We start from the raw sequence: 57,671 nt of genomic DNA on the forward strand, positions 1-57,671 counted from the left end.
GGCTCGCGCAGATGGCGGCCGAGGGCACGTCGTTCGTCACGTCCTGCAACGTCGGCCTCGACATCTCCGCGGACGAGCTGCGTTCCTCCCACGACGCGGTGGTCCTCGCCGGCGGATCGACGGTCGGCCGGGACCTGCCCGTTCCCGGCCGCCAGCTGGGTGGCGTCCAGCTGGCGATGGAGTTCCTGGTGCCCGCGAACCGGGTCGCGCAGGGGGACCTGCCCGAGTCGCCCATCTCCGCCAAGGGCAAGAACGTGGTCATCATCGGCGGCGGTGACACGGGCGCGGACTGCCTGGGCACCTCCCACCGCCAGGGCGCGCTCTCCGTGCACCAGCTCGAGATCATGCCCCGGCCGCCGGAGCTGCGGGCCCCGGCCAACCCGTGGCCGTCGTACCCGATCATCTACCGGGTCTCCAGCGCGCACGAGGAGGGCGGCGAGCGGGTCTTCGCCGTCTCCACCGAGCGCTTCCTCGGTGACGAGGACGGCAACGTGCGGGCGCTGCGCATGCACGAGGTGCGCCTCGTCGGCGGGAAGTTCGAGAAGGTCGAGGGTACCGACACCGAGCTGCCCTGCCAGCTGGTGCTGCTCGCCATGGGGTTCACCGGTCCGGAACGGTCCGGCCTGCTGACCGATCTCGGGGTGGAGCTGGACGCGCGCGGCAACGTGGCGCGCGACGCCGGGTGGGCCTCCTCGGTCCCCGGCGTGTTCGTCGCCGGGGACATGGGACGCGGGCAGTCGCTGATCGTCTGGGCGATCGCCGAGGGACGTGCCGCGGCCGCCGCCACTGACCGCTGGCTGATGGGCAGGACGGACCTGCCCGAGCCCATCACGCCGACGCGTCGCTGACCGGGAGCCGGCCAGCCCCGGCGTGCAGCCAGCCCCGGCGTGCGGCCGGAACATCGGAGCACTTTTCGGCCGAAGATTCATGTGATCTGCCTTGCTCCATGCCGGATCCGCGGCGATTGACCGGACTCGCCGACCCGCCTGGTGACCTGCGGCGGTACCGTTCAGTGCCATGAGGCTCGTGCTGCTCGGTCCACCTGGCTCCGGCAAGGGAACCCAGGGCGCTCGCATCAGCGCCCGGCACGGCATCCCCTCGATCTCGACCGGCCGGCTGTTCGACCGGCAGATTGCCGCGGGTACGCCGCTGGGCCGTCGCGCGGAGCGCTACGTCCGCGCGGGCGAGCTGGTCCCCGACGAGATCGTGCTCGACATCGTCGCCGACCGGCTCGAGAGCGGCGTCGACTGTGCGGTGGGGTTCCTGTTCGACGGGTTCCCCCGGACCTACCCCCAGGCCGAGGCGTTGGACCGGATGCTCGTGGCGACCCGCGGCCCGCTCGACGCGGTCGTCGACCTCGACGTCGACGTCGACGAGGTGCTCGACCGCATCCGGCGCCGGTCCCGCACCGAGGACCGGGTTGACGACGCGGAGGACACCGCCCGTCGCCGGTTGAAGGTCTTCGAGCAGGAGACCGCACCACTGCGCCGCTACTACCAGCGGGGTGGCCTACTGCGCACGGTGGACGGTTCCGGCAGCCCGGACGAGGTTGCGGCCCGCATCGAGGAGATGCTGGCGGACGTCGCCCATCCGGGTCTGCGGGCCCATCCGGGTCTGCCTGTCTGTCGGTAGGCCATGGGTCGCCGAGGAGGGGAGCGGGGGCGCCTCGCGCACGTCGCCCTCGTCGCCCTCGTCGTGCTCTGCTGGCTGCCGCTGGTCGTCGTCATCACCGCGTGGCGGACCGTGCTGAACCCGGCCTTCTATTCGCAGTCGCTGAACCGGGCCGACGCCTTCGACCGCGTCTACACCCAGGTACTGCCCGATCCCGCGGTCGACACGTTGCTGGCCGGCCTCCCGATCGACAGCTCCCTCGTCACCGCGAACCTGCGCACGGTGCTGCCCCCGTCGACGATCCAGGCGATGACCGACGAGCAGATCAACCGGATCGTCGCCTACCTGCGGGCCGACACGGACGACGTCGAACTCGCCGTCGATCTCCGGCCGATCTTCGACAACATCTCGGGCCTGGCCAACCGGTACGTCGCCGGTGAACTGGGCGCCGGCACCAGCTACCAGGTCACCACCGTGCAGGAGTTCACCCACGGTGTCGTCACCGCGCTCGACGACATCGCCGCCGGGCGCCCGCCGAAGTCCCTGCCCACGATCGAGCTCTCCCCGCAGGACACCGACCGCGTCCTGCCCGTGGTGCTGGACCGGGTGGACGCCGACACCCGGGCGCGCATCGAGGCTCCGCTGCGCGCCCTGCTGAGGTCGGGCAACATCGCCGGAGCGCTGGCGCTGGTCGGTCCGGAGGTCTTCCGGGGCGACGAGACGGCCATCGGCCGGCTCCAGGTGTATCTCCACGGATCCACCCTCGATCTCGGGGTCCGTCTGTCGGATCTGCGTGACCGGCCGATGATCGTCGCGATCGACCGGCTGCACGACGTCGCCGCGACCCTGGTGTGGGTCTCCCTCCTGCTCGCCCTGATCATGACGGCGGCCATGGTCAGCATCGTCGTGCTGGCCGGGCGGCGGGGGGTGTCCCGGGTCCGGGCCGCGACCGGTGCGGTGGTCCTCGCCGGCGTTGGTGCGGGGCTGCTCGGCGTCGTCCTGCGCATCGCGCTGCCGAATCCGCTGACCTCGCTGGACAGGTCGTCGTCGCCCCTGCCGCCGGGAGCCGGCGCAGTGCTGGTCGACTTCTCCTCGCGCGCCTACGGCACGCTCGAGAGCGACTTCCTGCGGATCGTGGCCTGGACGCTGGTGGCCGGCCTGGTCGGCTACGGATTGTCGCGGCTCGTCGCGGTGTCCGCCCGGTGGAACCGGACCGGCCGGCGGCGCCGGGTCGCCACGGCGTTCGCCCTCGCGGCGCCCCTGATGATCATCGTGACCTGGACGGCCTTCCCGGGCGCCGCCGCCGAGGCCCGCAAGCTCTGCAACAGCCAGCAGGCGCTGTGCGACCGGCGCTATGACCAGGTGAGCTACCTGGCCACCCACAACGCGATGGCCACCAGCGAGGACCGGTTTCTCGGGCCTGCCCAGGACCCGGCGATCACGCACCAGCTCGACCTGGGGGTGCGCGCCCTGCTGCTCGACGTGCACCACTGGACATCGCCGACCCAGGTCGACGCCTATCTGCAGACCCTGCCGCCCGCGACCCGCGACGCGCTCGCCCCGCTGACGCGAGGCGCCCGGTCGGAACGCCCCGGCACCTGGCTGTGCCATGACCTGTGCCAGCTCGGCTCCCTCGACTTCGTGGCGGAGCTGACTCGGGTCCGGGACTGGATGAACCGTAATCCCACCGAGGTCGTGACGCTGATCATCCAGGATAATGAGGTGCCGGCGAGCGAGATCGCCGGCGGCGTGGCGGCCGCGGGCCTCGCGGGGATGGTGACGACGCCGCCGGAGGATCCGCATGGCCGATGGCCGACCCTGCGCGAGATGGTCGCCTCGGGCCGACGCCTGGTGGTCTTCACCGAGCGGCAGGACCTGCCGGGCACGTTCCTGCGCAGCTTCTACCGGTATGCCGAGGACACTCCGTTCGATGCGAAGAAACCCGAGGATCTGCGAACCTGCGCCCGCAACCGGGGCGTGGACGGTGCCTCGCTGCTCCTGATGAACCACTGGCTCACCGCCGCCGCGCCCAGCCGCCGTGCCGCCCTCGGCGCGAACGCCGCCGAGACCGTGTTTACCCGGGCACAGCGTTGTCGCCAGGAGCGCGGGCGGATCCCGACGTTCGTCGCGGTCGACTTCGCCACGATCGGTGACGCGCAGGCGGCGGTGGACCGGCTCAACCGCGTTCGCGGCGGTGCCGGTTCCTGACCCTCGGCCAGCCGGTGGGAGCATGTCCGGGCGGTCATGCGTTGACCTGCGAGGAACCATCTAGTGATACGTCACCGTGCGAGGGAGCCCAGGTGCCGATCTGGAACCAGCTGCGTCAGTCCGCCCAGACGATGCAGGGCCAGCTGAACGCCAAGAAAAACGACCTGAAGAGCGGTGCCTTCCGCGATGCCAGCATGGCGATGTGCGCATTGGTCGCCGCGGCGGACGGGACCATCGACCCGGCCGAGCGGCAGCGGGTCGCCGCACTGATCATCTCCAACGACGTGCTCAACAACTTTCCCGCGGATGATCTCCAGCGTCGCTTCAACGACTATGTCGGCAAGCTGCAGGCCGATTTCGAGTTCGGCAAGGTCTCCATCCTCCAGGAGATCGGGAAGACGAAGAAGAAGCCGGCGGAGGCCAGGGCGGTCATCCAGATCGGGATCGTCATCGGCGGGGCCGATGGCAACTTCGACAAGACGGAGCAGGCCGTCGTGCGGGAGGCGTGCTTCGCGGTCGGCATCAACCCGGAGGAGTTCGACCTCTGAGCCGGACCGGCCGCACTGCGCCGAACCCGTCACCCCGTCACCCCGTCACCCTTCCTTCCATCGGCATAGAGGACACGTGGGACCAGCCGATGCCCTGCTCGCGGGCGGGGCGGGTCTGCTCGCGGGCGCGGTGAACACGATCGCGGGCGGCGGGACCCTGATCGCCTTCCCGGCGCTGCTCGCCACCGGTCTGCCGGCGCTGACCGCCAACATCACCTCATCGGTGGGGCTGGTCACCGGGTACGCCGGTGGGGCGCTGGGCTACCGCCGCGAGCTTGCCGGGCAGGCCGTCCGGCTGCGTGCCCTGGGACCGCCGGCTCTGCTCGGCGGTCTGGCCGGCGCCGTTGTGCTGCTGGCCACGCCCTCCGACAGCTTCCGGGCGCTGGTTCCGTACCTGGTGCTGGTCTCCTGTCTGCTTCTGGCGGCTCAGTCCCGGCTCGCGGCCGTGGTGGCACGCCGGAGAGCCAGCACGGCGGCGGGTGGCGGGCCGCCGGAGTCGGCGCCATCCGGGCCATCCGGTTCGCCCGCGGCCGCATTGCTGTCGCCCGCCTCCGGTTCGCTCGCCTCCGACCGGGTGACCTGGCCGACTCGGCTCGGGATCTTCGTCGCGGGAGCCTACGGATCGTATTTCGGCGCGGGGCTCGGGGTGCTGCTCCTTGGGGTGCTGGGCATTCTGCTCACCGACGACCTGCAGCGCACCAACGCGCTGAAGACGCTGCTCGCGTTCGGGGCCAACGCGGTGGGAGTGGCGGTCTTCCTGGTCACCGCGAAGGCCTCGTGGGGGTTCGCCGGCATCCTCGTGGTCGCATCCCTGCTCGGTGGGACGATCGGTGCCCGGGTGGCCCGCCGGCTACGACCGAACGTTCTACGTGGCGTGGTCATCACGCTCGGTGCGACCGTGGCGATCGCGTTGCTGATCCGTGGCTGACCAGCCGGCCGTCCGTCGAACCGGCCGTCCGTGGACTATCTTACGTTATCGGACGGTGCACGCCGTCGTTATCGTACATTCGCGCAAGCAACTCGGCCAGGTAGCGGCTACGCTTCCGAAGCCAGCTTGAGGAAATGGTTCCGGTGACAGCCGGCTGGGTTACCGCTGGGCCCTACGTTCGTCGTCCTCCTGTGAGGAGTTATCCACAGGTGGCCTGTGGCGCTGGATTACCGGGGCTACCTGATGGATTCTCGGTCCATGACGTTTTCCGCTTCGGCCTCGTCCCCGCCGACCCGTCCCGTGCGCTATCCCGGTTTCGACCCCGCGGTCCGCATCGCCGGTCGCCAGGGGGGTGCGATCACCTACCGGCAGGCGATGGCCGCTGGGTTGACCCGCGGCCAGCTGCGCCAGCTCGTCCACTCTGGCCAGTGGAGCCATCCGGTGCGCGGTGTCTTCGTCGTACCTCTCGGCCCGACGGAGCTCCCCGGCTCCGTCAACGACGTCCCGCGGCCGGGGGACCGGCGGCGCGCCGAGCATTCTGAAATCCGGGAGAAGGAATCCGCCGGACTTGTCCGTAACGACGTCGCGCGCCGACGAAGAAAGCGCCATGGTGCCATCACCGCGGGCCCCGGACACGCGGCGTCGGTCGTCGGCGGTGAAAATACAACGCCGATTCTCCCGGTCTTCTTCTCGCCATTTTCTGCACGGGTAAGGGCCGCGCTCATCGGGCGTCCCCGAGCCGTCGTCTGCGGGATCACCGCCGCCCGGCTCCACGGTTTTCCGCTCGAGGTTCCGGAAAGCTCCGCCGAACCCGTGCACCTTCTTCTTCCGGCTCGGCAGACCCGGGCCCAGCCGCGCGGGATCCGGCTGCACTTCAGCGATCTCGACGTCGACCAGCGCGTCGAGTTGGGTGGGATCCCACTCACCTCGCCGGAGCGGACGCTGGCGGATCTCGTGCTGGCCGCCCAGTCGCGTGAGGTGGCGGTCGCCCACCTGGACGCAGCCCTGCACCGCGGCCTGGTGCCGAGCCTGGCGGGGGCACGGGCGGCCGCCGAGGGGCGGCGCGGTTTCCGGCAGACGACCGACTGGTGGTCGCTGGCCGACGGCCGGGCCGAGACCCCCCTGGAGACCCGGCTGCGGCTGCTGCTGGCCGACAACGGGCTCGCGCCCGTGGAATTGCAGTGGCCGGTCATGGACGGGACCGGTCAGATCATCACCCGGCTGGATCTCGCCTGGCCGGCGCAGCGACTCGACGTGGAGGCGGACACCTTCTCGGCCACCAGCCCGCCGGCGATGATCTACCAGGACCGTCATCGCGGCAACATCCTCGCCGCGTTGCGCTGGACGGTGCTGCGCTTCAGCGTGGCCGACGTGACCTGGCATCCGGAGCGGGTCGTCTCGGCGGTGACCCGGGTCCTGGCGGCGCGGGCGGCCGAGCGGGCCGAGGCGTCCAGAGCGGTCGCTGAGGCGTCCGCCGCCGGCACAGCCGCGGTGGCTGAGCGGCTGTGGGCATCGTGAGCAGGGACACGATCCGGCGAAACGCGCGCAAGGCGTTGTGACGGGAAGTACATTCCAGGCCGCCTGGGTCCCCCGGGCCTACGATCCGGAACATGAGCGTTCCATCGGCCGGGTTGTCGCTGGCCGCAGACTTTCCGGAGGCGACGCGCGCCGATTGGCAGACGCTCGTCCTGCAGGTGCTGCGCAAGTCCGGCGTGGCGACCGAGGCGACTACTCCCGGCGAGGTCGAGGAGCTGTTGGCCACGCGGACCTACGACGGTCTGCGGATCCGTCCGCTCTACACCGCCGAGAACACCCCCGCCGGCGGGGTGGGCCTGCCGGGGTTCGCCCCGTTCGTGCGGGGTGGGCGGGCGCAGGGCGCGGGCACCGGCGGGTGGGATGTCCGCGCGCTGCATGACAACCCCGATGCCACGCTCGCCGCCGAAGCGGTCCTCGCCGATCTGGAGAACGGCGCCACCTCGCTCTGGCTGCGGCTGGGGCCCGCCGGTCTGCCGATCGGCGGGCTCGGCGCGGTGCTGCGCGAGGTCTACCTCGACCTCGCGCCGATCGTGCTGGACGCGGGGGAGCTCACCGCCGCGGCCGCCGAGGAGTTCTTCGGCCTCGTCGCCGCCCGCGGCCTGCCCGGTTCGCAGCTCACGGGCAGCCTCGGCGCCGACCCGATCGGTCTGGCCGCGCGGACCGGCCTGCCGGCCGGCGGCCCGGTGGGCCTCGCCGAGGCGGTGTCGCTCGCCGGCCGGTGCGTGCGGGAGTTCCCCGGGATCCGCGCCCTCGTCGTCGACGCCCAGCCGTACCACCGCGCGGGTGGCAGTGACGCCGAGGAGCTTGGGGCGTCACTGGCCACCGGCGTCACCTACCTGCGGGAGCTCACCGAGGCCGGCCTGAGCCTTGCCGAGGCGCTCGCCCAGATCGAGTTTCGCTACGCGGTCACCGCCGATCAGTTCTCCTCGATCGCGAAGCTGCGGGCCGCCCGCCGGATGTGGTCACGGGTCGCCGAGATGTGCGGCGCTGAGCCGGCCGACCGGGCCCAGCGTCAGCACGCGGTCACCTCGGCGGCGATGATGACCCGCCGGGATCCCTGGGTGAACATGCTGCGCACGACGCTGGCCTGCTTCGGCGCCGGTGTCGGCGGCGCCGACGCGGTCACTGTCCTGCCGTTCGACACGCGCCTCGGCCGGTCCGACGACTTCTCCCGCCGGATCGCCCGCAACACCCAGGCCCTCCTGCAGGAGGAGTCGAGCCTGATCCGGGTGACCGACCCGGCCGGTGGCTCCTGGTACGTCGAGTCGCTCACCGCCGGGCTCGCCGAGGCGGCCTGGGCCTGGTTCACCGAGATCGAGCGGGCCGGCGGGATCGTCGCCGGCCTGCGGTCCGGGCTCGTCGCCGAGCGGATCGCGGCCACCTGGGCGACGCGCTCCGACGCGATCGCCCACCGGCGGGACCCGATCACCGGGGTGAGCGAGTTCCCGAACCTGGGCGAGAAGCTCCCCGAGCGGCCCGCCGTGCCCGCCGCGAGCCCCGTGCCCGCCGCGAGCCCCGTGCCCGCCGCGAGCCCCGTGCCCGCCGCGAGCCCCGCCGGCGCCGGCGGGGAGGCCGCCACGGCGGTGGGCGCCGGGCTGCCGGAGGTCACCTACGACCTCACCTTCGAGGAGCTGCGCGCCCGTTCCGACGCGCACTTGGCGGCGACGGGCGGCCGGCCTGTGGTCTTCCTGGCCACCCTGGGCAGCGCGGCGGCCTCGACCGCGCGCGCCACCTTCGCCGCCAACCTGTTCCAGGCGGGCGGGTTCGAGACTCCGACGTCCGGCCCGGGCACGGACCCGGCGTCGATCGCGGCGGCGTTCAGCGCCTCCGGGGCCACCGTGGCCTGTCTGTGCTCGGCCGACAAGGTATACGCCGAGCACGCCGGGCCGGTCGCCGAGGCGCTGCGGGCCGCCGGGGCGAGCCGGGTGTGGCTCGCGGGCCAGGCCGGTGCGCGCGCGCGGACCGACGCCGCCGCGGGCATCGGCGGGTACGTGTTCACTGGATGCGACGCCGTCGCCGTGCTGCGGGCGGCGCTCGCCGAGGTTGGGGTGGCCTGATGTCCACGGACAGCTCGCAACGTGCCACGATGATCCCGGACTTCTCCGCGGTGGAGCTGGGCACCACGCCGGCCGGGGCGGACACGGCGGAGGGTGAGTGGCGGGCCGCCCTGGAGGCGGCGACCGGCAAGGACGCCGACGCGCTGACCTGGGATACCCCCGAGGGCATCGCGGTGAAGCCGCTCTACACCGCCGCCGACACCGCGGGCCTGGACTTCCTGGGCACCTACCCGGGGATCGCGCCCTTCCTGCGCGGCCCATACCCGGCGATGTACGTCACCCAGCCGTGGACCATCCGCCAGTACGCCGGGTTCTCCACCGCCGCCGCGTCGAACGCCTTCTACCGGCGCAACCTCGCCGCCGGGCAGAAGGGCCTGTCGGTCGCCTTCGACCTGCCGACCCACCGCGGCTACGACAGCGACCACCCACGGGTCACCGGCGACGTCGGCATGGCCGGCGTCGCCATCGACTCCATCCTCGACATGCGCCAGCTGTTCGACGGTATCCCGCTGGACAAGATGAGCGTGTCGATGACCATGAACGGCGCCGTGCTGCCGGTGCTGGCGCTCTACATCGTCGCGGCCGAGGAGCAGGGGGTGGCCCCGGGGCAGCTCGCCGGGACCATCCAGAACGACATCCTCAAGGAGTTCATGGTCCGCAACNCCTACATCTNCCCGCCGCAGCCGTCGATGCAGATCATCTCGGACATCTTCTCCTTCACCTCGCGGCGGATGCCGCGGTTCAACTCGATCTCGATCTCCGGCTACCACATGCAGGAGGCCGGGGCGACGGCCGATCTGGAGCTCGCCTACACCCTGGCCGACGGGGTCGAGTACATCCGGGCAGGGCTGGGCGCGGGGCTGGACATCGATGCGTTCGCACCAAGGCTGTCGTTCTTCTGGGCGATCGGCATGAACTTCTTCATGGAGGTCGCCAAGCTGCGCGCGGCCCGGCTGCTGTGGTCGCGGCTGGTCAACCAGTTCACCCCGAAGAGCGCCAAGTCGCTGTCGCTGCGGACCCACTCGCAGACCTCGGGTTGGTCGCTGACCGCCCAGGACGTGTTCAACAACGTGGTGCGCACCTGCGTGGAGGCGATGGCCGCCACCCAGGGGCACACCCAGTCGCTGCACACCAACGCCCTCGACGAGGCGCTGGCCCTGCCGACGGACTTCTCGGCCCGTATTGCCCGCAACACCCAGCTGCTGCTGCAGCAGGAGTCCGGCACCACCCGGGTGATCGACCCGTGGGGCGGCAGCTACTACGTCGAGCGGCTCACCCACGACCTGGCCCGCCGGGCCTGGGAGCACATCGACGAGGTCGAGGCCTCGGGCGGCATGGCGCAGGCCATCGACGCTGGGATCCCGAAGATGCGTATCGAGGAGGCCGCCGCCCGCACCCAGGCCCGCATCGACTCCGGCCGCCAGCCGCTGATCGGAGTGAACAAGTACCGCGTCGACGCGGACGAGGGCATCGAGGTGCTCAAGGTCGACAACTCGGCGGTGCGCGCCGAGCAGATCGAGAAGCTGCGCCGGCTGCGCGCCGACCGTGACCCGGCCGCGGTGGAGGCGGCGCTGCACGCCCTGACCGCGGCGGCCGACGCGGCCCGCGACGGGCGCCGCGGCCCCGGGCTGGAGCAGAACCTGCTGACGCTCGCCGTCGACGCGGCCCGGGCTCAGGCGACGGTCGGGGAGATCTCCGACGCGCTGGAGAAGGTCTACGGGCGTCACGCGGGCCAGATCCGTACCATTTCCGGGGTGTACCGGGACGAGGCGGGACCCGCCGGTAACATCGTCGCCGCCCGCGAGGCCGCCGCCGCCTTCGAACGCGCCGAGGGTCGCCGGCCCCGGATCCTGGTCGCGAAGATGGGCCAGGACGGTCACGACCGCGGCCAGAAGGTGATCGCCACCGCGTTCGCCGACCTCGGCTTCGACGTGGACGTCGGCCCGCTGTTCCAGACCCCGGCCGAGGTCGCCCGCCAGGCCGTCGAGGCGGACGTCCAGATCATCGGCGTCAACTCGCTGGCCGCCGGCCACCTCACCCTGGTGCCCGCGCTGCGCGAGGAGCTCGCCGCGCTCGATCGGCCCGACATCCTCATCGTGGTCGGCGGGGTCATCCCTCCCGGCGACTTCGACGAGCTGCGGGCCGCCGGCGCCGCCGCGATCTTCCCGCCCGGCACGGTCATCGCCGACGCCGCGCTGGACCTGCTCGCGACCCTGTCGGCCCAGCTCGGTCACCCCGCTCACCCCGCTCACCCCGCGGCCTGACCCGCCCCGAGTGACGGCAGATCCGGCATGGTATCCGGCATGGTGACCCGACGACCGATCGATCCGGGTGAGTACGCCGACGGGGTGCTGGCCTCGTCGCGGACCTGGATCGCGCGGGCCATCACCCTCGTCGAGTCCACCAGGCCCGACCACCAGGAGCTCGCGCAGCAGCTGCTGGTGACGTTGCTGCCGCACGCGGGCAAGGCCCGTCGGATCGGCATCACCGGGGTGCCCGGGGTGGGCAAGTCGACGTTCATCGACGCGCTGGGCACCATGCTCACCGGGAAGGGAAACCAGGTGGCGGTGCTCGCCGTCGACCCCTCCTCGACGCGTACCGGCGGCAGCATCCTGGGGGACAAGACCCGGATGGCGGCGCTGTCCACCGATCCGGCGGCGTTCATCCGGCCCTCGCCCACCGCGGGGACGCTCGGTGGCGTCGCCAAGGCGACCCGCGAGGCGATGGTCGTCATGGAGGCGGCGGGCTACGACGTTGTCCTGGTCGAGACGGTCGGCGTCGGCCAGTCGGAGACGACCGTCGCCGACATGGTCGACACCTTCCTGTTCCTGACCCTGGCCCGCACGGGGGATCAGCTCCAGGGCATCAAGAAGGGGGTGCTGGAGCTCGCCGACGTCATCGCGGTGAACAAGGCCGACGGGCCGCACGAGCTCGACGCCCGCCGTGCCGCCCGGGAACTCGCCGGCGCGCTGCGGCTGCTGCAGGGCCCCGCCGGTCTCCGGGACTGGAACACCCCGGTGCTGACGTGCAGCGCGGTGGAGCGGACGGGGCTGGACACTGTCTGGGCGCAGATCGTCAAGCATCAGGACACCCTCGACGCCTCCGGCGAACTCGCCGCCCGCCGCCGCCGCCAGCAGGTCGACTGGATGTGGGCGATGGTCCACGATCGGCTGCTCGCGGGCCTGCGGGCCGATCCGGGGGTCCGCGAGATCACTCCGGACCTTGAACGGCGGGTCCGCGACGGCACCCTCCCCCCGAGCCTGGCCGCCGACGCCATCCTCGCCGCGCATGATGGCCTGGCCGCCCACGAGGGCCGGGCCGCGGCACCCTCCGACGCCGCGGAAAGCCGCGACGGAAAGCCACGACGGAAAAGTGTGGAGGGTTAGGAACGGCCCACGGCCGCTGGACTGTGCCTAACCCTCCACAGTTCCGCCCACGGCAGGCCGGTCGGGCCGGGGCTCGGCACCATTCGGCACCGTCCGGCACCATTCGGCAACTCAGGGACCTGCTCACCGGCTCAACGGGAGCCGGAAATATTTTGTCCGCTCCCGGACACAAATATTGCCTGGTCAAACGTCTACGATGATCGTGGTAACGGGAGTGGAAGGATCTCCGGCGGCCGAGCGGAGTACCGTGGCTCCGGTCGCCGTGATGATCGCGTGGGTTTCGGGAGACGCGGTGAGCTATCAGCTGGGTATCGACCTCGGGTCCGCGAACACGATCGTCGGGGTGGCGGACGGAGGCTGGCCCCGCGTGCTCGAGCTGAGCGGTCAGCGTCGCCTGCCGTCGGTGATCTACGCCGCCCCGGCCGGTGGCCTGCAGTTCGCGCGCTCGGCGGACCGCCGGTCGCTGGTCGACCCCGAGCGTGCCGCAACCGACCTCCTGCGCCCACTCGGGGACAGCGGTCCCGTTCTGCTCGGGGGTGCCGCCTACAGCCGGGAGGGGCTGATTGCCCGGTTGGTGTCCTACCTCGTCACGGCCGCCACCGAGCAGCTCGGGTCGGAACCGGACCAGGTCGTCGTGACGTTCCCGACGTTCTGGTCGGCGGCCCGGCGCGAGGTGTTCGCGGACGCCGTGAGCCAGCTCTCCGATGTCACGGTGCCCGTCGCGGCGTTCCCGGCCGCCGACGCGATCGGAACCCTGCTGTCTCACGGCTCCTCGACCCAGACCGTCGAGTTGGTCGGATGGTACGACTTCGGCGCCGGCTTCCTCGACACGGGGATCCTGTCCTTCTCGCCGTTCGGGTTCCAGCTGCTCGGCTTGGCCGCGGGTCTGCGCCACGGCGCCGGCCTCGAGCTCGACGAGCTCCTGGTCGACCGGGTGCTGACCGGCGCGGGTGTCGAGCGTGCGGCGCTCGACCGTTCCGACCCGATGATCCGGACCGCGCTCGGCAGGCTGCGGCGGGAATGCGCGCAGGCGAAGGAGATCCTTTCCGGTGAGGACGAGGTTGACGTTCCGGTCTCCCTTCCCGGAGCCGATACCTTCGTCACGCTGAGCCGGGCGGAGCTGGAGACCCTCATCGGCCCGATTGTCGATGACACAATCATGACCTTTCGCCGGGCGCTCCGCTCGGTGCCGGTGACCTCCGCCGAGCTGTCCCGGATCCTGTTGTCCGGCGGGATCTCCCACCTTCCGCTGGTGGCCCGCCGGCTGCGGGAGACCTTCAGCGGGATCGGCCGGATCGACCACGGTTCGGACGCGGATGTGGCGATGGGCGCGGCACTGCTCGCCGCCGACCTCGCTGACCGGTTCGGCGCCGTCGGCGCCGGGAGTGCACCGGGTGTTCCGGGTGTTCCGGGTGTTCCGGGTGTTCCGGGTGCGCCCGCGGCCTTTGGAGCCGTCGGGGCGGTGACCGCCGGCGGTTTCGGCGCGTCGGGCGAGGTCGGTGACGCCCAGGAACCCTCTGCTCAGGAACCCTCCGACGTCACCGCGGTGATCCGGCCGCCGGACGCCGCGGACCTGGTCTCGCGGCCGCCCTTCCTGTCCGGGCCGAGGGGGCTGTCCGGGCCGAGGGGGTTCGCGGGCGCGGCGGGTCCGGCCGGGATCCGAGGCGTGCCGGAGGCGGACGGCGTGACGGCCGCGGCGACGGTGCTCAGCGGCCCGGACGGCTCCGCGCCGCACGGCTTGGGCGCCGGGGACGACACGATGATCTCCTCGGGTGGCGCGGCGGATTCCCCGCCGCCGGGGATCGTCGTCGGCGGGCCGGGCCCGTCCGACACGTCCGGTCACCGGATCCCACCCGGCCTCATGACGGTGGGCGCCGATCGGGACCACGTTCTGCTCGGGCCGCCGGGGAAGCTCGACCTGCCCTCGGACTTCTCGACGGGCGGTGTGGGCGGCCCGCACGGTGCCTCCGCCGGGGACGGCCGGGGAATCTTCGGCTCCCGGCGGGCCGCGGTCGTCGCCGCCATTGTCGTGGTCCTCTTCCTGGCTCTCGGGACGACCTTCGCCGTGGTGCTGACCGGCCGTGACTCCGGGGCGGGCTCCGGGGCGGATGCGGTGGCCGCCCCGGCGGTCACCGCGTCGCCGGCCCCATCCGCCACCGGCCCGACCGGGCCACCCGCCTCCGCCGCGAACCTCGTCCGGGTGGCGGGATCCTCGGAGGTCGCCCCGATTACCGAGACCGCCTATAACGAATTTCGTCAGGTCCAGCGCAACGTCACCGTCAGCATCGAGTCCACGACGACCGAGGACGGTTTCGCCGCGCTGTGCAGCGGCAAGGCCGACATCGCCGACGCCTCGTTCGAACTCAATCCCGGGTTCATCAAGAACCCCGACTGCGAGAAGAAGGTCGTCGGGTTCGAGGTGGCGCACCACACCCTGCCGATCGTGGTCAACCCGCGGAACACCTGGCTGCACTGTCTGACCCTGCAGCAGGTCAAGCAGGTGTGGGGGGCCGGTTCCGCCGTCACCCGGTGGAGCCAGATCGACCCGTCGTTCCCGGACGAGCCGATCACGTTTGTCGGGCCGCCGCGCGGCTCCGTGCAGGCGCAGGTGTTCAACGCCACGATCAGTGACGCCAGTGACCGGTCCCGCGACTACCGGCAGACCGATCTCAGCGGGGTCGCCAACGACGTGGCCGCCGACCGCTCGGCCATCGGCTACCTCGACTTCCCCACCTACGAGACCTTCGGCACCAAGCTGCGCGGCGTCGAAATCAACAATGGTGACGGGTGCGTCGCGCCGAACGCCGTGTCGGTCGGTACCGGCCTCTACCTGCCGCTGTGCAAGCCGCTGTTCGTCTACGCCCGCACGGACGCCCTGCGCCGGCCAGCGACCGCCGCCTTCCTGCGCTACTACCTGGCGAACGGCCGGAAGATCGCCTTCGACGCGCACTACGTCCCCCGCAACGACGACACGGTCGGGGAGAACGTCGCCAAGCTCGCGAGCCTGACGGCCGGCGTGGGACCCGTACCGGCCTAGCCGCCCCCCGCCCCCGACCGCCCCCGCGTGCGGGGGCGGTCACCGGCGAGCGGCCGCGGGTGAGGACCGGGCGTGCGGGTGAGCTCGGCTGTCGGCGTCGCCGGGCCCCGGGGCGTGACGTGCCGGACGGCGCCGGGGAGCGGTCCGCACCGGAGCGGGAGAACGGGCCTTAACCGGACCGGGGAGCGGTCCTAACCGGAGCAGGAGTCGGTGTAGGGGAGGCGGGGAACGAGCCGGCTCCATTCGGCCGGGCTCAGGGCCGCGCCCGGCTTGGCGCAGGCCAGCCGGCGCAGCCTGGCCGGGTCGAGCGTCCCGAGGAGGACCGACCCCTTGTCGGTGGTCAGCGCGACGGTCTCGGTGCCGGTCCCGGCCACCGCCCGGGCGGGTGCGTCCAGGACGCCCAGGGGGGTCATCGGGGGTGTGGGGGCGGAGAGGTCCCAGTAGGCGACCGCGCCACCGCCGTCCGCGCTCACCAGATGATCGTCGGTGGTGAAGGCGACGGCGGCGACGGGGGCGGTGTGGCCGGACAGCCGGCGCAGGACCCGCGGATGGTCGGGATCGCCGACGTCGGAGACCTGCAGGATCCGGTCGTCGCCGCCGGTGGCCAGCCGCCGTCCGTCCGGACTGAACGCGACGGTGTTCACCGCACCGGTGTGGCCGGGCACCGAGGCCGTCTGGACGGGCCTGCGGGGGTCGCGGACGTTCCACAGTTGCACGGGGCCGCCGGCGCCGGCGATGGCGAGGACGGCGCCGTCCGGCCGCAGTGCCACATCCGTCACCGGCCCGGCGCGGCCGATCAGCAACTGGATCGAGACGGGCCGCGCCGGGTCGGCGACGTCCCACAGCCCCACCGACCAGTCCTCGCCGGCGGTGACGAGCAGATGCGCGCTGCTCGACAACGCGAGCCGATGGACCGGCGTGGCCTGGGGGTCGAGCGTGCTGAGCGGCCGGGGGCGCGCCGGATCGGCGATGTCCCAGAGCCGGCCGGCGTCGGTCTCCCCACCCGTCGCGAGTCGGGTGCCCGAGCGGTCGAACACGACGCCGTGCGCATGGTCGTTCGCGGAGCCCCCGGTGGTGGCGGTGGGCCGGCCGGCAGCGTCGACCTTCCAGAGGTGGAGGCTGCCGGTGTCGTCGGTGCCGGCGAGGGTCGTGCCGTCCGGGCTGAGCGCGATGTCGGAGAAGGCCGCGGGGCCGGCGGGGATCCGCGCGGCGGTGGACTGGGCGAAGGACGCGAGGACGGCCGCGCGCGCGGCCTCCGTCGGGGCGATCCGGTAGGCCGCGAGGCTCAGCCGGCCGGCCAGGTCCGGTTGCCGGGCCCGCTGGGCCGCCGCGTCCGCGGCCAGGCGCGACGAGATGGACGCGCGGTCGGCCGCCGACACCGGCGACGGGCCACCGCCGCGCGGCACGATGATCAGCACCGTTGCGGCGGTGATCGCGATGGCGAGTCCGGCGACGAGCAGTGCCGTCCGAGACCACCGCAGCCTGGATGGGGCCGGTGGTGATGGGGCCGGTGGTGATGGGCTGGGTGCCGGCGGGTGTGGGGTTCCTGCTGGATGCGGGGGTACCGACCCGGGCTGTCCACGCGGCGGGGAGGTCCGGGCCGGTATCGGCGGCGGGGTCCGGGCTGGGATCGGCGGCGGCGAGGCGACAGGCGGCGGGGACAGCTGGGTGACGGGCATGTCCGCCACGTTCGCGGCGGTACCGCCGGTGCTGCCGGTGCTGCCGGTGCTGCCCGTGCCGCGGGGCGGCGGCTCCGACCTGGGCACCGACCCCGCGGCGCCTGACGGCCTGCGCCGAGCCCAGCGGCGGGCACGTCCGGTGGGCCCGGCGCCGGGCGGTCCGGACGGTATGGAGCCGGGCTCCAGGCGCGCGGGGAGGGTACCCCCGCCGATCAGCGCCGTCCGCAGCTCCTCCGCGCTCGGCCGGGCCGCCGGGTCCTTCGCCATCGCGATCTCGACGAGGTTGCGCAACTCGCCGCCAACTCCGTCGAGCCGCGGCGGCTCGTTGACGATGCGGTAGAGAATGGCGTCGATGCGACCGGTGCCGAACGGCGCGTGCCCGGTGGCGGCGAAGATTATGACGGCGCCCCAGGCGAAGATGTCGACCGCCGAGGTGATCGGTGCGTCGAGGATCTGCTCCGGGGACATGTAACCGGGCGTACCGATGGCGTGCCGGACGTTGTGGCTCAGGTCGGTGTCCGCGTTGAACTCGCGGGCCAGGCCGAAGTCGATCACCTTGGGGCCGACCGGGGACAGCAGGACGTTGCCGGGGGTGAGGTCGCGGTGCACGATCCCGGCCGCGTGGATGGCGCTCAGGGCGGTCGTCACGCTGACCGCGAGCTGTTCGAGATCGGCGGGCCGCAGCGGCCCCCGTACGGAGACGCGCCTCGACAGCGTCGGACCCTCGACGAACTCGGTCACGAGATAGGGCTGGGGCCCGTACGGATCAGCGTCCAGCACGGCGGCCGTGGTGAACCGGCGGACCCGACGAGCACTCTCGGCCTCGCGGGCAAACCGGGCGCGGAATTCGGGCCGTTGCGCGAGCTCCGGCCTGATCATCTTGATCGCGACGGCGCTTCCGTCGGGTGCCCGGCCGAGGAAGACGGTGCCCATGCCGCCCTGCCCGAGCCGGCCGATCACCTGGTAGACCCCGAGCCGCCGCGGATCGGTCAGCTGAAGCGGGCGCACGGCGTCGCCGGGCAGCGGAGGTGGTGTCGTCCCCGTCACCGTGCCCCGCTCCCAAGGTGCGCCGAGACCGGCGACCCTCTCAGATATGGCGGATGCCTGGACGGGTGCGGGTGCACAGGCCGAGTATCGCAGTAAGGGATGGAAGATCGCAGTATGGACAGAACCAGTATGGATGGAACATAGCGCAATACCGGCAAAGATGCATGATCTGGGAGGTCCTGTGCTCCGCCGTGCGGCGAAGTTCGACGTGACACTGACCCCGACCTCGCGCTCCCTGCTCGCCCCGGTCTCCGAGGAGCCACGGCGGTTGCTGCTCGACCGGGCCCTTGACGAGTTCGTCGCCGATCTCAGCGCGCTGGATGAGACGGCCGGCACGATGGTGGCCGGGGCGCCTCGTCCGACGATCGACACAGCCATCGACGCGGCGGTCCCCGCGGTGGTCGACGGCACGCTGCTCGTCTCCGGCCAGGAGGTGATGCAGACCTGGGAGGCGCCGTTGATGCGGGCGCTGGCCGCCGAGGTGACCCGGCCGGGCGGTACCGTCCTCGAGGTCGGGTTCGGCCTGGGCCTGTCCGCCGGGTTCGTCCAGGAGATCGGTCCGGCCCGGCACACGATCATCGAGGCGAACCCGGCCACGGTGCGCGTCGCCGAGCAGTGGGCCCGCCCCGCGGGGCGCCGCGGGGTGGAGATCGTCACCGGGCGTTGGCAGGAGACCATGCCCGGCCTCGGCCGGTTCGACGGCATCCTCTTTGACACCTACCCCCTTGACGAGACCGAGGTCGACGAGTACTTCGTGCGCAGTTCCACCTTCGCCGAGCACTTCTTCGCGCACGCCGCCGACCACCTGGCCGACGGCGGTTCGTTCACCTACTACTCGAACGAGATCGACTCGGTGTCCCGGCGGCATCAGCGGGCCCTGCTCCGCTACTTCCGCACCTTCAGCGTGCGCGTCGTTGACGGCCTGCAGCCGCCGGCGGACTGCAGCTACTGGTGGGCGCCGTCGATGGCGGTCATCGTCGCCCGGGACCCCCGCCGCTGATCCCCACCTTGCCTATCCAGAGGGATAAATCAGGCACAAAAGCCTCTGGATAGGCCTGGATAGGCAAGGTAGCCGGGGAGATACGGGAGATACGGGACCGGACGGTTCAGGCGGGCTGGTGGGTGGGGACCACGGCCGTGCGAACGGCGTCGTCGCGGATCTCCCCGACCAGCTCCTCCAGGATGTCCTCCAGCGCGACGAGCCCGAGGACCGTACCGTCGGCGTCGGTGACCCTGGCCAGATGCGCGCCGGAGTGCTGCATTGTCGCCAGTGCCGTCCGCAGGTTGTCGTCGGCGCCGACCCGGGCCAGCGGCCGGATCCACTTGGCCGCGACCGAGCTGGACCGCCGCTCCGGCCGGGTCTCCAGCACGTCCTTGAGGTGCAGGTAGCCGATCAGCCCGCCCTCGGGGTCCCGCACCGGGAAGCGGGTGAATCCGGTGCGCGCGGCGAGCTGTTCGACCTGCCGGGGAGTGACCGCCGGGGACACGGTGACCAGCCCGTCCGGCGGGAGCAGGACGGCACGCGCGGTGCGTTCCTCGAACGACAGCGCCCCGGTCAGCAGGTCGTGCTCGTCCTCGGCGAGCAGACCCTCCCGATGCGACTCCTCGATGAGTCCGGCGACCTCGTCGCGGGTGAAGACGCTCGCGATCTCGTCCTTCGGTTCGACACCGACGAGCCGCAACGACACGGCCGCGATCGTGTTGAGCAGCGCGATGACCGGCTTGCCGCCTCGGACGACTCCGACCAGGAGCGGGGCGAGCAGCAGGACCGCACGCTCCGGCATCGCCAGCGCGATGTTCTTCGGGACCATCTCGCCGACGACCACGTGCAGGAAGGTCACCAGGCCCAGCGCGATGGCGAAGGCCACCGGGTGCAGCAGGGCGGAGGGCATCCCGGCCGCCTCGAACGGCCCGCGGAGCAGATGCGCGACCGCCGGTTCCCCGAGAGCGCCGAGGCCCAGGGTGCAGACGGTGACGCCAAGCTGCGCCCCGGCGAGCATCAACGAGACGTTCTCCATCGCCCCAAGGGTGATCTTTGCCAGTCGTGAGCCCGCCTCGGCCATCGGCTCCAAGTTCGACCGCCGGGCCGAGATCAGCGCGAACTCGGCCCCGACGAACAGCGCGTTCAGCGCCAGCAGGACGACGGTGGCGACGATCGCCAGCAGGTCGGTCATCCCCACCCCGCCCTTCCGGCCGAGGCGGTCTCGGCCTCCTCGGCCCCCTCGGCCCCCTCGGCGGCCGGGTCTGCCGGGTCTGCCGGGTCTGCCGGGTCTGCCGGGTCTGCCGGGTCTGCGGGGTCTGCCGGGTCTGCGCCGGGGCGGCGATCCGCGGGGTCCGCGACCGGTGGATCCGCATCCGTCTCCGGCGTGGCGTCCGTCGGTGCGATCGGGCCCAGACGGATCCGGTCGACCCGCCGGCCGTCCATCCGCTCGACGGTGTACCGCACGCCCTCCACGGCCGCCGTGTCGCCCGCCCGGGGGATGCGTCCCAGCGCCCGGGCCATCAGACCGCCCAGGGTCTGGTAGGTGTCGTCCGCGGGGATGTCGATCCCCGTGACGTTGCGGGCCTCCTCCGGGCGCAGCAGGCCGGAGAGCAGCCAGCTGCCGTCCCGCCGGCGCAGGGCGCGCGGGCTGACCCGGTCGTGTTCGTCGACGACGTCGCCGACGATCTCCTCGATGAGGTCCTCGGCGGTGACCAGCCCGTCGGTGCCGCCGAACTCGTCAACCACGATCGCTATCTGCATGCCGCCGGCACGCAGTGTCTCCAGCAGGGGGTCGAGCAGGATCGTCGAGGGCACGGTCACCGGCGGGACCATCACGTCGCGTACCGGGGTATGGTCCCGGGCGTCTTCGGGGACGGCGACCGCGTTCTTCACGTGGATGAGGCCCACGACGTCGTCGCTGTCCGTGCCGAGTACCGGGAAGCGGGAGTGCCCGGTGCGCCGGGTGAGGGTGATGACCTCGCTGACCGGTTCGTCGGCGTGGATGGTGCGCATGCGCATCCGGGGTGTCATGACGTCCTCGGCGGTCCGGTCACCGAACAGCAGGGAGCGCTGCACCAGCGTCGCCGTCTCGTGGGAGAGGGTGCCGTGCTCGGCGGACCGCCCGACGAGGGAGAACAGCTCCTGAGCCGAACGGGCCGAGGCCAGCTCCTCGCGTGGCGAGATGCCGAGGCGGTGCAGCACCGCGTTCGCCGTGATGTTCAGCGAGCGGATCAGCAGGCCGGTGGCCTTCGTGAAGGCACGCTGGGGAGCCTGCACCGCCAACGCGGTGCCGAGGGGATGGGCGATCGCCAGGTTCTTCGGGAGCAGCTCGCCGTACACCATCGTCAGGCCCGTCGCGAGGACCAGAGCGATCGCCACCGACGCCGCCCGGGCGAGCCCGTCCGAGGCGCCGAGCGAGGTGATCGGCCCCTCGAGCAGCCGTGCGATGGCGGGCTCCGCCAGAAAACCGATCATCAGGTTGGTGACGGTGATCCCGAGCTGGGCGCCGGACAGCTGGGTGGACAGACCGCGCAGCGCGGTGAGCACCCCGCGGGCGCCCCGATCACCGCGTTCGGCGGCCCGCTCCACCGAGGGCCGGTCCACCGTGACGAAAGCGAACTCGGCCGCGACGAAAACGCCGCAGGCGGCCACGAGCACCAGGCTGAGTACCAACAGAAGCGCCTCGATCATCGGTCGACCCCCGCGGGCGCTTCTTCGCGCGTGGGTCGGCCGGAACTACATCCGGCGTCTTCGGAGACTTTCATGATCCCTTCCGGTCGGTGCGGGACGACCCGGCCCGCGGGCCTACCCCGTCACGCGGCAACAACGCGCTTCATAGCCCGTCCGTTTCACGATGACCTCTGGTTGGCGCACGGTCCAGACCCCGAGTGGGCCTCGGTAGAAGATCACTGTGTGGGCCGGCCGGCCAGCCAGTCAGCCAGTCCGGTGCCGTGGCCCGGCAGGCCCGGTACTGGAGAAAGGTCGATCGGCGGGCGTGGGCCGGACGCGATGGTGAGGAACCGGACGCGCCGATGAGAACAAGAGCGCTGGAGCCCGGTATGACGGATCTCCGACGGTGTCACGGAGGGTAGCAGTGGGAAGGGAGTAGGTGACATCACCGGGTGGCTTGCCGGCAAGCCGGCTCGCCGCGCGACGAGGAGGTCGTCATGCACAGGTCTCGTGGGAGGGCTCTTCCGGCGGTACTCGCCCTGGCCGCGACGTCGATCTTCGTCGCCGGATGCGGCGCGGGCCCGGGCGGCGGGGGTACCGCCACCGCGGTGGCGGCTCCGGCGACGTCCGTGGCGGCCCGGTGCCGGACCGCTCAACTCGCTCTGAGCAGCGTCGACCGCCAGGGAACCGCGGGCAGCGACTACGAACGGCTGGTCCTGACCAACATCGGTCACAGCCCCTGCGTGGTACGCGGATTCCCCGGCGTGTCGTTCGTGGACGCGGCCGGCCGGCAGGTGGGCGCGGCGGCGGAGCACACGGGGCCGGCGGGTGCGCCGGTGCGGCTCGTGCCCGGGGGTGCCGCGACGGCGGTCCTGCGCATCCTGCATCTCGGCGTGGCGGAAAGCTGCACGCCTCCCTCGGGGACCGCGCCGGTCGCCGCGCTGCGCGTGTACCCGCCGGGGAACACCGAGGCGCTGCGGCTGAGCGGCCCGGACACGCAGGCATGCCGGGATCCCGCCGTGCGGCAGCTCACCGTGGCCGCGTTCACGGCGTGAGGGCCGGCTCCCACGGTGCACCGGGCGCGGACCAGTGGACCGATACCGGCTAGGCCGATACCGGCGGATCGGCCGGTGGAGGTCGGCCGGTGGAGGTCAGAGCCGTTCGATGATGGTGGCGTTGGCCATGCCGCCGCCCTCGCACATCGTCTGCAGGCCGTAACGGCCGCCGGTGGCCTCCAGGTAGTTGAGCATCGTGGTGAGCAGGCGGGTGCCCGATCCGCCCAGCGGGTGGCCCAGCGCGATGGCGCCCCCGCGCGGGTTGAGCTTCGCCGGGTCGGCACCGGTGTCGCGGGCCCACATGAGCGGCACGGGCGCGAACGCCTCGTTGACCTCGAAGGCGTCGATGTCGTCGATGCTCAGACCGGCGCGCTTGAGCGCCTTGCGGGTTGCCGGGATCGGCGCGGTCAGCATGAGCAACGGGTCGTCCCCGGCGAGCGCGAACGTGTGGAACCGGGCCCGTGGCCGCAGGCCGAGCTTGTTCGCCCTGGTCTCGCTCATGATCAGGACGGCCGAGGCGCCGTCGGTCAGCGGGGAGGAGTTACCCGGGGTGATGTTCCAGGTGATCTCCGGGAAGCGGGCGGCGTACGCCTCGGTGTAGAAGGACGGCTTGAGCTTCGCCAGCGTCTCGACGGTCGTGGTCGCTCGGACCGTCTCGTCCACGGTGTGCTGGGCTGTCGTGCCGTCCGGAAGGGTGATCTCGACCGGGACGATCTCCCCGGCGAAGTCCCCCGCCGCGACGGAGGCCGCCGCGAGCTGGTGCGACCGCGCGGAGAAGATGTCCAGGTCCTCCCGGTTGATCTTCCATCGGGCGCTGACGAGCTCCGCGCCGATGCCCTGGTGGGCCAGGCCCTCCGGGTAGCGGGCGTGCAGGCTCGGGCCGTTGGGGTCCTTGCCGAAAGTGGTGGAGCCCATCGGCACCCGGCTCATCGACTCCACCCCGGCGGCGATGACGATGTCGTAGGCGCCGGCGAGCACCCCCTGCGCGGCGAAATGGGCGGCCTGCTGGCTCGAGCCGCACTGGCGGTCGATCGTGGTGGCCGGCACCGACTCGGGGAACCCGGCCGACAGCACCGCGGTGCGCCCGATGTTGACGGCCTGCTCGCCGGCCTGGTCAACACACCCGGCGATGACGTCGTCGACCAGCGCCGGATCAAGGTCGTTACGGGCGATCAGTGCCTTCAGCACGGTGGCCAGCAGCTCCACCGGATGGGTCTCGGACAGCGCCCCACCCGGCTTGCCCCGTCCCGACGCCGTGCGTACCCCATCGACGATGACTGCGTTCTCCATGGGTTCTCCCTCGTCACAACCATCACAATGACGGCGGATCGACCGTCGCCCTGCCCGGTACCGCCCTGCCCGTTGCCTGGCGCCTGCCCGGATCGACGCTACGGGCCACCCTCTTGATGGGTCAACAAGTGAACCGGAGGTCAGGGGGTCGGGGCCGGGCATCCCGTCGGATAACCGAGCGCATGTGTATAGTATCTCTCCGCCGCCGGATGTAGCGGGACGTACCGGCAGATGTTGGTCGCGATGAAGGAGCCGGGAGTCGCGAAACCGAGGCGGCGCGCCTGCGCCTGCGCCTGATGAGTGGCCCACAGGGTGGCCTTGAACTCGGCGGAGTGCTCGTCCATCATCCAGGCGGCGAACTCGACCAGCGCGGGATCGGCGTACCTACTGGCGACGATGCCGTTCGGCACCGCGAGGGTCGCTGTCGGCTGGGACGGGATGAGGTTGTAGTCACCCGGCTCGATAGCGGCCCTTGTGAAGACGTTGGCTCCGACATCGAGGTACTGGGAGTACCAGTCCCGCTGGATCGCCGACTGCCAGTCGTCGAGTGGCACGAATTTGATCTTCTGGTAGCTGTCGTTATATTCCTGGACCGCCATCGTGGGAGCGCCCGCCGCCCACAGGACCGCGTCGGCGTGATCCGCGCCGGTGGAGTGAAGTTTCTGGAGCGCCTCGGTTATCCGGTTCCCGGTCACCGGACGGACGACGCAGCCCGCTCCCTTCACCCGGGTGATCTGACGGAACAGCACGGTGGCGATCTGGTGGGTGCCCGAGTCGAGCAGTCCGCTTTCGACCGTCTTGCCGCACAGATCGTCCGCGCTGTGAATGCTGGAGTCGGCCGGGACGATGAGCTGGAGAACGTCGTAATAGATCTGGCCGACGAGGCTCAGACCCTCGACGGCCCCGCCGGTGAAGTCGCCCCGGCCGTTCTGGGCGTCCACCACCACGTTGAGTTGGGCCAGCGCGAGAGTGCAGCGCCGGTTCTCCGGAACCCCGAGATTCTTGAGGTTCTGGGACGTCCCGCTCGTGTCCGAATCAGGAAAGGCGCGCCACCCGTTGCCGCCGTTCAGCGCCGGATCACTGATGAGCTTCGCGAGTGTGCTCGCGTACTGCGAGTAGGGGGTGCGGGGCTGGCCGGCGATGATCCGTACGGTCGTGCACGTGGTCGCGTGCAGGTTCGCCTTCGCCTCCGTCGCCGCATCGCGCCGAGCCTGTTCCGGTGCCGCCGTCTGCGCTGAGGGCGTGCTCGGGGGCGTGCTCGGGGGCGTGCTCACGAGCATCGGGCTACGGCCGTCTCCGCCGAAGGCCCGGCCGATGAAGACGCCGACGATGGCGGCCAGGATCACCAGGGCGGTGATGGCGATGGGACGCCGTCCCAGCCGCGACCGGGTATTGGACATCGCGGCGACTCCTCGATCCGTGGGACGCTGACGTCGGGCCTTGCGCGGGGCAAGCTCCGGGGCACGTGTCCGCCACTGGGCCGCCGCACCGGGATCCCGGTGCCCCGGATCCCGGTGGTGAGAACCTGGCCGGTCGCGCATCCCGCTCCCACCGCGCTGATCGTCGCATACCAACCATGCCGCGCAGGACGCCGTTGGTCGAGGGCGGCCGATTCTTGTGCCTGATCCCCGAGGGCTACGGGGTAACGACCGATTTGTTCCGAACGCCCGGCTCCGTGACTGCAGCCGGGTCCGGGTCCGCCGGATCGGCCGGTGGCGCTGGGCGGGGTGGGCGCATGGCGATGGTGAAGACGGCCGAAAACGCCGCTGCGCCCAGCACCTCGGCCATGGCCGCCCACGCTCGGCCGTGGGCGATTTCCGCCCCCCCGAGCGCGCCCACCACGCAGGCCCCACCGACCACCAGCGTCGCGGTACGGTCCGTCGGAGGGAACAGCATGAAGGCCGGGGCGGCCGCGGCGAGCGCGGCGACGAGTGAGCCGACCAGCACTCCGCCGGGGCCGCCGTCCGCCACCTGGAAAGCGATTCCGATGACGATGGCCGCGGCGAGCGTCGGAAGCACGACCCACCCCCGCGTGAGTGCGGTACGGAGGGCGCGGGCCGCCCGGCGCCATCCCGCCACCTCCGGCGGGAACGTGGGCCGTGAGGTGATCGGGCGTTGCGTGGGCGGCAACGGCAGGGTGAGGCCGGTGTCCGGGGTGACGGCGGCGGGGGTGCCAGGTGTACCGGCGGGGTCGGGCTCCGGTGGCTCGGTCCGGGTGCCCTGGGCCGGGGGGAAGCCCGGCCGCTTCTTGGGCGCGAGACCACCTTCTTTTTCCCAGGCCGAGCGGACGTTGCGCAGCAGCTCCTCCCGGGCGGCGTCCTCGTCGTCGATGCCGATGAGGTCGAAGTGGACCACCTGCCGGAGCATCCCGGTAGGGGTGCATTCCGCTATCCGCACCGGGATGAGCTTACGGAGGTTGCCCTCGGGATCGTATTCGAACGCCGCCTGCCATTCTGCCCGGCAGTACGGGGAATTCAGATACTCGGGCGAGAGCACCGCGATCGTGTGCCGGCAGTTCTCCATCCCCTGACCCATGTCCCTGACCCAGTTGCGGCCGGGGCCGATATGCCAGGCCTGGAGAAACACGCGATAACCGACCTCCTGCAGCTGCCAGGCGATCCATTCGGCCCAGTCCCGGTCGCGCTGGCAGTAGCTGATGAAGAAGTCGCCCTGGTCCACCCGATTCCCACCTGTGAAATCCTCCGGACTGCTCGCTCCAGCTGAAGGATGATCGTACCGTCGTTCTAGGATGAATGCCACCGTTCTGCCCCGCCGCGGCGGGGCAGAACGGGCAGGGGCGCGCCGCGGGTGGCGCGGTGGGGTTAACCGACGAGGCGGGGCCCGCCGTCGGCCGGGGCGGTCCGGGCGGTGATGCACGGCAGCCCGGGATGGGCCCGGCCGATGTCGGCGATCCGCAGGTCCACCCAGGCGAGCAGACCGGGAACGGCTACGCCGTGCGGAGGCCGGTCCGCGTAGGGGATGAGGTTCGCCGCGCCGCGCCGCAGCACGGCCACGCCGCCCTTGACGTTGCCGCGGGCCAGATGGGTGACGCCGACGGCGAGCTGTGCCAGCCCACGCCACAGCCCGCGCTCGCCGGGGTCGGTCTCCGGACTCTTCCAGACGGCTTCGAGTACCTCGTGTGCCTGGAAGGGAAGTCCCGCGTCGAGGAGTCGCTGGGCCTCGGCGAGCGCCGCGGCCGGCGGTAGCGGGGCCGAGGAGGCGAGCGGCGGCACGCCGGTCTCGCCGTGGGGAAGGGGGCGGCCAAGCGCGTCCCGGGGCCGTTCCCCGGGCCGGGACACCCCGGACCCTGATTCAGTCGCGGGGTGCGCCCGGGGGACGGGGCGTGTTCCGGGAGGCGGCCGTGTTCCGGACGGTGCGCGTCGCCCGGACCGGTCCGAAGTGGTCATGCGGTCCACTCTGACCGCCTCTCGGGGGTGGCGCCTCCCGTAGCCGCGCGGACCGGGGTCGTCGTCAGGCAAGACCGGGGGCGCGGTGTCAGCGGCTGCCGGTGTCAGCGGCTGCCGGTGTCAGCGGCTGCCGGTGTCAGCGGCCGACGGCGGCGCGCAGCGCGTCGGCGCGGTCCGTGCGCTCCCAGGTGAAGTCGGGCAGCGTCCGACCGAAGTGGCCGTAGGAGGCAGTCTGCCCATAGATCGGCCGTAGCAGGTCAAGGTCCCGGATGATGGCGGCCGGGCGCAGGTCGAAGACCTCCGAGACGGCCCGCGCGATTTCCGGCACCGGCACGGTCTCGGTGCCGAAGGTCTCGACGAACAGGCCCACCGGCTCGGCCTTGCCGATGGCGTAGGCGACCTGCAGCTCCGCCCGCCGGGCGAGGCCGGCCGCGACGACGTTCTTGGCGACCCAGCGCAGCGCGTAGGCGGCCGAACGGTCGACTTTGGACGGGTCCTTGCCGGAGAAAGCACCGCCGCCATGGCGGGCGTAGCCGCCGTAGGTGTCAATGATGATCTTGCGGCCGGTCAGGCCCGCGTCGCCGATCGGGCCGCCGATCTCGAACCGGCCGGTCGGGTTCACGAGCAGCCGGTAGCCGTCTACCTCCAGGCCCAGGTTTTCCTCGGCCAACCGCTTGAGCTCGGGGGCGATGACCTGGTCGCGGATGTCCGGAACCAGGCGGGTGGCCAGGTCGACGTCGGCGGCGTGATGCGCGGACACGACCACCGTGTCCAACCGGACCGGGCGGTCCCCGTCGTATTCGATGGTCACCTGGGTCTTGCCGTCCGGCCGCAGGTAGGGCAGCAGGCCGTCGTGACGCACCTTCGACAACCGCTGGGCGAGGCGGTGGGCCAGTGTGATCGGCAGCGGGAGCAGGTCGGGGGTCTCGTCGGTGGCGTAGCCGAACATGATCCCCTGGTCGCCGGCGCCCTGCTGGGCCAGCGTGTCCTCGCCGCCCTCGACCCGTGCCTCATAGGCCTTGTCGACGCCCTGGGCGATGTCCGGGGACTGGGCACCGATCGAGACCAGCACGCCGACGGTCGCGCCGTCGAAGCCGGTGGCGGCGTCGTAACCGATGTCGGTGAGGGTGCGCCGCACGACGGCGGTCACGTCGACGTGCGCGGAGCTGGTGACCTCGCCGGCCACGTGCACGTGCCCGGTGGTCAGCAGTGTTTCCACCGCGACCCGGGAGGTGGGGTCGCCAGCCAGGAACGCGTCGAGCAGGGCGTCGCTGATCTGGTCGGCGAGTTTGTCCGGATGGCCTTCGGTGACCGACTCGGAGGTGAAAAGGCGACGGGACATGGAAGGATTCCTCGTTTCACAGAACAAGATATGGAACAAGACGATGTTGCGGGAGAAGGTGCCGGCCGCACGGGGACATACGTGCGCGGGTGGAGCTGCGCGGGTGGAGTTGCGCCGGTGGAGCTGCGCGGGTGGAGTTGCGCCGGTGGATCCGCGCCGGTACATCCCTACATCCGTGCCGGCACTGGCTGGCCGGCACGGTCATTTCACCAGGGCCGGTGCTCGGGGTCCGGGTGCCGCGTCGGGCTCGTCGACGCCGTCGGATGTCGAACCGCATGCGGACATGCCCTCCGAGTCGGCGGGCGCCGAGGTGAGGAGAGCGGGGTGCTGGCCGCGCCGGCCTCCGGCCGCGCCGGCTCGACGGCCGGCCAGGCCGAGGGAGCGGACCGAAGCGGTGGATCTCGGGAACGCGCTGAGGGCGCGCCGGACGAGCGCGTCCGCCGCGCGGCTCAGCGCGCGGTACAGATGGCGGAACTCACCAGGGAGAAGTCGACGTGGCCACGCGTAACGAGAACGGCCGGACTGAACACCGAATGATCTCACCACGGCGGTCAACCTGCCGTCAACGCCGCAGGCCGATCGTGTGCCGTTGCCCGGGCTCGATCTCTCGTCCCGACCGCGCCGTCGTCGGAGGCCGCACCCGCCGGTGCCGGCGGCCGAGCGGGCCGACATCGAGGTGTGGGCCCGCCGATCGAGCGTGGACGAGAAGATGATCATCGCGATCGCCTGCTAGCACGCGGATCGCGTCCGTTCCTACGAGTTGCTTGCCAGTGAGCGGACCTGGCCGGCTCGTCCCTCGACCCTTTGCGTCATCCGGGACCGGTGATTACGGGGGAGTATGATAGATGATATTGAGCGCGGTCATCCGGGGCCGAGTGAATCCGGGGCCGAGTGAAGGAGACGTCGTGTCGGACGACCGGTGCGGGATCACGGTAACGCTGTGGCCTCGGCCGGGTGGCCGCGCGGTCGAACTCACTCATCGCCGTCACATCGACACCTGCCGCGTCAACACGGCGGCCTGTCCCCGTTGACATCCGGATGACCTCCGGAACATCCGGACCTCCCGCACCCCGGCCTCGACCTTCGATCTGACATCCGCCTCCGCGCGTTTGTCGGTCGGTGCTCGATCCGGCCGGAACGAGGCGTTGGAGGTCGTCGTCAACGGCAGGAACGGCGCTGGTCATGACCGATCCCCCGGCATCATCGGAACAATCCCTGACTCCGGAGCAGCCTCCGGCGCACGGGCGATCCACCGCGACGGAACAGTCCGAGTCCGGGCGTCCCGAGTCCGGGCGGTCGACGGTGCCCGGACGATCAGAGGCGGCCGAGGCCTTCGTCCTGCGGGGGGTGCACGTCCTCGACAGGACCGGGCGCTTCGGTGAGCCGACCGACGTCGCCGTCGGCGGCGGGATCATCCATGCGGTCGGCACGCGACTCGGTCTTGACCGGGACGCCGTCGACGTTGACGCCCACGACCTGTGGCTGATGCCAGGGGTCGTCGACTGCCACGCCCACGTCACGCAGTCCACCTATGATCCGTTCGAGCTGGCGACGGCGTCGCTGTCCACCCGGGTCCTGCAGACCGCCGCCGCGTTGCGGGCGTCGTTGGCGGCCGGTGTCACACACCTGCGGGACGCCGGCGGCGCCGACGCCGGCATCCGGGACGCGGTCAGCGCGGGCACCGTGCCCGGACCTCGGCTTGCCGTGTCCGTCGTCGGGCTGAGCCGGTCCGGGCGGCACGGTGACGGGGCGATCATCGGTCCCGGGCTGGAGTCGGCCGAAGATCTTCTCATGCCGGACTATCCCGGCCGGCCCCCGCATACCGTTACCGAGGCGGGCAGCCTGCCGGCCTCGGTGCGGGGCATTCTGCGGGCGGGTGCGGACTGGATCATGATCTACGCGAGCGGCGGGGTGATGTCCGCCCGGCCGGGGCAGCCCGAGCCGCAGTTCAGCCCGGTGGAGCTTGCGGCCGCCGTCGCGGAGGCCCGGCGGTACGGACGTCCGGTGATGATGCACGCCTTGGGCGAGCGGTCGATCGAGGCCGCGGTCGCAGCCGGAGCGCGTTCCATCGAACACGGCATCGGGCTCACCGAGCCCGTGGCGGCCGCCATGGCGGCCGCCGGGGTGACGCTCGTCCCCACCCTGTCGCCCTACCAGGACCTGGCGGCGCTGGCGGCCACCGGAGTGCTGCCGGGCTGGGCGGCGGACCGAGCCGAGGCCACCGAGGCCGCGCTGGCCGGCACGATCGCGGTCGCCCGTGCGGCGGGGGTGCCGATCGCGCTCGGCAGCGACGCCCGGCACCGCACCCGGCACGGCGCGAACCTGGCCGAGATCAGCCGGCTGCGCCATGCCGGGCTCACCCCACCCGAGGCGCTGCTCGCCGCGACCGCGACCGGAGCCCGGCTCTTCGGACTGGGTGAGGGAGCCGGCCGCATCGCCGTCGGCTCCGCCTTCGACGCGATCCTGCTCGACGCGGACCCCGGGGACCTGTCGATCTTCGAGCGGCCGGACGCTGTGAGCGGAGTGTTCCTTGGCGGTCGCGCGGTGCTGCCCCACCCGCGGCTGCCCGGGAAGCTGGTCCGCCCCACCATGGTGATGGAAGAGGTGCCGAGAATCGTTCCCGAGCGGCCCGCGGTGTCGCCGCCCGGCTGACTCTCCCGTTTTCCGGAATGTTCACGAAATATCAAAAGAAATACCCTTAGTATGGCTCGCGGGATTTCGTCGGATCCATTCTGGGACGGCGATTGACCGAGATGCGGATCGGCCCCCGAAAGCTATCGTCGTAGGGGCCCCGCTGCCGGCTGCCGTCAGGTGGTCCGGGCCGTTCGCTGGTACGGGGTGCCGCGTCTCCAATGCCTGGAGGGTTCTCATGCAGCACGCTGAAATGATCAATAAGAACATGCGGAAGGCCATCGAGGAGTGTATGTCCTGCTCGGCTCTGTGCGAGGAGACGATCTCCTACTGCATGGACATGCCGGGCGCCATGATGGAGTCGGCGAACATGCGGCTGATGATGGACTGCGCGGCCGTCACCAGGACCTGCGCCGACATGATGTGCCGGATGTCGCCGATGCACGGGGAAATGTGCGCGATGTGCGCGCGGATCTGCGTGATGTGCGCTGAGATGTGCGAGAGGATGCCGCAGGATCAGCAGCTCGCCAAGCTCGCCGGCGCATGCCGGTCCTGCGCGGAGAGCTGCAACACGATGGTGGGCGCCGCCGCCTGAGCCGCGTCCGGCCCGACGGCGCCGGGGCGCAGCCGGCGGTCACCCGACTCCGCCCCGGCGTCCGGCTGTGCGGCGGCGCGTGGCACATGATGCGCGGCACATGATGCGCGGCACATGATGCGCGGCCTCGGTCACGACCGGTGGCTACGGTTACGTATCCTCGGGCGGACATGGGGTGAAACACCTGAGTAACAATATTGACCATGTTGACAGGTAGCCGTCGGATAGGCAAAATATGGTCATGTTCTCCTCGGTGGGTCGGATGACCCCCCTGGTCGTCCGTGGCCACATTGACTTCCTGCGAGCGGCCTCGTCCGGTTGTCCGACCCGGCCGCTTCACGTGCTTTACTAGCCTCCTCGGATTTCCCTCGCTCTCGGTGTTCTCCCTGGCGTTCTCCTGATTCACGGTCACTCGATAGGTCTGTCCGTAGATCGTCATCGCCTGCGTGGACGCCAGCCGCCTCGGTATCGATGTCCGGTCAGTACCGGGTACATCTCTGGACGGTTTCCGATCGGAGCATGCTGTGTCGTCCATGGTTTCGTCGTCATACTTTCATCCGCGCCCCCGTGGATATGTGGGGGGGCCGGGAACCCGTTACTGGCCCAGTGGTGATCCCACCCACTCGAGAAGAGCCAGTGTGGTCCTTCTTCCCGGTCGTGGAGAATCCGCCGAACATTTCGAGGGCCTAGCTTTCCGGCTCGCGCTCGACGGCTATCAGGTGACGTTTCTCGACCATGGGAGAGACACCGTCCTCGCCCTTGGTGAGGCGCGTGCCCCCGATGGTCCGTTCGTCCTGCTGGGTTCGGACAGCGGGGCCCTGCGGGCGTTGGTCGGCGCCGGTTCGCCAGCGGTCCGGCCGGATGCCCTCGTGTTGCTCGACCTGCCGCTGGTGTACCGGAAGATCGCGGGCGAGGATCCGGGACAACCGATCCCACGGTCGCTTCCCGACCTGCCGATCCTGTTGCTCCATGCCGAGCGCGACGAGGTCAGCCCGCTTGCGCTGGCGCGCATGATGACGCGGACCGCGCGCCGGGCCCGGCTGGCGTCGCTGCCCGGGGGGCATGGCGTGCTCGCCGGCCCCGGCCGGCGTGCGGTCGGCGCGCACATCCTGCTGTTCCTCGAGAATCTCCGTGTCTCGCGGCTGGCCCCACGGCAACGGCAGCGGGACCGGTCGGTCGACTGATCTCGCCCGGTGCCGGGCGCGCCCGCGTGCCGGTCCGATCGGGGTGTGCCTTCGCGGGAGGCCCAACCGCTCAGCAGGTGTTTCCTCGGCGGGTGCCGGCGCGAATCACGCGAATCCGCGGGTCAGTCGTCCGTCCCGTACCGCATCGTCCGTTTTTCAACGGCGCAGGCTTCGAGCCGCAGGCTCGAAGCCTGCGCCGTTCGCGTTTGCGTACCCGTCCGCACGCCACCCGACCCCCGGGCCAGGCTTCCCGCTTGCCGTGGTTGCCGTGGTTGCCGGGGTTGGGTTGCCGGACGGCCGGGCGGTCCCGGTGACTACCGGACCTCGTGGCCACCGGTCCCCGTCTCGACAGACCGGCCATATCGCCAAGATCCGGTCGTGACGGGTGATCTGCGTCGCTACCGGTAGCTGCTATTGATGTCCGAGAGTTGCGGCATCGCAGCGTTATGCACGCATCGTGACCAACATGCGCCCAGATTCGGCACAACTCGTACTTGTCACTACGGTCTGTAGTTCGCTACGGTTGCGGGGTATCAACAGCTCCGGGCCGACGCCGAGTTCTGTCCACGGTCCGCAGCTCCCTCCGAGAGATCTTGGGCAGAAGCGGGGGAACCACGTTCCTCCGGGTGGCTCGTTGCGGGCCACCCTTGGGGTTAAGCCGTTACGCGCACGCCGCGGAAACGGCCGGGCTTCCCGGCCCGAACCCGACAGCTAACCTCGCAGGCGTACGGGAAGGACTCGACGTTGCCTGTGTTTCAGGAACGCTCGGCTCCGGTCTTCTGGACCGTGACGCCGTTCGGCGCGACCCGCGGTGCGTCCCCGCCATACGGGGCGCCGTTCTCGCCCTGACGTCTTCGCGAGAACGTGCCATCCGGTCGGTGCCCGTACCGGCCGATCGCGCTGACGCGCCATACCACCAGCTCGGCTGAAAGCCACCCGGCCTCGTCGTCTGTGGTCGGCTGACCCCTGCCGTCCACCGGGCCCGCCAGGCCTGGAACGGAATGACCACGGCCGCCTGCCGTGCTGTTCAGCCCATCGACCCCGGGATCCCCAGGGCGCGTCGATCGGTCGTCCCCGGTCGTCCCCGGACGGCCTCTCGGCGCACCGGCAGACCGGCACTGGGTGCTGCCCTTCTCCAGCGCGGTCGTCTCCGCTCGCCCTCCTTCGAGCGGCATCCCTCCCCTCGATCACCCGTCTGTGTTCGACGACACCGAAATGAGATGTCAAAGAAATGGCCAAGGGAAAGCATCGGAAACGTTCCACCCGGACCCGGGGCGCCGTTGTCGCCGCCGTCGGTGTGATCGGCGCCGGCGCCGGCATGTTCGCCACCGCGAGCCCGGCCAGGGCCGCCACCACGGTCCCCGATGTGACGATCGCCAGCGCGGCCGCGAACGCGGGACTGCCCGGCTGCCGCGGCGTTCCGCTGGCCACCTGGGTCGCGGTGGCTCTTGCGGAGTCCGGCGGCAACCCCTACGCCCACGCCACCTACGGCGAGGACTCGCGCGGCCTGTGGCAGATCAACATGCGGGCCCACGCCGGCTGGGTGGGTAACCGCAACCTCTACGACCCGGCCGTCAACGCCTGGGCGGCGAAGAAGGTCTGTGAAGGCCAGGGCATCACCGCCTGGAGCGCCTACACCAACGGCCTGCACTACCGCTACCTGGCCCGGGGACAGGCGGCGGCGGCGGCCGTCTCGCGCGGCGTGCGGTTCACGAACATCTCCTACTCCTCGCTGGCTGCCCCGGTGCGTGCGGCCGTGGTGGCACCCGCGGCCCGCTACCCGTCGCTGGCCGTCGGCCTCGGGTTCCGCCTCGACGTCCACCAGATCCAGAAGAGGCTCGCCAGCCTTGGCTACCCGATCAGCGTGGATGGGAAGTTCGGGTACCAGACCAACCACATGGTCAAGGACTTCCAGCTGAAGCACGGTCTGGTGGTTGACGGGATCGTCGGACCGCAGACGCGGGCGAAGCTCGGGATCTGACTCTGATCGAGGCCCGCCGACCGGGCTCCGCTGCCGCCGGCCGGTGTTCCCGACCCGCCCGAGGGCGCTGCTCGATATCCGCACGCACCGGATGACTACCCGGGGTGAGGTGGGGGTATTCAGCCACCGGGCCAGCACCCGGCCGGGAGCACCGGGTCGGGAGACGGCACCGGCCCGGGCGGGACCAGCCGGCCCGCACGGGACCAGCCGGCCCGCACGGGAAAACCGAAACGGGGGCCCGATCGATGAGAGCCACGATGCTCGACGACTACCTACCTGAGGCGAGTCCGAACGCATCCTCCGTGACCGGGGCCGGTCTCCTGTTCGCGGTCCTGGGGCCGCTGGAGGTGCGGCGATCCTCGGGCGAGCAGGTCCGCATCGACCAGCGCAAGAAGCGCATACTGCTGCTGACCCTGCTGCTGCACGCCGGCCAGTGGGTGAGTGTGGACGGGATGCGGCTCGCGCTCTGGCAGGATGCCCCGCCGCGCTCCGCCGGGGGCAACATCAAGACTTATCTCTCGGAGCTGCGGCACACCCTCCGGCCGCCCCTGGACACGTCCGGAGCCGGGGGGAACGGCCCCGGGCGCATCGAGAGCCGGCCGGGGGAGTACCGCCTGGTCGTCGCGTCCGGTGAGATCGACGCTAAGCGGTTCGAATCGGCCGCCGAGCAGGGCCGCGCCGCCGTGCGCGCCGGCTCGCCGGAACGCGCCGCCGGGTTTTTCGAAGGCGCCCTCGCGCTGTGGCGGGGGGACGCCTTCGACGAGCTCCCGGCGGAGATCGCGGGCGCGGAGGTCCTCCGGCTGGAGGAGGCTCGCTGGGCGGTGTGCGAGGACCTGATCGACGCCCGCCTGGCCCTCGGCGAGTACGACCGGGTGCTGCCGACCCTGCGGGCGCTCACGGTCGAACATCCGACCCGGGAACGTCTCTGGGCCCAGCTGATCCTTGCGTTGGAACACACCGGCCGGCGGGCCGAGGCACTGGCCGAGTACCAGACGGTCTACCGGCGGCTGGTGACCGAACTCGGGATCGAGCCCGGTGTCGAACTGCGGCGTGCCCATCAGCATGTACTGAATCCGGACTCGTGGGTCACCTGATGCCACGGCCGTGCCGGCCGAGTCGTGCGCCGGAAGTCAGCTGAACCGCCAGTGAACCCGGCGGGGGAATTTCAACCATACGGGCTGGACCAGCCGGCCGGCGCCCGGGCCACGCGCGCGGCGCCGCCGTGTATCGCCACCGGGGCGCACGCCACCGGGGCGAGGGCGCGCGGAAACCGCTGAGGAGAAGACGATGAAGGCTATCTACCTCCCCCCGCGACTGGAAGATGCCGGCAGCTTCGCCGCAGTGACGAACGGCCGCTGGGGCTGGGGGCGTGACTACTCCTGGCGGCGTTTTGCGTGACGGCGGCCGGGGTGGCGGTGGTCCCGATTCCGTCCTGCTGGTTTCTGGTGCTGGCCGACCGTGATCCCGTCGTGCGTCCGCCGGGGGCTCGTCGCATGCTGCGGTATGCCTCCGGGCGGCCGTGGATCGTCGGCAACTGGCCGGACGATGCCATGGTCAGTGCCGTCGCCGGGCGCTCGCGGCTGGCCCTGATCGGGTGTGCCGCGACCAACGCGCGACAGCTCCTGCGGCTGCTTCTCTCGGCCCGTGACGTGCACGCTCTCGACCTCGCGCGCGCCGTGGCCGGCGACTACCACGTGATCGCCGAAATCGACAGCCACCGTCGCGTCCAGGGCAGCCCGACGGGAACCCGGCGGGTCTTCACCGCCCGGTTGGGCAGCCACCTGGTCGCCGCCGACCGCGCCGACGTGCTTGCCCGGCTCACGGGCGCCCCGCTGAACCGGACGGCGCTGGCTTTGTCGCTGCTCGACCCGTCACCGCCCCATCCGCTCGATGACCTGGTGCTCTGGGAGTCGATCGACGCGCTGCCCCCGGATCACTACCTTCTCGTCGGCCCTGACGAGAAGGCCACCGTCCTGCGGTGGTGGCGTCGACCGGCACCGGTGCGGTCCCGCACGGAGGGGGCGCCGACCCTGCGGGCGGCTCTCGCCGAGGCCGTGGCGGCGCGGGTCGCCGGCGGCGGGACAGTGAGCTGTGATCTGTCGGGCGGACTGAGCTCCACCTCGGTGTGCTGCCTGGCCGCGCGCGGCCCCGCCGACGTGGTCGCGCTCACCGGGATCGCCCCCGATCCCGGTGACGACGACGCCGCGCGGGCCGCGGCCACGCTCCCTGGCGTCACGCGCGAGATCCTGCCCGCCGCCGGGCTTCCCCTCGTTTACGACGGCATCGCCGACGCCGACGAACCGCTCGACCGGCCGTTCGTCGGCATCGGCGACCGGGCGAAGCTGCGCGCGGGTCTTGACCGGGTCGCGCTGTACGGGCCGCGGGTGCACCTCACCGGGTTCGGTGGTGACGAGGTCGCCTACGGCTGTCCCGCCTACCTCCCCCGGTTGTTGCGCCGCCGGCCCCGGCGGGCGCTGCACGACCTGCGCGGACACCGAGCGCAGGAGGGCTGGCCGTGGATGGCGTGCCTGCGAATGATGCGCCCGCGCGGCTACCGGGACTGCCTCGCCGACATGGCCGATGCGCTCGACCAGGCCCGCCGTGCCACGGTCGGCCACGCGCGCCGTCCGGCCGGTTCCGGCCGATCCCACCCGGGCGTCCTGGCCTCGCTCGACTGGGCCTTTCCGCCTGTGGTCCCGGGTTGGCTCACGCCGACGGCCCTCGACTTGCTGGCCGGAGCGTTCGCGGAGGCCGTCCGGCGCGCCCGGCCGCTGGCCGAGACCCGGGACGGCCACGCCGATCTCTTCGCCATCCGCGCTGGCGCGGCGGTGTTCCGGTTGTTCGACCAGCTCGCCGATCCGGTCGGCCCGCCGCTCGCCGCACCCTTCCTCGACGAGCGGGTGGTCCGGGCGGTGCTGGCGGTGCGGCCCGAAGAGCGCACCGGTCCGTGGGAGTACAAACCGCTACTGCAGGAGGCCATGCGCCGGCTGGTGCCGCAGGAATGCCTGCGCCGCGAGACCAAGGCGGATACCGCCGCCGAGGAGGATCAGGGCCTGCGCACCAGCCAGGACGTCCTGGTGAAGCTGTGCGATGACAGCCCGTTGGCCGATCTCGGCCTGATCGAGTCGGACGCGCTGCGCCAGGCGTGCCGATCTTCGTCCGTACCTGGTCATCGCCACCAGGCGCTGCGACCGACGTTCGCGGCGGACGCGTGGCTGCGGGTGCTCGCGAGCCGGCGGGGCCCTGACTGAGCTACCGGAGGAGTGAGTGATCATGGTGACGCTGCGGCCTGACGTGGTGCGGGCGCCGACCCAGTACGGAGCGGTGCTCCTCCATATCGACAACGGCCGATACTGGACCCTCAACCCCTCGGGTGACCTGGTGCTGCGGATCCTGCTCGACGGCGGTGACACGGCAGCCGCCGTCCGCGGGCTGTGTGAGACCAGCGAGGTTGACCCGGAGACGGCGCGCCGCGACGTGGAGGGTCTGCTCGCCCAACTCGCGGACGTGGGCCTCATCGAGGCCGAGCCCGAGTCCCGATGGTCACCCGAGACCGAGGCGGTCTGCGATCCCCGGACGCGGGCCCGGTGACCGCGCCGATGGTGGTCGAGCGGCCGGAGGCGAAACCGTCCCTCGCTCGTCGGCTCGGCGCGCTGGTCGCCGTGGGGATCGCGCGGGTGCTCGCGACCCAGTCGCCGGCCCGCATCTGCCGGGTGCTCACGGGGGTGGGCGCGGGCGCCCGCCCGGCCGACTATGGCACCGCGCTCGCCGCCCGGCAGGCGGTGACAGCCGTGAGCCTCACCTGCCGCGGCGCGCGGGGCTGTGTTCCCCGCTCGATAGCGACCGCCCTGCTGTGCCGGTTGACCGGAACGTTCCCGACGTGGCGTGTGGGGGTGCGCACCATCGCGCCGTTCGCCGCGCACGCGTGGGTCGAGGCGGACGGAGTGATCGTCGGGGAGTCGATGCCGGCAGGCTACCTGCGGCCGCTGCTCAGCGTCGGTCCGGGAACGGTAACCGGGCCGCGTCGCGTGGGCTGGCTCCGTCGCGTGGGCGGGCTCCGTGGGAGTGGCGGGCTCCGTGGGAGTGGCGGGCTTCGGGGAAGGGGCGTGCCTCGTGACGAGGGCGTACGTCGTTGAGGGGGAGGGCCGGGGAGCTGCCCGGGGGCCTGCGTCGCGGGGCGTCACGGAACTCTGGGCGCTGCTGCGCGGCCGTCGCGGGGCGGTGGCGATCGCCACGGCGCTGACCGTGGTTGGCACCGCCGTCGGGGTGCTCCAACCGCTGCTCGTGATGCGGGTGATCGACGCCGCGCAGGCGGGGGGTGTTCCCGGCTGGCTCATCGGGGCGCTGCTGGGTCTGTTCGTCGGCCAGGCGGTGATCGACACCGCCGGGCACTACCTGCTCGAGCGCGTCGGCCAGGGCGTCCTGCTCGGCCTGCGCACCAGCCTGATCGGCCACCTGCTGCGGCTGCGCATGCGGGTGTTCGACACGCGGCGGATCGGGGATCTGATCTCTCGTGCGAACACCGACACGACCGTGGTGCGGGAGGCGGTGGCGTACAGCTTCACCGCCCTGGTCACCAGCGTGATCGGCGTCGTCGGCGCCGTCGCCCTGATGATCTGGTTGAACCCCTGGCTGTTCCTGCTCGTGCTCGGGGTGGTGGCGGTGGCCGGGGTCGTGGTACTCGGCGCGCTGTCCCGGATCAGGACGGTGTCCGAACGTGGGCAGGCCAGCGTCGGCGGCATGACCGCCGACCTGGAGCGCGCCCTCGCCGCGATCCGTACCGTGCGGGCGAACCGCGCCGAGGGGCGGGAGGCCGCGCGCATCGGCGACCACGCCGCGGCCGCCTACCAGGCCGGCCTCCGGATGGCGAAGCTGGACTCGATCATCGCCCCCGCGATGCAGCTCGCGGTGCAGGGAAGTGTGCTGGTCGTGCTCCTGGTCGGCGGGGTCCTGGTGGCGCGCGGTTCGGCCTCGCTCGGCAGCCTGGTCGCCTTCCTGCTGTATGCCACCTACCTGGTGATGCCGTTGTCGCAGCTCATCGAGGCGGCGGCGACCATCCAGCGGGGGATGGGGGCGCTGTCGCGGGTCAACGCGGTGTTCGCGCTGCCCCGGGAAGGCGACGACGAGTCCGTGCGCGGTCCGCTGCGCACCGTCGCGGTCGTGGCCCCCGGCGGGACGCGCCCGCCGGCACCATTGTCGCCCTTGTCCTCGTCGCGAGTGTCGTCCTCGTTCTCGTCACGAGGGGAGACGCCGAACCCGCGGGCGCCGTCGATCGAGTTCCGTGACGTCTGGTTCGGCTACGCGCAGACGCCAGTGCTGCGCGGGGTGTCGTTCACGGTGCCGTCTCGCGGGCACGTCGCGCTGGTCGGGCCGTCCGGTGCCGGCAAGTCCACCATCCTGGAGCTTGTCGAGCGCTTCTACGAGCCGGACGCCGGAATGATTCTGTTCGCCGGCCACGACGTCCGCGCGATGCCCCGCGCGACCGCCCGGGGGTGGGTCGGGCTGGTCGAGCAGAACACCCCGGTGCTGCACGGCAGCCTGCGGGACAACATCACCTATGCGGCGCCGGATGCGACCGAGGAGCAGATCGCCGCGGTCCTGGCCACGGCGGGGCTGCGGGACTTCACCGACCGGCTGCCCGAGCGGCTCCGGACTCCGGTCGGTGATCATGGTGTGCTGCTCTCCGGCGGGGAACGGCAGCGGGTCGCGATCGCCCGCGCGCTGCTCGCTCAGCCCGCGGTGCTGCTCCTGGACGAGCCCACGGCCCAGCTGGACAGCGTCAACGAGCAGGCGCTCACTCGCGCGATGAGCCGGATCGCCGCCGAGCGGGCACTGCTGGTCATCGCCCACCGGATCTCCACGGTGCGGGCCGCGGATTTCATCCTCGTGCTGAACGAGGGCCGCGTGGTCGCGCAGGGCTCGCACGAGGAGCTGATGGCGACCAGCGCGTTCTACCGCGGCCTCGCCACGGGCCTGCCGGCCGGTCCCGCCAGCCCCGCCAGCCCCGCCGGGCCGGTCAGCCCGCCAGAGCGCGGGCGAGCCGGGACCGCAGGGCCTCCCGCCCCGGTGAGGTGAGCGCTTCGAGCCCGCTCTCCTCGACGCCGTGACCTGCACTCAGGGCGTTTCCGGGGGAGCCAGGGCGGACTTGCGGATCTTGCCCATCGAGTTGCGGGGGAGCTCGGCCACCAGGTGGATCTCCCGGGGCCGCTTGTGGATGGACAGCTCCCGCGCCACGAAGTCGATGAGCGCCTCGCTCGCCGTCTCGTTTGCCGTCTCGCTCGGTGTCCCGTCCGACGCCCTGCCCGGTATCCCGCCTGGTGCCCCGCCCGCCGCACCGGCCAGGTCGGGGGCGACGACGAAGGCGGCGATGCGCTGCCCGAGGTCGTCGTCCGGCAGCCCGACGACGGCGGCCTCGCGCACGGCCGGGTGGGCCAGCAGTACGGCCTCGACCTCGCCCGCGCCCACCCGGTAACCGCCGCTCTTGATGAGGTCGGTGGATCGGCGCCCGACGATTCGGTGGTGGCCGTCCGGGGCGACGACCGCGGCGTCACCGGTGCGGAACCAGCCGTCCGCGGTGAACGACGCGGCGGTGACCTCCGGGCGCCCCAGGTACCCGTCGAACAGGGTGGCACCGCGGACCTGCAACTCGCCGATGCTCTCCCCGTCCGCGGGCAGCTCGGTCCCCGTCTCGTCGTCCACGAGCCGGGCCCGCACCCCCGGCAGGGTGGTACCGACCCAGCCCGCCCGGCGCTCCCCGTCCGCCCGGGCGCTGATGGTGATCAACGTCTCGGTCATCCCGTACCGTTCGATCGGGGCGAGGCCGGTGAGCCCGGTGAGCCGGTCGATCACCGGCCTCGGCAGGGGGGCACTGCCCGAGACGAGCAGCCGGGCCGAGACCAGGGCGCGGGCGGTGGTCGGATCGTCGCAGACCCGGGACCACACGGTCGGCACGCCGAAGTACAGGGTCCCCCCGGCCGCCGCGTACGCCGTCGGGGTCGGGCGGACGGTGTGGATCAACCGGCTGCCGACCCGCAGCGCCCCGAGCACACCCAGGACCAGGCCGTGGACGTGGAACAGCGGCAGCCCGTGCACGAGCGTGTCCTCGGGCGTCCAGGCCCAGGCGTCGGCGAGGGCGTCCAGATCGGCGGCGATGGCCGGGGCGGACAGCACCACGCCCTTGGGGGCTCCGGTCGTCCCGGAGGTGTAGAGGATGAGCGCCGGTCCGGTTTCCCCGGACCCGGACCCGGAGCCGGAGCCGGCAGACCCCGACCGTGCGGTGAGATCGACCGGCACGGTGGGGATCGCGAGGTTGTCCCAGGCGGGCCTGCCGAGCAGCAGGGCGGCGCCCGAGTCGCGCAGGATGTGACCGCGTTCCCGCGGCCCGGAGTCAGGCGGCACGGGTACCGCCGGCACCCCGGCGAGCAGGCAGCCGACGACCGAGACGACGGTGGCCATCGTCGCCTCGGCGTGCACGGCCACCGCCGGCGCGCCGGCCACCCGACCGGCGACGACGGACGCGGCCGCGAAGAGCTCTGCGCGGGTGAACTCGACCTCCCCGACCCGGACGGCGGGGCCGTCGTGCTCGCCGGCAGGCAGTGGGAGCAGGGTCACTCCGTCATGCTCCCATGGCCGAACCCGTCAACGCTCAGCTCCGCCCAGACCGCCGCCGAGGTGCGGTGCGCGTCGATGCATCAGCGCCGCTCCAGTTCTGTGGGCCGCTCCAGTTCCGTGGGCCGCTCCAGTTCTGTGAGCCACTGGTGGAGGACCGCGGCGGTGGAGGCGGCGTGTTCGTTCATCATCGTCTGGTGATTGCCGGCGGCGTCGAGCCTTTCGTGCTCCATCACCCAGTCGGTCACCCAGGCCTGGCCCTCCCCGTCGGGGTTCTCGGCGACCGCCTGCTGGGGCATGCGCTCCATCGCCCGGACGAGGACGACCGGCGCGTTGACGGCGGTCGGCCGCCAGCCCTCGAACAGGTCCAGGTAGGCGCCCTGCGCGGTGACCTGTGCCTCCGTCATCAGCGCGAAGGCCTGGTCGTTGAGGGCGACGCCGCGAAGCTCCTCCTGGATGTCACCCTCGGGGATGCGGTCCCCGGGCAGCCACGTGTCGAGCAGCACCACCGCCCTGGGGTGGATCCCGCGGGTCTCCAGCCGGGCCGCGATCGCATGTGCCAGCCAGCCACCCGAGGAGTAACCCGCTAGCACGAGGGGGATCTCGTCGAACGCCCGGGCGATGGTCTCGGCATGCAGGTCGACGACGAGATCCGCGGTGGCCGGAAGCAGCTCCCCGTCGCCGAATCCGGGATGCGGCAGCGCGTACACGTCCCGCCGGCCATGCAGGTGCAGGGCGAGGCGGGCGAAGTTGTGCGGTCCCGACGGGGCAACCATCGAGGGCAGGCAGACGATGGTGGGCCTGGCCGGACCCGAGGCGAGTCTCACCGGCGCGGCGGGCGCGCCGAAGGCCTCGACGGTGCGGAAGACGGGCCTGAGCCGGGCGGCGGCCCGCAGGACACCGACGCCCTCGGCGAACTTGCCGTCCGTGCACGCCTGCCGGTACAGCTCGCGCACGCCGATCGGCGCGACCTGCGTCCCGGCCCGCGCGGGGGGTCCGCCGGGCATGATGTCCGGGTGCCGCTGGGTGGCGAGGGTGGCAAGGGTATCGAGATGGCGGGTGAGCTCGCAGACCGTCGGATGCTCGAAGACGACGGGCGTGGCCAGGGTGAGGCCGGTGGCGGCGGCCAGTCGGCGGCTGAGCTGAACCGAGGCCAGTGAGTCGAAGCCGAGTTCGAGGAAGCGGCGCTGCGGGTCCACGTCGTCGGGCGACGGGTACCCGAGGATGGCCGCGGCCTCCGCCCGCACGAGGTCGAACAGCGCGCGGGCGCGGGCAGGCCCGGGCAGCGTCCCGTAGTCCACCCGGGCGGGGGGCGCGTCGGTGCCGGTCGGGTCGGCGTCCCCCTCGGGTCCGGCCGTCGTGGACCGGCTCCATAGATCGTCGAAGAAACGCCCGGGGCGGGCGGCGGTGAAGGGTGGGAGGAAGCGCTCCCAGTCGACGTCGGCGACGGTGAGCGCGGCCTGCCCGCCCGCGACCGCCCGGGTGAGCGCGGTGACCGCCGCGTCGGGGGGCAGCGGGGTCAGGCCACGGCGGCCCAGGTAGTCACGGAACGTGGCCTCGGCGCCCATTCCGGCATCGGCCCACGGGCCGAACGCGACAGAGGTGGCGGCGAGACCAAGCGCGTGCCGCCGCGCGGCGAGGGCGTCGAGGTAGGCGTTGCCCGCGCTGTAGGCGGCCTGGCCGCCACTGCCCCAGGTCGCCGACACCGACGAGAACAGGACGAAGGCCTCCAGCCTGGTGCCGCTGGTGTCGCTGGTGCCGGTGATCCCGCCGGTGCCGTCGAGTAGCCGGTCGAGGCCGGCGGCGCCGGCGACCTTTCCGGCCACGACCTCCGCGAACTCCCCGAGATCGAGTTTGTGTAGGGCGGTCACCTGCCCCATGACACCGGCCGCGTGCACGACGGCGGACACCGGCCGGCCCGCCTTGGCCAGTCTCCGCAGCAGGGCGGCGAGCTGTTCGTGCTCTCCCACGTCGCAGGCCTCGATGGTCGCCTCGGCGCCGAGGGCGGCGAGTTCGGCGCGTAGGTCCTCCGCCCCCGCAGCCGCGGGGCCACGGCGGCTGACGAGGACGATCCGGCGCGCACCGTCGCGGGCGAGCCGGCGGGCGGCATGCGCGCCGAGGGCGCCGGTGCCACCGGTGATCAGGACCGTGCCGTGAGGCCGCCACGCTGGCGGGACGGTGTCGGTCGGTGCACCGACGGTGTTGTCTGCTGCACCGACGGTGTCGGCTCTGACGAGGCGGGGTACCAACAGCCCGGTGGCACGGGCGGCGAGCTGGTCCTCGCTACCGGGGGCGGTGAGGGCGGAGCCGAACCACGCCAGCGTCTGATCGTCGAGGTTGGTCGGGATGTCGATCAGACCGCCCCAGGCGTCGGGGTCCTCCAGGGCGAGGGCGCGGCCGAGTCCCCACATCATGGCCTGGTCCGGGGTGGTGACGGGGTCGTCGGGACCGGTGGTGACCGCGCCGCGGGTGACGCACCACAGCGGTGCGGACACGTCGAGGTCGTGTAGCGCCTGGACGAGCGGGACGGTGAGGGCGAGCCCGGTGGTCAGCGCCGGATGGATGCGGTGCGGCGTGTCGTCGAGGGCGAGCAGGGACAGGACGCCGCGTACCGCCTGCACCGTCTTCTTCCCGGCGGGGCCGCCGCCCGACGGCGGTATGGCGCCCGACGGCGGTATGGCGTCGGGCAGCGGTATGGCGTTCGACAGCAGCGCCGCGACCCGGGCGCGGTCGGCGTCGTCGCCGGTGAGGGTGAGGGTGACGGCCGTGCCGCCGAGGCGTTCGATGATCCAGCAGATGCGGGAGAGCATGTCCTCGTCGACGGCGGCGGCCGGGGTCAGCACCGGCCACACGCCGGACAGCGGTGGCGTCGCGGTGGCCTGGGCCGTCACGGCGATGGCCTGGGCCGTCACGGCGGTGGTGACGTCCTCGGAGTCCAGGGGCCGCCACTCGGTGCGGTAAGACCAGCCGTCCGGGTCCGCCGCGCGGGCCGTCCCGACGGTCGGGCTACGGGGCGCGGGGACAGCGGTGGTCCCGTCGAGCCAGTAGCGCCTGCGCTGGAACGGGTAGGTGGGCAGCTCCCGGTGCCGGGCGCCGCGTCCCCGGTACAGGGCGCGCCAGTCGACGTCGACGCCGTGGACGTGCAGCTCAGCCAGGGCGGTGAGGAGGGTGTCGGGTTCGGGGCGGCCGGCGCGGGACGCCGCCGCGGCCACCGTGTCCCGGGCGTCGCGGGTGTTCTGGGCGTCCCGGGTGCTTTGGGTGCTTTGGGTGCGCTGGGTCTTCTCGGTGCGCTGGGCGTCGGCGGCTAGGCAGGCCGGCAGGAGCGCGGTCAGGACGGCGTCGGGACCGAGTTCGAGGTAGGCGACGGCGCCTTCGCGGTGCAGGCGACGGGCGGCGTCGAGGAAACGGACGGGTTCGCGGACGTGGCGTACCCAGTGGTCGGGGGTGGTGAGCCCGGCCTGGAGGTCGAGGTCGCCGGTCCGGGTGGAGACGACGGGGATGGCCGGCGGGGAGTAGGTGATCTTCTCGGCGACGGCTCGGAACCGGTCGAGCATGTCGTCCATGTGCGGGGAGTGAAAGGCGTGGCTGACCGTCAGCCGCCTGATGGCGCGGCCGCGCTCGGCCCAGCCGACGGCGACGCGTTCGACGAGGTCGGCGTCGCCGGCGATGACGGTGGCGCTCGGGCCGTTGACGGTGGCGATCTCGACCCGCCCGGCGAGTCCGGCGAGGGACTCGGCGACCTCCGCCTCGCCGGCGCGGATGGCGGTCATGGCTCCGCCGGCGCGGCAGGCCTGCATGAGCCGGCCGCGGGCCGCGACGAGAGCGCAGGCGTCGTCGAGGGTCCACACTCCGGCGACGTGGGCGGCGGTGAGCTCGCCGATGGAGTGCCCGGCGAGGATCCCCGGGGCGAGACCCCAGGATTCGAGGAGCCGGAACAGCGCGGTCTCGAAGGCGAACAGCGCGGGCTGGGTGTACTCGGTGCGGTCGAGCGCCGCCGCGCCCGGGGAACCGGCGGGGGCGAACATGACGTCGCGCAGTGGGTGTTCGAGATGCGGCGCAAAGTGGGCACAGACGTCGTCGAGGGCGTTGGCGAAGACCGGGTAGGTCGCATGGAGTTCGCGGCCCATCCCGGGGCGTTGGCTGCCCTGGCCGGTGAACAGGAAGGCGGTTGCCCCCCGGGCGGTTCCGCTTCGGCGGAGCGCTGGTCGGACCGTGCCCAGGACCAGCCCGGCGCTGGGACGGGCCTCGGCCAGAGCAGCCAGGGTCCCGGTCAGGGTCCCGGTCCCGGTCAGGTGTGTGCCGCTGCCGCACGCCGCCGATCCGCGGACGACGGCGACGGCACGGTGCTCGAAGTGGGTGCGACCCGCCATGGTGTATCCCGCGTCCAGGGGAGAGATCTCGGGATGGCGCTCCAGGTGCGCGCCGAGCCGGGCGGCCGCCGAACGTAGCGCCGCGTCGCAGCGGCCGGACAGGACGACAGGCACCGGGGCGCTCGCCGGGTTCTCTCCGGCGCGGTCCGCACCCATGGCGTCCGTTCCCGGCCCGGGTGGTGCTTCCTCGATCACGGCGTGAGCGTTGGTGCCGCTTACCCCGAACGCCGACACCGCCGCCCGTCGCGGCCGGCCGTCCCGGCGCTGCCAGGGGACGTTTCCAGTGAGCAGGGCGACGTCGCCCGCCGACCAGTCCACGTGCGGGGACGCCTCGCGCACGTGCAGGGTCCGCGGCAGGACGCCGTGCCGCATCGCCTGCACCATCTTGATGATCCCGGCGACGCCGGCGGCGGCCTGGGTGTGGCCGATGTTCGACTTCAGGGACCCGAGGTAGACGGGCCGCCGTGCCGCACGGTCCTGGCCGTAGGTGGCAATGACGGCCTGGGCCTCGATCGGGTCACCGAGCGTCGTGCCGGTGCCGTGCGCCTCCACCGCGTCGACGTCGGCGGCGCGCAGCCCGGCGTTGGCCAGCGCCTGGCGGATCAGGCGCTGCTGGGACAGGCCGTTCGGCGCGGTCATCCCGTTGCTGGCGCCGTCCTGGTTGATCGCGGTGCCACGCAGGACCGCGAGGACGTGATGGCCGTTACGGCGGGCGTCGGAAAGCCGTTCCAGCAGCAGCACGCCCGCGCCGTCGGCCCAGCCGGTGCCGTCGGCGTCGGCGGAGAACGCCTTGCAGCGCCCGTCCGACGCCAGGCCCCGCTTGCGGCTGAACTCCACCAGGATCCCTGGGGTCGACATCACGGTCACCCCACCGGCCAAGGCGAGGTCGCATTCGCCGGCCCGCAGCGCATGGCCGGCCAGATGCACCGCCACCAGGGACGAGGAACACTGGGTGTCGATGGTCAACGCGGGCCCTTCCAGGCCAAGCGTGTAGGAGACGCGGCCGGCGATCACGCCGGAGGCGTTGCCGGTGAGTAGTTGTCCCTGGGCTTCGGCGGGCGCCGCATGCCAGGCGGGGCCATAGTCCTGCAGCGACACCCCGGTGAAGACGCCGGTCCGGCTGCCCCGCAGCGACCGTGGGTCGATGCCCGCGTGCTCCAGCACCTCCCAGGAGATCTCCAGCATCAGCCGCTGCTGCGGGTCCACGGCATGTGCCTCGCGCGGACCGATACCGAAGAATCCCGGGTCGAACAGCGCGATGCCGGGCAGGAACCCGCCATGGCGGGTGTAGGCGGTGCCAGGCTGATCGGGATCAGGATCGTAGAGCGCGTCGAGGTCCCAGCCCCGGTCGTCGGGCAGGCCGCCGACGGCATCCCGGCCCTCTCGCACCAGGTCCCACAGGGCTTGCGGTGAGTCGACGCCGCCGGGCAGCCGGCAGGCCATGCCGATGATGACTACGGGATCATGGCCCCGGAACGGCTCCGAGCCGACCTCGCCGGTGGCAGGAACGGCGGTGGCCGGCGGGACGGCCGCGGGGACGGCGGCGGGGACGGCGGCGGGCTCGTCGATACCCAGCAACTCACGGCGCAGATGGTCGGCGAGGGCCTCGGGGGAGGGCCGGTCGAACAACAGCGTCGCGGGCAGGCGCAGACCCGTCGCAGCGGACAGTTCGTCTCGCAGCCGATCGGCGATGCCGCGGTACACCCCGAGACCACGCCAGGAGGACTCCCGGCCGAGGATGGCCGCGTCGCCGCTGCGCTCGGTCAGCACGGCGACCCGGCCGGCTATCAGGTCCAGCAGGAGCTCGCGCTGGGCCGTCTCCGATCGGCCGGTCAGCCGCAGACGCCACGCCTCGCTCGCCCCACCACCGGTGCCGCGCGGCGATCGTGCCTGGATTTCGCGCGTATCGCGCATGCAAACTCCCAGCGTCCTATGCAATGAGGAAACGACGCGTCGGCGACAGCCGCGTCCGTCGCCGGGCGTTCGCCTTCGTTCGTTTCGGCCACGGGTCGACGGACAACGAAGAAGGCCGCCACGGACCAAAGCCAGGGCCAGCCGTCAGCGCTCGGTACGGAGTGGGACAAAGTCCCGGAAAGCCGGGGCCGAGAACGACTTGGAATATCTCCTCTGGACGCGGAAGGGCATGGCTCAGGCAACCGGCGAGGAGTCGGAGCGCGGAGCCGTCCGCTCTCCGTAGAGAGTGTGACGCCCCCATCTCCTCAGGGTACGACCATGCCGGCCGGGGTGCGTGTCGTCGGTCACGTGTGAACAAGCATGAACGCCATGGTGCCCGACGCTGCGTTTGGGCTTCAAACGTCCTGGCGCGATCGGGCCATGTGAGAATTTACCCGGCCATCCTATGCGCAGGTCCCGGAGCGCTCCTGGTACCTTGGCGTACAGATGTCTGCTCTTCCTGTTCCTGGGTTCGTAGGTGATCAGGACTTCGAAGGCCACACCGATCGCGGAGCCGGCGTGCAACGTGTCGGGGATCGCATTTCACCAGGAATTGCTACCCGATACGGCGGTGATTTTCCATCCCATGGCCGCCGGCGGCCGCCGTGCCCGGCGGCGGCTGATATACCCGCGGACCGCTGCCGCGGCTCGGTGGTGGGACGCGGTCGCGGGGCAGGTGGCGGAGGTCGCCGACCAGGCCTGTCCGGACGAGGCGCACAGCTATTCTTGATCCTCCTGGCCGACGCGCTACGCTCGCCTGTTGTGTCCGACACTGCCGCCACGTCGGCGACCGATACTGCCGCCACGTCGGCGACCGCGCCCGGATCCGGTGACGTCACCGGATCCGGGTCCCCCGGGCCGGTGAGTTCCGCCGACTCCAGCTTCGCCGACTCCATCCCCTCCGCTGTGCGCGTCACCGTGGTAGGTATCGGGGCCGACGGCTGGGCGGGGCTGGCGCCGACGGCACGTGAGGTGGTGCGCGGGGCCGCCGTGCTGTTCGGCGCCGATCGCCAGCTTGCCCTCGTGCCCGAAAGGATCGACGGCCAGCCCGTTGGAGGCCGGCGGGTGTCGTGGCCGTCCCCGCTGCTGCCGGCCCTGCCCCGCCTGCTGGCCGGGCACGCCGGCACCGGCGCTCAGGCGGGGCAGGGTGAGCTCTGTGTTCTCGCGAGTGGTGATCCGATGTTCTTTGGGATCGGCACCACTCTGGTCCGGCTGCTGGGAGCGCACCGGGTGCGGGTCCTGCCCCATCCTTCGTCGCTCTCCCTGGCCTGCGCGCGGCTCGGGTGGGCCGTGGACGACGTTGACGTGGTGAGCGCGGTCGGACGTCCCCTCGCGCAGGTGCAGGCCGCACTGGCGCCGCGTCGACGGCTGCTCGTCCTCAGCTCCGACCGGGCCACGCCCGTCGAGTTCGCCACCTTGCTCGTCGGGCGCGGGTACGGCGAGAGCCTGCTGACGGTTCTCGACCGGCTCGGGGGGCCGGACGAGGCGTACCAGAGCGCCCCCGCCTCCGCCTGGGTCGAGGCCGGTGCCCGGGCCTGGGTTCGGGCACCGGCCGCCGTGGAGCACCCGGGCGGGGCCGCCTCGGCCGTGCCGCCGGGGTCAGCTGTGTCGCAAGGGTCGGTCGTGCCGCAGGTGCCGTTGCGCGAGCCGGCGGACCTCAACGTCGTCGCCGTCGAGCCGGTGCCCACGCCGTCCGCCCCGCACCGCTCGCGGACGCCGGGCTTGCCTGATGACGCGTTCGAGCACGACGGTCAGATCACCAGGCGGGAGATCCGGGCGGTGACCCTGGCCCGGCTCGGACCGGTCCCGGGCGAACTGCTGTGGGACGTCGGATCGGGCTCGGGCAGCATCGCGATCGAGTGGATGCGCACCCATGGCACCTGTCGCGCGATCGCGATCGAGCCGCGGGCGGAGCGCGCCGACCGGATCCGGCGCAATGCCACGGCTCTCGGCGTGCCGGCGCTGCGGATCGTGCCCGGCCGGGCGCCCGAGGCCCTGGCCGGGCTGCCGGCGCCGGATGCGGTCTTCATCGGGGGCGGCCTCACGACCCCCGGGCTGCTCGACGCCTGCTGGGCGGCGCTGGGCGGACGTGGCCGGCTCGTCGCCAACGCCGTCACCCTCGAATCCGAGGCGCTCCTCGTCTCCTGGCATGCCCGCCTGGGCGGTGATCTGGTCCGGTTGTCAGTGAGTCGGGCGGCCCCGATCGGTGGCTTCACCGGATGGCGCCCGGCGAGGCCGGTGACCCAGTGGACGGTGTGGCCCGCCGCCCACCGATCCGTCGATCCGTCGAAAATGTAGAAGGTTGACGGTCTCCAGAGCGTGCCCAACCCTCTACAGTTCGATTCAGCCGAGCAGGTCCAGCACGCACCGGTCGGCCGGACCGCCGGGGATCGCGTGGTCGGGGGCGGCGAGGTGCCGGTGCCAGAGATCGGCGGCGCCCTGCGTGTCGCCGGCCTCGATGAGGTCGATGAGCGTGGCGTGGATCCGGCGGGTCGCACGGGCGGACGATCGGTCATCGGCGGCGACCGCGGCAAGGCTGGTCTCCTCCGGACGGTTGTCGGCACCGGGGTGACCGCCGTGGCTGTTTGTGAGCTCCACGAGATGCAGGAGCATCCCGGTGATCACGGTCAGTGACTTGTTTCCGGTCAGCTCCACCACGGCCAGGTGAAAGGCGGCCTGGGCCGAGGCGAGCGCGACGGGATGGTCGGCGGCCTCGTCACCCTCGTGGAGGAGCTGGCGCAGCCGGGCGACGTCGGCGGGATCACGCCGTTCGGCGAGCAGCGCCGCGCACGGCGGCTCGATGACGGCACAGGCCTGGTGGACGTCGCCCAGGGTGGCGCCGCGGTGTTCGAGGACGAGACCGGCGTAGCGCGCGGCAACCTCGGGGCTCGGGGTGTGGACCCGCGCGCCGCCGTGGGCCCCGCGCCGCACGAAGATCAGCGCTTCCGCCTCCAGCACCCGGAACGCCTCGCGCAGGGTGGGGCGCGAGACTCCGAACTGCGCCATCAGCGTGGGTTCGGGCGGTAGGGCGTCACCCTCGCTGAGCTCGCCGCGGATGATCCGCCGCCGCAGCTGGCTGGCGACGAGTTCCGCGGTCTTGGGTACCCGCACCCGCTGGCCGACCGGGGACGCGGCGGCCGGGACGTGGGCGGGCGAGACCGGGGGCGCCGGGTTCGGGGTGGCCTCCGTGGTGGATGCCCCGGCGACGGACGTGCCCGGGATGGTTCCCGCCGGAGCGGCTGGCCATGCCATGAGCGGTCCTCCTGCACGGCGGGCGTCGATTGTTGCCTAATGATCGTCGGATATCGGTGGACTGTGTGGCATATTTATGTTAACAGACGACGATTCGTCCGGATTGTCGGCATCGTGGCCTCGACATCATGCGTGTCGAAAGAGTGCGCCCGATCCACAGCACGACTCCGACGTGGCCTGACGTGATAGGGCCTGACGTGATGGGGCCTGACGTGCTTGATCCGAAGCCCGACCGTCTCGTTCCTTCGCGCGGGTGCTTGTCGGCCGCGGTCGCCCTGACGATCGACGACGGTCCGCATCCGGTGTGGACGCCGCGGATGCTCGACGTCTTGCGCCGCAACCGGGTCCAGGCAACGTTCTGCCTGGTCGGGGCCCAGGCACACGCGCACCGGGACCTGGTGGGCCGCATCATCGCCGAAGGGCACTCCGTCTGTAACCACGCGATGACCCATCCCCAGCCGTTCAGTCATCGCACACCGGCGCAGATCCGGGCCGAGATGGTCCGCGCCCAGTCGGTCATCGTCGACGCGGGTGGGAAACCGCCCCGGCTCTTCCGCGCGCCGGGTGGTGACTGGTCGCCGGCCGTGCTCGCCGCGGCCGCGAACCTCGGCATGACCGCGATCGGCTGGGACGTGGACCCCCGGGACTGGGCCCGACCGGGCACGCCGCGGATCGTGCGCTCGCTGACCGCGGCGCGGCCGCGTCCCGGGCCGCGACCGGCGGTGATGGTGACCTGGTGTTTCGTGGATCGGGGTTCGCCGTCGGTGAGGGTTCATCGGCACCGGGCGGGGCACGTTCCTGGCGTTGGCCACGGAAGGAGCTCCCGATGACCCACGTCGCCGACATCGACTCCCCCTGGTTGGGCGCCTGGCATATTCCCCGCAGCCGGGGTGTGGTCAGTGGTCTGCTGCTGATGCTCCTGGGCGTGTGGGGGGCGCTGATTCCGTTCGTCGGGCCGTACTTCGACTTCGCCTTCACCCCGAACAGCGCCTGGACCTGGACGTCGGCCCGCTTCTGGTTGGAGGTGCTGCCGGGTGCCGCCACATTCGTCGGTGGGTTCCTGCTGCTGATGAGCTCCACCCGGGGCACCGCCGCGCTGGGTGCGTGGCTCGCGATCGTCGCCGGCGCCTGGTTCGTCGTCGGCCCGACGCTGGCGGGACCCTGGGACCTCGGCGCGCTCGGCCGGCCGGTCGGTGGGTCCGCCCGGCAGGCGCTCGTCTGGATCAGTTTCTTCTACGGCCTCGGCGCCGTGATCCTCTTTCTCGGTTCGACCGCGTGGGGTCGGCTGAGCGTGCGGGGGGTGCGCGACGTGGCCGCGGCGCGCCGTCAGCGGGAACTGCGGGAGCAGGCGGCCATGCGTCCGGGCCCCCTGGCGGAGTCGGAGGTCTATCCCAGCGACCGCCTCAGTGCCCCGGCCCCGGCCGAGGGGGCCCCGGCCGAGGGGGCCGAGGAACGCACGGGCGCGTTCGGCCGTCATCGGCGCCGCAGCCACCGCTGACGGAAGGATCCATCGGGGAGGAACAGGGGAAGCGTGCGTCTCAGGGCCGGCCGTGCGTCTCAGGGCCGGCCGTGCGTCTCAGGGCCGGCCGTGCGTCTCAGGGCCGGCCGTGCGTCTCAGGGCCGGCCGGGTGCCTCGGCCCGGAGTGGTTTCGTGGGTCGGCGCCGGCGAAGTCCTGCGTCCAGTAGGTGCCGTACGCGCCGCCGGTGGCGTAGCCCACGCCGATGGCGGTGAAGGCACAGGTGAGGATGGTCGCCCGCCGATCGGCGCTGTCCATCCACATCTGCACGGTCCGAGCCGCGGTGAGCGATCCGGCGGCGATGTTCTCCCCGACGAGATCGGCGGTGTATCCGCGGGCGGCCAGCCGCTTGTCGAGGCCGCGACCGTCCCTACCGGTGTAGCCGAAGTAGCCGTTCGCCGCCATGTCGGTGCTGTGCGCCTGCGCCGCGGCTGCCAGCCGGGCGTCGACCGTCAGCGCGCCGCAGCCCGCTCGGGCCCGCTCGATGTTGGTCAACCGGACCACCTCGGCGGCCTCGGTGCCGGTCCGGGGCGGGGCGACGGGCGGCGTCCGCCTCGGAGCCGGCGCGGACGTGCTCGTGCCCAGCGCGACGCTCGTGCCCGGTGCGACGCTCGTGTCCGGTGCGACGCTCGTGTCCGGTGCGACGAGGGGTGCCTGCACCGGAACCGGCAGGCGGGTAGCGTCCGGCAGGCCCGCGGACGGTTCGTCGGTCCGCGACGGTAGCGGGGTCGTGGTCGTGGCCGTGGCCGTGGACAGGCCGGACGACGCCGTCGACGATGTCCTCGCCGGCTCCGCGACCGGCTCCGCGGTCGGGTGCGTGGTCGGGTGCGTGGTCGGGTGCGTGGTCGGGTGCGTGGTCGGCTGGGCGAACGACCCTGCGGTGAGCTCCGTGCGCGCCGCCCCGGACGGGTGCGGCGGGACGGGAGTCGCGGCGATCGTGATCTCCTGGTCGGCCCGGGCTCCCGTAGACGGCGTCGCCGACGCTGCCCTGCCGGCGGGAAACGCCTGGCAGGCCGTGGTGAGCGCCGCTGCGAGGGCGGCCACGGACGCGGCGGCGATGACGGTCGTGAACCGAAGCGAACCCAGCCGAACCGAACCCATAAGGCCTCCTCGGGTCTCCCCCCCGGGAGCAATACGAGCAAAGATAACTAATTCCGCGTGTGGCGCTCCTCGCCTGTCATCGTGTGGTCCAGCTGTGGTAGGGCCGGAACCGGATGCGCTGGCCGGGCCGGCATTGCGCGGCCAGGTGCAGATCCTCGGACGCGACGACGCCCAGCATGGGATAACCCCCGGTGACCGGATGGTCGACGAGGAAGAGGACCGGCCGCCCGTCCGGGGGGATCTGGATCCCCCCGGTGACGACGGCCTCCGAGGGCAGCTCCGCGGTGATCCGGCGGCGCGGCGCCGGCCCGACGAGCCGTACGCCGACCCGGTCGCTCTGGGCCGTCACCTCATAGGACGCGGAGAACAGCGTGGGCAGCGCGTCCGCGGTGAACCAGTCGTCGCGGGGGCCGGCGAGGACCCGCAGGGTCGGTTCGTCCGGGTACTGGGCGAGCGGGGCGAGGTCGACGGTTGGCGGGTCCGCGCTGTCGGCCGCCCGCGGCAGCCGCCGACCGGTGCTCAGCGGTTGCGGACCGATCCCGGAGAGGGTGTCACTCGATCGTGAGCCGAGCACCGGGGGGACACCGATCCCCCCGCGAATTCCGAGGTAGGTGCGCAGGCCCCGGTCGGGTGCCCCGATCCGCAACAGCGCGCCGGCGGGCACGTCCACCGGGGAGTACATGCTGATCTGGCGACCGGCGAGTTCCAGCGGGCACGGCGCGCCGGTCAGCGCGATCAGCGCCGGATCCGTGAACCGTGCGGTGAGGCCGCCGTAGGTGAGCTCGACCGCCGCCGCGGTCGCGACGTTGCCGACGAGCCGGTTCGCCAGCAGCAGACTGCGACGGTCGGCCGCGCCGGACCGGGTGATGCCCAGGTGCGCGAGCCCGGGCCGGCCGAGATCCTGGACCGTGGCGAACGGACCTGGCGCGACGATTTCGATCATGAAATCCCGATCATGACATTTCGATCACGACATCGACCGGGCGGCGTCAGCGATGGCGTCGGCGTCGGCGATGAACCGCACCCGCGTGCCCGGGGCCAGCACGGCGGGCGGCTCCCGGTCGGGATCGAAGACCCGCAGGTCGGTATGGCCAATCAGCCGCCATCCGCCGGGCGAGGTCCGCGGGTAGACACCGCTGAACTCGTCGGCGATGGCGACCGCGCCCGCGGGGACCCGGGTGCGCGGGCTGTCCCGGCGTGGCACGCGCAGCGCCGGGTCGAGGCCCGCGATGTAGGCGAAGCCGGGAGCGAAGCCACAGAACGCGACCCGGTGCCGGCCACGTACGTGCCGGTCCACGACCTGCGCCGGAGTCAGTCCGCTGAGCCGGGCGACCTCGGCCAGATCGGGACCGTCGTAGTGCACCGGTATCGTCACGACGTCCCGGTCGAGCGGGGGACCGGCCTGCGGCGCGGGGCCGGAGGAGGGCGTGGGGCCGGAGGAGGGCGTGGGGCCGGACGTGCCGGGCTGAGCCCCGGCGGCGCGCAGCAGGGCGGCGCTCAGGCGTCTGGCGTCGGTCGCCGCGGGATCGAACGCGACCAGCACCGTCCGCGCCGCGGGAACCAGTTGGATGATCCCGACCGGGGCGATCCGCCGCAGCCGCGCGTAGAGGGCCTCGGCCTCGGTCAGGCCGGCCACCTCGACGAGCAGTGCCTCGTCACCGCAGGGCAGGATGCGCATCGCGATCCTCTCAGCTGAACGGGATCAGGGGGACACCCGCGTCGAACAGGGCTTGGCGCAGCCGTCTGACCATCTCGACCGCGCCCGGCGTGTCCCCGTGCACGCAGAGAGAGCGGGCGCCGACGTCCACCGGTGTGCCCTGCTGGCTGACGACCACGCCCTTGATCGCCATCCGCACGCCGCGCGCGACGATGACGTCGGGATCGTGCAGGACGGCGCCGGCCGTGCGCCGGGAGACCAGAGTGCCCGCGGCCGTGTAGTCGCGGTCGGCGAACGCCTCGCCGACCGCGGTCAGGCCGGCCTCGCTCGCGCGCCGCAACCACGCCGATCCGGGCAGGCCCAGGACCGGCAGCGTCGCGTCGTAGCAGCGGATGGCCTCGACGACGGCCTGCGCCTGCTCCTCGTCGGTGACGATGGCGTTGTAGAGGGCGCCGTGCGGCTTGACGTAGCGAACCCGGTCGCCGGCCGTCCGGGCGAAGGCGTCCAGCGCGCCGAGCTGATAGAGGACGTCGTCACGTAGATCGTCGGGGTCCATGTCGATGCGGCGACGACCGAAGCCGGCGAGGTCGCGGTAGCTGACCTGGGCGCCGATGCGGACTCCGCAGCGGACCGCCTGCTCGCACGTCCGCCGCATCGTCGCGGGGTCGCCGGCATGGAACCCGCAGGCGATGTTGGCGCTGGTGACCAGGTCGAGTAGGGCCTCGTCCTCGGTGAGGCGCCAGACCCCGAAACCCTCGCCGAGGTCGGCGTTGAGATCGAGGGGACGCGGCGGATCCGCCGGAGGCGGTGGTGCGACGGGATGTGCCCGTCCGGCCGGAGGCGGTGGCTCGACCGGGTTCGGTGGATCGGCCTCCCCGGTGGTCGCCCGGTCTGGCCGAGGTCGCTCCCGCCTGCCGGGATCTCGCTGGTCGCCCATGCTGCCAATTGTTCACCACCTCGGCACTGGCGATCCGCCCCCGTCGGCACGGTGGCGGGTGAGCCATCCGGTCACCTTGTGCGGCTTGAGATCCAGGCCGGC

42 protein-coding genes and 1 riboswitch (2 of these 43 running past the window's edge) are annotated in these 57,671 nt (G+C 72.2%); of the genes, 26 read left to right on the top strand and 16 right to left on the bottom strand.

From position 1 onward, the window contains the following. The 10 genes from BMG523DRAFT_RS01580 to BMG523DRAFT_RS01625 all read left to right on the top strand — a co-directional run. Positions 1 to 848, top strand: the 3' portion of a protein-coding gene (locus BMG523DRAFT_RS01580) for a glutamate synthase subunit beta (protein WP_011437397.1). The gene continues 595 nt to the left of window position 1, outside the view; 848 of the gene's 1,443 nt are visible here — the last part of the coding sequence; its start codon lies off the left edge, out of view; the stop codon is at positions 846 to 848. 169 nt (positions 849 to 1,017) lie between these two features. Next, the gene (locus tag BMG523DRAFT_RS01585) at positions 1,018 to 1,632 is read left to right on the top strand and encodes an adenylate kinase (protein ID WP_011437396.1); all 615 of its coding nucleotides are present in this window, start codon (positions 1,018 to 1,020) and stop codon (positions 1,630 to 1,632) included. A 3-nt stretch (positions 1,633 to 1,635) separates the two neighbouring features. Next, positions 1,636 to 3,819 (top strand): membrane protein, encoded by a 2,184-nt coding sequence (locus tag BMG523DRAFT_RS01590; RefSeq protein ID WP_011437395.1) that lies wholly within the window; start codon positions 1,636 to 1,638, stop codon positions 3,817 to 3,819. Between the two features lie 92 nt (positions 3,820 to 3,911). Beyond that, complete coding sequence (locus BMG523DRAFT_RS01595; protein WP_011437394.1) at positions 3,912 to 4,367, top strand: tellurite resistance TerB family protein; 456 nt, start codon at positions 3,912 to 3,914, stop codon at positions 4,365 to 4,367. A gap of 76 nt (positions 4,368 to 4,443) precedes the next feature. Beyond that, entirely contained in the window at positions 4,444 to 5,295 is an 852-nt protein-coding gene (locus tag BMG523DRAFT_RS01600; protein ID WP_011437393.1) for a sulfite exporter TauE/SafE family protein, read from the top strand. Between the two features lie 258 nt (positions 5,296 to 5,553). Further along, entirely contained in the window at positions 5,554 to 6,813 is a 1,260-nt protein-coding gene (locus BMG523DRAFT_RS01605; protein ID WP_232235051.1) for a type IV toxin-antitoxin system AbiEi family antitoxin domain-containing protein, read from the top strand. A gap of 92 nt (positions 6,814 to 6,905) precedes the next feature. Continuing rightward, positions 6,906 to 8,888, top strand: coding sequence for a methylmalonyl-CoA mutase subunit beta (locus tag BMG523DRAFT_RS01610; protein WP_011437391.1), 1,983 nt, complete (start codon positions 6,906 to 6,908; stop codon positions 8,886 to 8,888). Next, positions 8,888 to 11,152, top strand: coding sequence for a methylmalonyl-CoA mutase (gene scpA / locus BMG523DRAFT_RS01615; RefSeq protein WP_043590175.1), 2,265 nt, complete (start codon positions 8,888 to 8,890; stop codon positions 11,150 to 11,152). The genes BMG523DRAFT_RS01610 and scpA overlap by 1 nt, the downstream gene beginning before the upstream one ends. A gap of 39 nt (positions 11,153 to 11,191) precedes the next feature. After that, on the top strand, positions 11,192 to 12,274 hold the full coding sequence (meaB, locus tag BMG523DRAFT_RS01620) for a methylmalonyl Co-A mutase-associated GTPase MeaB (protein WP_049761101.1): 1,083 nt from the start codon (positions 11,192 to 11,194) through the stop codon (positions 12,272 to 12,274). Positions 12,275 to 12,566: 292 nt separating this feature from the next. Beyond that, positions 12,567 to 15,311 (top strand): Hsp70 family protein, encoded by a 2,745-nt coding sequence (locus tag BMG523DRAFT_RS01625; protein ID WP_043590209.1) that lies wholly within the window; start codon positions 12,567 to 12,569, stop codon positions 15,309 to 15,311. Positions 15,312 to 15,502: 191 nt separating this feature from the next. Here BMG523DRAFT_RS01625 and BMG523DRAFT_RS01630 read toward each other — a convergent pair whose 3' ends face one another. Next, positions 15,503 to 18,037: a WD40 repeat domain-containing serine/threonine protein kinase gene (locus BMG523DRAFT_RS01630; RefSeq protein WP_043590177.1), complete on the bottom strand. Its 2,535-nt coding sequence runs from the start codon at positions 18,035 to 18,037 to the stop codon at positions 15,503 to 15,505. A 181-nt stretch (positions 18,038 to 18,218) separates the two neighbouring features. On the opposite strand from BMG523DRAFT_RS01630, the gene BMG523DRAFT_RS01635 reads away from it, so the two are divergent. Further along, entirely contained in the window at positions 18,219 to 19,037 is an 819-nt protein-coding gene (locus BMG523DRAFT_RS01635; protein ID WP_023840798.1) for a class I SAM-dependent methyltransferase, read from the top strand. Positions 19,038 to 19,143: 106 nt separating this feature from the next. Here the strand turns inward: BMG523DRAFT_RS01635 and BMG523DRAFT_RS01640 are convergent, their stop codons facing one another. Both BMG523DRAFT_RS01640 and BMG523DRAFT_RS01645 read right to left on the bottom strand, forming a co-directional pair. Beyond that, positions 19,144 to 20,211 (bottom strand): hemolysin family protein, encoded by a 1,068-nt coding sequence (locus BMG523DRAFT_RS01640; RefSeq protein WP_011437385.1) that lies wholly within the window; start codon positions 20,209 to 20,211, stop codon positions 19,144 to 19,146. After that, positions 20,208 to 21,710: a hemolysin family protein gene (locus tag BMG523DRAFT_RS01645; RefSeq protein ID WP_043590179.1), complete on the bottom strand. Its 1,503-nt coding sequence runs from the start codon at positions 21,708 to 21,710 to the stop codon at positions 20,208 to 20,210. Before BMG523DRAFT_RS01645 ends, BMG523DRAFT_RS01640 begins: the two co-directional genes overlap by 4 nt. A 476-nt stretch (positions 21,711 to 22,186) precedes the next feature. Between BMG523DRAFT_RS01645 and BMG523DRAFT_RS01650 the strand changes: the two genes are divergently transcribed. Then, on the top strand, positions 22,187 to 22,744 hold the full coding sequence (locus tag BMG523DRAFT_RS01650; RefSeq protein WP_011437383.1) for a DUF4232 domain-containing protein: 558 nt from the start codon (positions 22,187 to 22,189) through the stop codon (positions 22,742 to 22,744). Positions 22,745 to 22,840: 96 nt separating this feature from the next. On the opposite strand, the gene BMG523DRAFT_RS01655 is transcribed toward BMG523DRAFT_RS01650, so the two are convergent. The 5 genes from BMG523DRAFT_RS01655 to metK all read right to left on the bottom strand — a co-directional run bounded on the left by BMG523DRAFT_RS01655 (position 22,841) and on the right by metK (position 28,783). Beyond that, positions 22,841 to 24,034 carry a thiolase family protein gene (locus BMG523DRAFT_RS01655; RefSeq protein ID WP_011437382.1) on the bottom strand — a complete coding sequence of 398 codons (1,194 nt, stop codon included), beginning with the start codon at positions 24,032 to 24,034 and terminating at the stop codon, positions 22,841 to 22,843. A gap of 140 nt (positions 24,035 to 24,174) precedes the next feature. Beyond that, positions 24,175 to 25,434 carry a TAXI family TRAP transporter solute-binding subunit gene (locus BMG523DRAFT_RS01660; RefSeq protein WP_043590181.1) on the bottom strand — a complete coding sequence of 420 codons (1,260 nt, stop codon included), beginning with the start codon at positions 25,432 to 25,434 and terminating at the stop codon, positions 24,175 to 24,177. A gap of 235 nt (positions 25,435 to 25,669) precedes the next feature. Next, complete coding sequence (locus BMG523DRAFT_RS01665) at positions 25,670 to 26,713, bottom strand: toll/interleukin-1 receptor domain-containing protein (protein ID WP_023840801.1); 1,044 nt, start codon at positions 26,711 to 26,713, stop codon at positions 25,670 to 25,672. Between the two features lie 143 nt (positions 26,714 to 26,856). Continuing rightward, the gene (locus tag BMG523DRAFT_RS01670; RefSeq protein WP_011437379.1) at positions 26,857 to 27,333 is read right to left on the bottom strand and encodes a DUF309 domain-containing protein; all 477 of its coding nucleotides are present in this window, start codon (positions 27,331 to 27,333) and stop codon (positions 26,857 to 26,859) included. A gap of 244 nt (positions 27,334 to 27,577) precedes the next feature. Further along, the gene (gene metK / locus BMG523DRAFT_RS01675) at positions 27,578 to 28,783 is read right to left on the bottom strand and encodes a methionine adenosyltransferase (RefSeq protein ID WP_011437378.1); all 1,206 of its coding nucleotides are present in this window, start codon (positions 28,781 to 28,783) and stop codon (positions 27,578 to 27,580) included. Positions 28,784 to 30,085: 1,302 nt separating this feature from the next. On the opposite strand from metK, the gene BMG523DRAFT_RS01685 reads away from it, so the two are divergent. The 10 genes from BMG523DRAFT_RS01685 (at position 30,086) to BMG523DRAFT_RS01730 (ending at position 41,249) form a co-directional block, all read left to right on the top strand. Next, positions 30,086 to 31,435 (top strand): amidohydrolase family protein, encoded by a 1,350-nt coding sequence (locus BMG523DRAFT_RS01685; protein ID WP_235462803.1) that lies wholly within the window; start codon positions 30,086 to 30,088, stop codon positions 31,433 to 31,435. Positions 31,436 to 31,652: 217 nt separating this feature from the next. Next, a complete protein-coding gene (locus BMG523DRAFT_RS01690; RefSeq protein WP_011437376.1) occupies positions 31,653 to 32,009 on the top strand; it encodes a four-helix bundle copper-binding protein in 357 nt (118 codons plus the stop codon). A gap of 638 nt (positions 32,010 to 32,647) precedes the next feature. After that, a complete protein-coding gene (locus tag BMG523DRAFT_RS01695; RefSeq protein ID WP_347272493.1) occupies positions 32,648 to 33,193 on the top strand; it encodes an alpha/beta hydrolase in 546 nt (181 codons plus the stop codon). Between the two features lie 541 nt (positions 33,194 to 33,734). Continuing rightward, a riboswitch (cyclic di-AMP (ydaO/yuaA leader) is annotated at positions 33,735 to 33,933 on the top strand. Positions 33,934 to 34,424: 491 nt separating this feature from the next. Continuing rightward, positions 34,425 to 35,174: a peptidoglycan-binding protein gene (locus BMG523DRAFT_RS01705; RefSeq protein WP_011437373.1), complete on the top strand. Its 750-nt coding sequence runs from the start codon at positions 34,425 to 34,427 to the stop codon at positions 35,172 to 35,174. A 257-nt stretch (positions 35,175 to 35,431) separates the two neighbouring features. Beyond that, positions 35,432 to 36,268: an AfsR/SARP family transcriptional regulator gene (locus BMG523DRAFT_RS01710; protein WP_023840804.1), complete on the top strand. Its 837-nt coding sequence runs from the start codon at positions 35,432 to 35,434 to the stop codon at positions 36,266 to 36,268. A 193-nt stretch (positions 36,269 to 36,461) separates the two neighbouring features. Continuing rightward, a complete protein-coding gene (locus tag BMG523DRAFT_RS26125) occupies positions 36,462 to 36,572 on the top strand; it encodes a lasso RiPP family leader peptide-containing protein (RefSeq protein ID WP_023840805.1) in 111 nt (36 codons plus the stop codon). Between the two features lie 11 nt (positions 36,573 to 36,583). Continuing rightward, the gene (locus BMG523DRAFT_RS01715; RefSeq protein WP_235462805.1) at positions 36,584 to 38,425 is read left to right on the top strand and encodes an asparagine synthase-related protein; all 1,842 of its coding nucleotides are present in this window, start codon (positions 36,584 to 36,586) and stop codon (positions 38,423 to 38,425) included. Positions 38,426 to 38,447: 22 nt separating this feature from the next. Next, positions 38,448 to 38,765, top strand: a complete 318-nt coding sequence (locus tag BMG523DRAFT_RS01720) for a lasso peptide biosynthesis PqqD family chaperone (RefSeq protein ID WP_035911061.1) — start codon at positions 38,448 to 38,450, stop codon at positions 38,763 to 38,765. Continuing rightward, positions 38,762 to 39,310, top strand: coding sequence for a lasso peptide biosynthesis B2 protein (locus BMG523DRAFT_RS01725; protein WP_313950025.1), 549 nt, complete (start codon positions 38,762 to 38,764; stop codon positions 39,308 to 39,310). The genes BMG523DRAFT_RS01720 and BMG523DRAFT_RS01725 overlap by 4 nt, the downstream gene beginning before the upstream one ends. A gap of 85 nt (positions 39,311 to 39,395) precedes the next feature. Continuing rightward, complete coding sequence (locus tag BMG523DRAFT_RS01730) at positions 39,396 to 41,249, top strand: ABC transporter ATP-binding protein (RefSeq protein WP_232235054.1); 1,854 nt, start codon at positions 39,396 to 39,398, stop codon at positions 41,247 to 41,249. A gap of 39 nt (positions 41,250 to 41,288) precedes the next feature. On the opposite strand, the gene BMG523DRAFT_RS01735 is transcribed toward BMG523DRAFT_RS01730, so the two are convergent. After that, complete coding sequence (locus BMG523DRAFT_RS01735) at positions 41,289 to 42,785, bottom strand: acyl-CoA synthetase (protein ID WP_011437367.1); 1,497 nt, start codon at positions 42,783 to 42,785, stop codon at positions 41,289 to 41,291. Between the two features lie 80 nt (positions 42,786 to 42,865). Then, positions 42,866 to 49,066, bottom strand: coding sequence for a type I polyketide synthase (locus tag BMG523DRAFT_RS01740; RefSeq protein WP_043590186.1), 6,201 nt, complete (start codon positions 49,064 to 49,066; stop codon positions 42,866 to 42,868). A gap of 517 nt (positions 49,067 to 49,583) precedes the next feature. On the opposite strand from BMG523DRAFT_RS01740, the gene BMG523DRAFT_RS26130 reads away from it, so the two are divergent. After that, positions 49,584 to 49,835: a hypothetical protein gene (locus BMG523DRAFT_RS26130; protein ID WP_035941505.1), complete on the top strand. Its 252-nt coding sequence runs from the start codon at positions 49,584 to 49,586 to the stop codon at positions 49,833 to 49,835. Between the two features lie 176 nt (positions 49,836 to 50,011). Beyond that, positions 50,012 to 51,403, top strand: coding sequence for a precorrin-6y C5,15-methyltransferase (decarboxylating) subunit CbiE (gene cbiE, locus BMG523DRAFT_RS01750; RefSeq protein WP_347272494.1), 1,392 nt, complete (start codon positions 50,012 to 50,014; stop codon positions 51,401 to 51,403). A 45-nt stretch (positions 51,404 to 51,448) separates the two neighbouring features. Here the strand turns inward: cbiE and BMG523DRAFT_RS01755 are convergent, their stop codons facing one another. Next, positions 51,449 to 52,357: a FadR/GntR family transcriptional regulator gene (locus BMG523DRAFT_RS01755; protein ID WP_011437364.1), complete on the bottom strand. Its 909-nt coding sequence runs from the start codon at positions 52,355 to 52,357 to the stop codon at positions 51,449 to 51,451. Positions 52,358 to 52,569: 212 nt separating this feature from the next. Here BMG523DRAFT_RS01755 and BMG523DRAFT_RS22470 point away from each other — a divergent pair, with 212 nt between their 5' ends. Continuing rightward, a complete protein-coding gene (locus BMG523DRAFT_RS22470; protein WP_011437363.1) occupies positions 52,570 to 53,187 on the top strand; it encodes a polysaccharide deacetylase family protein in 618 nt (205 codons plus the stop codon). Then, positions 53,184 to 53,855, top strand: coding sequence for a hypothetical protein (locus tag BMG523DRAFT_RS01765; protein WP_051623730.1), 672 nt, complete (start codon positions 53,184 to 53,186; stop codon positions 53,853 to 53,855). Before BMG523DRAFT_RS22470 ends, BMG523DRAFT_RS01765 begins: the two co-directional genes overlap by 4 nt. A gap of 97 nt (positions 53,856 to 53,952) precedes the next feature. Here the strand turns inward: BMG523DRAFT_RS01765 and BMG523DRAFT_RS01770 are convergent, their stop codons facing one another. The 5 genes from BMG523DRAFT_RS01770 to BMG523DRAFT_RS01790 form a co-directional block, all read right to left on the bottom strand. Then, positions 53,953 to 54,975 carry a CAP domain-containing protein gene (locus BMG523DRAFT_RS01770; RefSeq protein ID WP_051623731.1) on the bottom strand — a complete coding sequence of 341 codons (1,023 nt, stop codon included), beginning with the start codon at positions 54,973 to 54,975 and terminating at the stop codon, positions 53,953 to 53,955. A gap of 76 nt (positions 54,976 to 55,051) precedes the next feature. Beyond that, a complete protein-coding gene (locus BMG523DRAFT_RS01775; RefSeq protein ID WP_011437360.1) occupies positions 55,052 to 55,918 on the bottom strand; it encodes a biotin-dependent carboxyltransferase family protein in 867 nt (288 codons plus the stop codon). A gap of 24 nt (positions 55,919 to 55,942) precedes the next feature. Beyond that, the gene (locus tag BMG523DRAFT_RS01780) at positions 55,943 to 56,653 is read right to left on the bottom strand and encodes an allophanate hydrolase subunit 1 (RefSeq protein ID WP_083494702.1); all 711 of its coding nucleotides are present in this window, start codon (positions 56,651 to 56,653) and stop codon (positions 55,943 to 55,945) included. 10 nt (positions 56,654 to 56,663) lie between these two features. Beyond that, positions 56,664 to 57,569 carry a LamB/YcsF family protein gene (locus BMG523DRAFT_RS01785; protein WP_011437358.1) on the bottom strand — a complete coding sequence of 302 codons (906 nt, stop codon included), beginning with the start codon at positions 57,567 to 57,569 and terminating at the stop codon, positions 56,664 to 56,666. Between the two features lie 12 nt (positions 57,570 to 57,581). Beyond that, positions 57,582 to 57,671, bottom strand: the end of a protein-coding gene (locus tag BMG523DRAFT_RS01790; protein WP_011437357.1) for a hypothetical protein. It continues 132 nt past the right edge of the window; 90 of the gene's 222 nt are visible here — the last part of the coding sequence; its start codon lies off the right edge, out of view — the gene reads right to left on this strand; it ends in the stop codon at positions 57,582 to 57,584.

Source organism: Frankia sp. BMG5.23, from assembly GCF_000685765.2.
Classification (GTDB): domain Bacteria; phylum Actinomycetota; class Actinomycetes; order Frankiales; family Frankiaceae; genus Frankia; species Frankia casuarinae.

Coding starts and splice junctions, on each gene's coding strand:
- BMG523DRAFT_RS01605 (WP_232235051.1), top strand. CDS start 5,554: ATGACGTTTTCCGCTTCGGCCTCGTCCCCGCCGACCCGTCCCGTGCGC.
- meaB (WP_049761101.1), top strand. CDS start 11,192: ATGGTGACCCGACGACCGATCGATCCGGGTGAGTACGCCGACGGGGTG.
- BMG523DRAFT_RS01770 (WP_051623731.1), bottom strand. CDS start 54,975: ATGGGTTCGGTTCGGCTGGGTTCGCTTCGGTTCACGACCGTCATCGCC.
- BMG523DRAFT_RS01765 (WP_051623730.1), top strand. CDS start 53,184: ATGACCCACGTCGCCGACATCGACTCCCCCTGGTTGGGCGCCTGGCAT.
- BMG523DRAFT_RS01710 (WP_023840804.1), top strand. CDS start 35,432: ATGCTCGACGACTACCTACCTGAGGCGAGTCCGAACGCATCCTCCGTG.
- BMG523DRAFT_RS01655 (WP_011437382.1), bottom strand. CDS start 24,034: ATGGAGAACGCAGTCATCGTCGATGGGGTACGCACGGCGTCGGGACGG.
- BMG523DRAFT_RS01650 (WP_011437383.1), top strand. CDS start 22,187: ATGCACAGGTCTCGTGGGAGGGCTCTTCCGGCGGTACTCGCCCTGGCC.
- BMG523DRAFT_RS01660 (WP_043590181.1), bottom strand. CDS start 25,434: ATGTCCAATACCCGGTCGCGGCTGGGACGGCGTCCCATCGCCATCACC.
- metK (WP_011437378.1), bottom strand. CDS start 28,783: ATGTCCCGTCGCCTTTTCACCTCCGAGTCGGTCACCGAAGGCCATCCG.
- BMG523DRAFT_RS01585 (WP_011437396.1), top strand. CDS start 1,018: ATGAGGCTCGTGCTGCTCGGTCCACCTGGCTCCGGCAAGGGAACCCAG.
- BMG523DRAFT_RS01780 (WP_083494702.1), bottom strand. CDS start 56,653: ATGCGCATCCTGCCCTGCGGTGACGAGGCACTGCTCGTCGAGGTGGCC.
- BMG523DRAFT_RS01645 (WP_043590179.1), bottom strand. CDS start 21,710: ATGATCGAGGCGCTTCTGTTGGTACTCAGCCTGGTGCTCGTGGCCGCC.
- BMG523DRAFT_RS26125 (WP_023840805.1), top strand. CDS start 36,462: ATGAAGGCTATCTACCTCCCCCCGCGACTGGAAGATGCCGGCAGCTTC.
- BMG523DRAFT_RS01755 (WP_011437364.1), bottom strand. CDS start 52,357: ATGGCATGGCCAGCCGCTCCGGCGGGAACCATCCCGGGCACGTCCGTC.
- BMG523DRAFT_RS01775 (WP_011437360.1), bottom strand. CDS start 55,918: ATGATCGAAATCGTCGCGCCAGGTCCGTTCGCCACGGTCCAGGATCTC.
- BMG523DRAFT_RS01705 (WP_011437373.1), top strand. CDS start 34,425: ATGGCCAAGGGAAAGCATCGGAAACGTTCCACCCGGACCCGGGGCGCC.
- BMG523DRAFT_RS01690 (WP_011437376.1), top strand. CDS start 31,653: ATGCAGCACGCTGAAATGATCAATAAGAACATGCGGAAGGCCATCGAG.
- BMG523DRAFT_RS01590 (WP_011437395.1), top strand. CDS start 1,636: ATGGGTCGCCGAGGAGGGGAGCGGGGGCGCCTCGCGCACGTCGCCCTC.
- BMG523DRAFT_RS01740 (WP_043590186.1), bottom strand. CDS start 49,066: ATGCGCGATACGCGCGAAATCCAGGCACGATCGCCGCGCGGCACCGGT.
- BMG523DRAFT_RS01640 (WP_011437385.1), bottom strand. CDS start 20,211: ATGACCGACCTGCTGGCGATCGTCGCCACCGTCGTCCTGCTGGCGCTG.
- BMG523DRAFT_RS01785 (WP_011437358.1), bottom strand. CDS start 57,569: ATGGGCGACCAGCGAGATCCCGGCAGGCGGGAGCGACCTCGGCCAGAC.
- BMG523DRAFT_RS01610 (WP_011437391.1), top strand. CDS start 6,906: ATGAGCGTTCCATCGGCCGGGTTGTCGCTGGCCGCAGACTTTCCGGAG.
- BMG523DRAFT_RS01720 (WP_035911061.1), top strand. CDS start 38,448: ATGGTGACGCTGCGGCCTGACGTGGTGCGGGCGCCGACCCAGTACGGA.